Source organism: Microbispora sp. NPDC088329, from assembly GCF_040685655.1.
Lineage (GTDB): Bacteria > Actinomycetota > Actinomycetes > Streptosporangiales > Streptosporangiaceae > Microbispora.
This window is the reverse complement of the sequence record NZ_JBFBIP010000033.1, coordinates 1-53475: the sequence shown is the minus strand read 5'-3', so window position 1 is coordinate 53475 and position 53475 is coordinate 1. Positions and strand designations below refer to the sequence as shown.

The 53475-nt window shown below is 69.7% G+C and carries 45 protein-coding genes and 1 pseudogene; 27 read left to right on the top strand and 19 right to left on the bottom strand.

Annotated elements, in window-relative coordinates; translation table 11 throughout:
• From AB0O28_RS37305 to AB0O28_RS37290, 4 genes and pseudogenes are all read right to left on the bottom strand, one after another.
• Positions 1-626 (bottom strand): arabinofuranosidase catalytic domain-containing protein (locus AB0O28_RS37305; RefSeq protein ID WP_363647311.1); only part of this gene is annotated, 626 nt, incomplete at its 3' end.
• A 520-nt stretch (positions 627-1146) separates the two neighbouring features.
• On the bottom strand, positions 1147-1677 hold the full coding sequence (locus tag AB0O28_RS37300) for a hypothetical protein (protein WP_363647310.1): 531 nt from the start codon (positions 1675-1677) through the stop codon (positions 1147-1149).
• A gap of 64 nt (positions 1678-1741) precedes the next feature.
• Positions 1742-2195: pseudogene (locus tag AB0O28_RS37295) on the bottom strand (response regulator transcription factor).
• Positions 2196-2201: 6 nt separating this feature from the next.
• On the bottom strand, positions 2202-2768 hold the full coding sequence (locus tag AB0O28_RS37290; RefSeq protein ID WP_363647309.1) for a hypothetical protein: 567 nt from the start codon (positions 2766-2768) through the stop codon (positions 2202-2204).
• A 300-nt stretch (positions 2769-3068) separates the two neighbouring features.
• Here AB0O28_RS37290 and AB0O28_RS37285 point away from each other — a divergent pair, with 300 nt between their 5' ends.
• Both AB0O28_RS37285 and AB0O28_RS37280 read left to right on the top strand, forming a co-directional pair.
• A complete protein-coding gene (locus AB0O28_RS37285; protein ID WP_363647308.1) occupies positions 3069-3818 on the top strand; it encodes a hypothetical protein in 750 nt (249 codons plus the stop codon).
• 341 nt (positions 3819-4159) lie between these two features.
• The gene (locus AB0O28_RS37280; RefSeq protein WP_363647307.1) at positions 4160-5167 is read left to right on the top strand and encodes a glycoside hydrolase family 11 protein; all 1008 of its coding nucleotides are present in this window, start codon (positions 4160-4162) and stop codon (positions 5165-5167) included.
• Positions 5168-5259: 92 nt separating this feature from the next.
• Here AB0O28_RS37280 and AB0O28_RS37275 read toward each other — a convergent pair whose 3' ends face one another.
• A complete protein-coding gene (locus tag AB0O28_RS37275) occupies positions 5260-6135 on the bottom strand; it encodes a hypothetical protein (protein ID WP_363647306.1) in 876 nt (291 codons plus the stop codon).
• On the opposite strand from AB0O28_RS37275, the gene AB0O28_RS37270 reads away from it, so the two are divergent.
• Positions 6116-7243, top strand: coding sequence for a hypothetical protein (locus tag AB0O28_RS37270; RefSeq protein ID WP_363647305.1), 1128 nt, complete (start codon positions 6116-6118; stop codon positions 7241-7243). The genes AB0O28_RS37275 and AB0O28_RS37270 overlap by 20 nt on opposite strands.
• Here the strand turns inward: AB0O28_RS37270 and AB0O28_RS37265 are convergent.
• A complete protein-coding gene (locus tag AB0O28_RS37265) occupies positions 7222-7554 on the bottom strand; it encodes a hypothetical protein (protein WP_363647304.1) in 333 nt (110 codons plus the stop codon). The two genes, AB0O28_RS37270 and AB0O28_RS37265, sit on opposite strands and share 22 nt — an antisense overlap.
• A 188-nt stretch (positions 7555-7742) precedes the next feature.
• Here AB0O28_RS37265 and AB0O28_RS37260 point away from each other — a divergent pair, with 188 nt between their 5' ends.
• Complete coding sequence (locus tag AB0O28_RS37260) at positions 7743-7943, top strand: hypothetical protein (protein WP_363647303.1); 201 nt, start codon at positions 7743-7745, stop codon at positions 7941-7943.
• A gap of 30 nt (positions 7944-7973) precedes the next feature.
• Here the strand turns inward: AB0O28_RS37260 and AB0O28_RS37255 are convergent, their stop codons facing one another.
• Complete coding sequence (locus tag AB0O28_RS37255) at positions 7974-9311, bottom strand: carotenoid oxygenase family protein (protein WP_363647302.1); 1338 nt, start codon at positions 9309-9311, stop codon at positions 7974-7976.
• Between the two features lie 77 nt (positions 9312-9388).
• Here AB0O28_RS37255 and AB0O28_RS37250 point away from each other — a divergent pair, with 77 nt between their 5' ends.
• From AB0O28_RS37250 to AB0O28_RS37230, 5 genes are all read left to right on the top strand, one after another.
• Positions 9389-9940 (top strand): PadR family transcriptional regulator, encoded by a 552-nt coding sequence (locus AB0O28_RS37250; RefSeq protein WP_363647301.1) that lies wholly within the window; start codon positions 9389-9391, stop codon positions 9938-9940.
• Positions 9941-10146: 206 nt separating this feature from the next.
• Entirely contained in the window at positions 10147-13275 is a 3129-nt protein-coding gene (gene drmD / locus AB0O28_RS37245) for a DISARM system SNF2-like helicase DrmD (protein ID WP_363647300.1), read from the top strand.
• Between the two features lie 80 nt (positions 13276-13355).
• Positions 13356-17417, top strand: a complete 4062-nt coding sequence (locus tag AB0O28_RS37240; RefSeq protein ID WP_363647299.1) for a DNA methyltransferase — start codon at positions 13356-13358, stop codon at positions 17415-17417.
• A 366-nt stretch (positions 17418-17783) separates the two neighbouring features.
• Complete coding sequence (locus AB0O28_RS37235; RefSeq protein ID WP_363647298.1) at positions 17784-18212, top strand: DUF4190 domain-containing protein; 429 nt, start codon at positions 17784-17786, stop codon at positions 18210-18212.
• Positions 18209-18442, top strand: coding sequence for a hypothetical protein (locus tag AB0O28_RS37230; RefSeq protein WP_363647297.1), 234 nt, complete (start codon positions 18209-18211; stop codon positions 18440-18442). Before AB0O28_RS37235 ends, AB0O28_RS37230 begins: the two co-directional genes overlap by 4 nt.
• A gap of 367 nt (positions 18443-18809) precedes the next feature.
• On the opposite strand, the gene AB0O28_RS37225 is transcribed toward AB0O28_RS37230, so the two are convergent.
• From AB0O28_RS37225 to AB0O28_RS37215, 3 genes are all read right to left on the bottom strand, one after another.
• Positions 18810-19103, bottom strand: a complete 294-nt coding sequence (locus AB0O28_RS37225) for a helix-turn-helix domain-containing protein (RefSeq protein WP_363647296.1) — start codon at positions 19101-19103, stop codon at positions 18810-18812.
• Between the two features lie 77 nt (positions 19104-19180).
• Positions 19181-19810, bottom strand: coding sequence for a 2'-5' RNA ligase family protein (locus tag AB0O28_RS37220; RefSeq protein WP_363647295.1), 630 nt, complete (start codon positions 19808-19810; stop codon positions 19181-19183).
• Positions 19811-19814: 4 nt separating this feature from the next.
• On the bottom strand, positions 19815-21314 hold the full coding sequence (locus tag AB0O28_RS37215; RefSeq protein ID WP_363647294.1) for a tetratricopeptide repeat protein: 1500 nt from the start codon (positions 21312-21314) through the stop codon (positions 19815-19817).
• A gap of 255 nt (positions 21315-21569) precedes the next feature.
• Between AB0O28_RS37215 and AB0O28_RS37210 the strand changes: the two genes are divergently transcribed.
• The 4 genes from AB0O28_RS37210 (at position 21570) to AB0O28_RS37195 (ending at position 22992) form a co-directional block, all read left to right on the top strand.
• Positions 21570-21788, top strand: a complete 219-nt coding sequence (locus AB0O28_RS37210; protein WP_363647293.1) for a hypothetical protein — start codon at positions 21570-21572, stop codon at positions 21786-21788.
• Positions 21785-22135 (top strand): hypothetical protein, encoded by a 351-nt coding sequence (locus tag AB0O28_RS37205; protein WP_363647292.1) that lies wholly within the window; start codon positions 21785-21787, stop codon positions 22133-22135. The genes AB0O28_RS37210 and AB0O28_RS37205 overlap by 4 nt, the downstream gene beginning before the upstream one ends.
• Before the next feature lie 129 nt (positions 22136-22264).
• Positions 22265-22483 carry a DUF397 domain-containing protein gene (locus AB0O28_RS37200; RefSeq protein ID WP_363647291.1) on the top strand — a complete coding sequence of 73 codons (219 nt, stop codon included), beginning with the start codon at positions 22265-22267 and terminating at the stop codon, positions 22481-22483.
• Positions 22484-22572: 89 nt separating this feature from the next.
• Positions 22573-22992: a hypothetical protein gene (locus AB0O28_RS37195; RefSeq protein WP_363647290.1), complete on the top strand. Its 420-nt coding sequence runs from the start codon at positions 22573-22575 to the stop codon at positions 22990-22992.
• A gap of 125 nt (positions 22993-23117) precedes the next feature.
• Here AB0O28_RS37195 and AB0O28_RS37190 read toward each other — a convergent pair whose 3' ends face one another.
• Positions 23118-25277, bottom strand: coding sequence for a vWA domain-containing protein (locus AB0O28_RS37190; protein ID WP_363647289.1), 2160 nt, complete (start codon positions 25275-25277; stop codon positions 23118-23120).
• A 665-nt stretch (positions 25278-25942) separates the two neighbouring features.
• Here AB0O28_RS37190 and AB0O28_RS37185 point away from each other — a divergent pair.
• Positions 25943-26593 (top strand): HAD-IA family hydrolase, encoded by a 651-nt coding sequence (locus AB0O28_RS37185; RefSeq protein ID WP_363647288.1) that lies wholly within the window; start codon positions 25943-25945, stop codon positions 26591-26593.
• A 584-nt stretch (positions 26594-27177) separates the two neighbouring features.
• Positions 27178-27381, top strand: a complete 204-nt coding sequence (locus AB0O28_RS37180; protein WP_363647287.1) for a cold-shock protein — start codon at positions 27178-27180, stop codon at positions 27379-27381.
• A 255-nt stretch (positions 27382-27636) separates the two neighbouring features.
• On the opposite strand, the gene AB0O28_RS37175 is transcribed toward AB0O28_RS37180, so the two are convergent.
• Positions 27637-27864, bottom strand: coding sequence for a hypothetical protein (locus AB0O28_RS37175; protein WP_363647286.1), 228 nt, complete (start codon positions 27862-27864; stop codon positions 27637-27639).
• 129 nt (positions 27865-27993) lie between these two features.
• Entirely contained in the window at positions 27994-28500 is a 507-nt protein-coding gene (locus AB0O28_RS37170) for a hypothetical protein (protein ID WP_363647285.1), read from the bottom strand.
• Positions 28501-29066: 566 nt separating this feature from the next.
• Between AB0O28_RS37170 and AB0O28_RS37165 the strand changes: the two genes are divergently transcribed.
• From AB0O28_RS37165 to AB0O28_RS37135, 7 genes are all read left to right on the top strand, one after another.
• Complete coding sequence (locus AB0O28_RS37165; RefSeq protein ID WP_363647284.1) at positions 29067-29648, top strand: DUF6879 family protein; 582 nt, start codon at positions 29067-29069, stop codon at positions 29646-29648.
• 90 nt (positions 29649-29738) lie between these two features.
• Positions 29739-30260 carry a DUF6082 family protein gene (locus tag AB0O28_RS37160; protein ID WP_363647283.1) on the top strand — a complete coding sequence of 174 codons (522 nt, stop codon included), beginning with the start codon at positions 29739-29741 and terminating at the stop codon, positions 30258-30260.
• A gap of 320 nt (positions 30261-30580) precedes the next feature.
• Positions 30581-34552: a DISARM system helicase DrmA gene (gene drmA / locus AB0O28_RS37155; protein WP_363647282.1), complete on the top strand. Its 3972-nt coding sequence runs from the start codon at positions 30581-30583 to the stop codon at positions 34550-34552.
• Complete coding sequence (locus AB0O28_RS37150; protein WP_363647312.1) at positions 34552-36468, top strand: DUF1998 domain-containing protein; 1917 nt, start codon at positions 34552-34554, stop codon at positions 36466-36468. The genes drmA and AB0O28_RS37150 overlap by 1 nt, the downstream gene beginning before the upstream one ends.
• Positions 36465-37217: a DISARM system phospholipase D-like protein DrmC gene (drmC, locus tag AB0O28_RS37145; RefSeq protein ID WP_363647281.1), complete on the top strand. Its 753-nt coding sequence runs from the start codon at positions 36465-36467 to the stop codon at positions 37215-37217. The genes AB0O28_RS37150 and drmC overlap by 4 nt, the downstream gene beginning before the upstream one ends.
• 68 nt (positions 37218-37285) lie before the next feature.
• Positions 37286-38824 (top strand): protein kinase, encoded by a 1539-nt coding sequence (locus AB0O28_RS37140; protein WP_363647280.1) that lies wholly within the window; start codon positions 37286-37288, stop codon positions 38822-38824.
• 88 nt (positions 38825-38912) lie between these two features.
• Complete coding sequence (locus AB0O28_RS37135; RefSeq protein ID WP_363647279.1) at positions 38913-41195, top strand: DUF262 domain-containing protein; 2283 nt, start codon at positions 38913-38915, stop codon at positions 41193-41195.
• Positions 41196-41299: 104 nt separating this feature from the next.
• On the opposite strand, the gene AB0O28_RS37130 is transcribed toward AB0O28_RS37135, so the two are convergent.
• Genes AB0O28_RS37130 through AB0O28_RS37110 form a run of 5 tightly spaced genes read right to left on the bottom strand, consistent with a single transcriptional unit; the run spans position 41300 to position 46287 of the window.
• Positions 41300-42736 (bottom strand): HAMP domain-containing sensor histidine kinase, encoded by a 1437-nt coding sequence (locus AB0O28_RS37130; protein ID WP_363647278.1) that lies wholly within the window; start codon positions 42734-42736, stop codon positions 41300-41302.
• A 54-nt stretch (positions 42737-42790) separates the two neighbouring features.
• Positions 42791-43480, bottom strand: a complete 690-nt coding sequence (locus tag AB0O28_RS37125; protein ID WP_363647277.1) for a response regulator transcription factor — start codon at positions 43478-43480, stop codon at positions 42791-42793.
• 43 nt (positions 43481-43523) lie between these two features.
• Positions 43524-44108: a hypothetical protein gene (locus AB0O28_RS37120; protein ID WP_363647276.1), complete on the bottom strand. Its 585-nt coding sequence runs from the start codon at positions 44106-44108 to the stop codon at positions 43524-43526.
• Positions 44105-45367, bottom strand: coding sequence for an acyltransferase (locus tag AB0O28_RS37115; protein ID WP_363647275.1), 1263 nt, complete (start codon positions 45365-45367; stop codon positions 44105-44107). The genes AB0O28_RS37120 and AB0O28_RS37115 overlap by 4 nt, the downstream gene beginning before the upstream one ends.
• Before the next feature lie 44 nt (positions 45368-45411).
• Complete coding sequence (locus AB0O28_RS37110; protein WP_363647274.1) at positions 45412-46287, bottom strand: SGNH hydrolase domain-containing protein; 876 nt, start codon at positions 46285-46287, stop codon at positions 45412-45414.
• 163 nt (positions 46288-46450) lie between these two features.
• Between AB0O28_RS37110 and AB0O28_RS37105 the strand changes: the two genes are divergently transcribed.
• Entirely contained in the window at positions 46451-46591 is a 141-nt protein-coding gene (locus AB0O28_RS37105) for a hypothetical protein (RefSeq protein ID WP_363647273.1), read from the top strand.
• A gap of 61 nt (positions 46592-46652) precedes the next feature.
• Here AB0O28_RS37105 and AB0O28_RS37100 read toward each other — a convergent pair whose 3' ends face one another.
• Positions 46653-47669: a LacI family DNA-binding transcriptional regulator gene (locus AB0O28_RS37100; protein WP_363647272.1), complete on the bottom strand. Its 1017-nt coding sequence runs from the start codon at positions 47667-47669 to the stop codon at positions 46653-46655.
• A 209-nt stretch (positions 47670-47878) separates the two neighbouring features.
• Here AB0O28_RS37100 and AB0O28_RS37095 point away from each other — a divergent pair, with 209 nt between their 5' ends.
• The 4 genes from AB0O28_RS37095 to AB0O28_RS37080 form a co-directional block, all read left to right on the top strand.
• Positions 47879-49834, top strand: coding sequence for a beta-L-arabinofuranosidase domain-containing protein (locus AB0O28_RS37095; protein WP_363647271.1), 1956 nt, complete (start codon positions 47879-47881; stop codon positions 49832-49834).
• A gap of 142 nt (positions 49835-49976) precedes the next feature.
• Positions 49977-51692, top strand: a complete 1716-nt coding sequence (locus AB0O28_RS37090; protein WP_363647270.1) for a hypothetical protein — start codon at positions 49977-49979, stop codon at positions 51690-51692.
• A gap of 31 nt (positions 51693-51723) precedes the next feature.
• Positions 51724-52995, top strand: a complete 1272-nt coding sequence (locus tag AB0O28_RS37085) for a sugar ABC transporter substrate-binding protein (protein WP_363647269.1) — start codon at positions 51724-51726, stop codon at positions 52993-52995.
• 67 nt (positions 52996-53062) lie between these two features.
• Positions 53063-53475: sugar ABC transporter permease (locus tag AB0O28_RS37080; protein WP_363647268.1), on the top strand; the 413-nt coding region annotated here is incomplete at its 3' end.

Genomic DNA, 53475 nt, shown 5'->3' with positions numbered 1-53475 from the left:
TCGCGGCTGTTGGTCTCGGCGTTGCCGTAGTCGAAGCAGCAGCCGCCGTTGTAGTGCGTGCCGTCGAAGATGGCGTACATGCCCTCGGGCTGGTCACCCTTGGCCACGCCGTTGGTGTTGTTGTTGCGATAGCCCGTGCCGGGGGCCACGTAGACGCCGTAGGCCTTCTGCCCGCCGACCGTGATCGGCGCCGCGGTCGCGATCGCGAGGTTGTCGTAGCCGCCCGCGGCCGGGCCGTTGAACCCGCCGGGAGGCGCCTGGGTCAGCCGGTTGTTGCGGCCGGACTGGTCGTAGATGATCGTGATGAGACAGGTGGTGTTCGCGCAGAACGAGTCCTGCGCGGCGGCGTTGGCGACCCCGCCCGCGCTCAGCACGCCGATGTCGCGGGTGGCGTTGTCCGAGGAGCGGCGCACCTGGTAGAGCGCGCCGTTGTAGTTGCCGTACAGGGCGCGGGTCGTGCTGTGCGCCGCCACACACGGCGTGCCGCCCGCCGCGTAGATGTCACACGGGCCCTGCGACGCGGCCTGCGACGGTGCGGACAGACCGGTCAGCAGGCCGGCGGCGAGCGTGATCGCCGCGCCCGCGGACAGTGCCGCCTTCTTCGCGCGTCGTAATCCTGGGATCATGGCTGGCTTCACACCTTCCCGAGAGCGCCCGGCTTTCCGGTGGCCCACGCGGAACGTCGCGTCCTGCCCGTCCGTGATCTCCGGCCCGGAGGAGAGGAGATCGCTGCGCGGCACGTGGCCGGCGGGCCGGACCCGTCGCGACGATGTCCGACGCGAGGGCCGGCAGCACCGGAAGGGCGCCGCCAGTGCGCGGCGTACGGGGGAACGGACGTTCACGGGGTGCCTCCCGCGTGGCATTGTTAGCGTTAACAATCCGCGGTGCAGAAGGGGCCGGGAGATCTCACAGTTGGGGATGGGGGTAGGTGCGCTTAGTGTTGGCCTCGCTTCCGGGTCCGTCAAGACCGGCGCCTCGAAGCGGGCGAGCCGGGCCGCACGACGGTGAAACTTTCAGAGCGGGCCGCGTCCGTATCCGTGAGGGCGTGGCGCGGGTGCCCGGCTGTGGCGCCCGCCCCGGCCCCACCCGCCCGCCACCCGCCCGCCCCGGCCTCGGGGGCGCCGTTCTCGGCCGGCATTCCTGCCTTCACGCGTCCCGGCTGTGCGTGGCCAGGCCGGCGAGCCAGCGGCGGGCCTCGCCTGCGCTGCCCAGCCGGACGACGGTGAGATGCGGATGCCGCCCGACGCGCTCCACCGTGGTCGTCCGCTTCCGCTCGTGCTGGGACCACGCCCAGCGGATGGGGTGCCCGGGGTCGATCCAGTCCCGCACGCGCTCCCGGTTCCCGTTCCACAATTCCTTGCGCGACAGCGCGTAGGCGAGCGAGCGGCGCACGACCCGGTGCATCACGGTGCGGCGCGGCAGGTCGAGCCAGATGACGGTGTCGGCGCGTTCCCACAGCAGGTCGTGCAGGAACTGGTGGTACTGATCCTCGGTCACCCAACGGGGCTGTGACGAGAAACGCTCCACGTCGGATTCGAACCCCGGCCGCTTCGTCCAGCCGGGTCCGTGGTGCAACGCGTCGAGTTCGTGGCGCGGGAGCCCGAGCCGCGATTCCAGCGCCCTGGCCATCGTCGTCTTGCCCGCCCCGGAGATCCCTGCGATCAGCACTCTCTGCACGGGGACATTTCACCAGCGATCACTCCGGCGGTCAGCCCGCTCGTGAAAGATCGCGGCCTTCGCGTCAGACGAGGTGGGCCTCGTAGGCGGCGATGACCAGGTGAACGCGGGTACGCGCGCCGAGTTTGGTCAGCAGGCTGCTGACGTGCGTTTTCACCGTGCTGAGGCTGACATGCAGGCTCCGGGCGATCTCCGCGTTGGACAGCCCCCGCGCCACCAGGACGAGGACCCCACGCTCGCGTTCGGTGATGCCCAGGCCATCCGTGCGCGACGGCGGGCTCACGAACCGCTGGATCAACCGCCGTGTGGCGGTCGGCGCAGATGCGACGTGTGGCCTCGATGCCGTCCATCTGCGGCATGCGCACGTCCATCAGCACCAGATCGGGACGATCCCGGGCAGCCGACGCCACCGCCTGCCCGCCCGTCGCGGCCTCGCCGGCCACGTGGAACCCCGGCGCGGAGTCGATCAACCGGCGGAAGCTCGCCCTGATGAGCGCCTGGTCGTCGGCCACCAGCACCCCGGATCACAGCGGCAGCCTCGCCATGACGCGGAAGCCGCGCACGGGACGGGCGCCCGCCTCGAACTCGCCGCCGAAGACGCGCACGCGCTCGCGCAACCCTGTCAGGCCGTGCCCGTACGGCCGCGCCTGGCCTCGCGTGCCGTCGTCGGTGATCTCCACCGTCACTCCGGTCTTCAGCCACCTCCAGGCCCGCCGCCCTGGTCCGCTCGACGAGCGCGCCGAGATCGGCCAGCCCGGGGGCGGGGGCGAGCCCGGCGTCGCCGTCCTCACGCAGCACCCCGAGCAGTCGCCTGGTCTCGTGCAGGAGAGCCTGCGCTGCCGTACGGCCGTGCCGGCGGCCCAGGCGGCTACCAGGATCGCCAGCACCAGCCCGAGCTGGTCGCGCACCACGGCCGTCAGCGGCAGCTCGACCACACCCTGCACGGCGACCGCGGCCGCCACGAGCAGCGGGACGACGGCCCTGCTCCGCGTGGCCAGCGCGTACAGCGCGAGAGGCAGACAGAGCGGGTCGGCGTGCGGGACGAGGAACTCGCGCATGCCGAGCCCGCCCAGCAGGACGACCGCGAACACCGCGCGGCCACAACCGCCTGACCGCCAGGGGCAGGCTGGTCGCGAGGGCCGCCGCATAGTCCGTCACGCCGGGCTCCGACAGGTTCCTCGACGAGGCGAGCCCGATGAACGAGGCCGCGAGGACCACGGCGATCGCGGCGTCAATCGTCACCCAGACCCAGACCGGCACCCGGCTCAGCAGGGGAAGACGGATCTGTTCGCGCACGACATGAAGCGCGCCGACGCCGGGATCACCGAGCTGGTACGCCCCGGCACGTCGCTGGAGGACGCGTTCCTGGACCTCATCGGGAGGCGTGCGCGATGAGTGCGGTCGCCGCCGAGTGGATCAAGCTGCGGACCCTGCGTTCGACCTGGTGGGCGCTGGGCGTCGGGGTGCTGGTGTCGCTCACGCTCACCGTGCTGGGCGCCTCCACCGTCATCGCGCGCTGGGATCCGGCCCGTACGAGTGATCAGGCCGCCATGGGGATCGTCGTGGCGGTGTACGTGGGAGTGATCCTGGCCCAGCTTCCGCTCGGCATGCTGGGCACGATGACGATCAGCGCGAAGTACGCGTCGAAGATGATCGACACGACCCTCCTCGCCACACCGTCCAGGGCCCGCGTGCTGATGGCCAAGGCGACCGTCCTGAGTGGGGCCGCGGTCGCCGCTTCGCTGCTCATCACGGTTCCCGGTTATCTCTACGGGCGGTTCGTCGCGGCGGAGTTCCACCCGTCGCCGCTGCCCGCCGGAGCCTGGACGGTGATCACCGGCGGCACGCTCATGATCGTGGTGAGCACGCTGCTCGGGCTGGCGCTCGGCACGATCCTGCGCAACGGGGCCGCGGCGACCGCGGCGCTGGTGGCGATCCTTGTCGTGCTGCCGTTCGTCGCGCGCATGCTGCCCTGTGGCGAGCACATCAACCGTGTCCTTCCCGCGTACCCGGCGCTCCAGCTGATCGAGCAGGTCCCGGACATCATGCCGTCCTGGCCGGCGTTCGCCGTACTCACCGGGTGGGCGGTGATCCCGCTGCTGATCGCGATCGCCGGCGGGCGAGCCCGGCACCGGTCCTGACAGCCGGCCGCCTGCCCGCTCACGGCCTCGGGAACGGGGAGTGTCTGAAAGTTTCAAGGCCTTAAGTTCGAACTCCGAATGCGTCACCACGTGGGGTATCGGCCCCATTGGGGGGTTCCGACCAGCGGTGACGAGCATGTCGTCCAGCATACGGTTTCCGGGGCATTACGGGAATCGTTGACAACGAGACAAGTGCGGTCCGATACTTTCGCCGATGTTCCGATAACTTTCGGCTGCGTGCGGCGGTGTCGTGTGGTGTCGTATCCCGCCCGCTGACGGCTCCCGGCGAGCCGTCGCACGCCGCCCGCCCCCGACGGCCTTCACAAGGAGGAAGCGCGCACATGATCGACGCCCCCGCTTACTGGAGAGGCCGTAGACGCGGCCGCGCCAGGCTACTCATCGCCCGCGCCTGCGCAGTGGCGCTGGCCGCGGCCGTGGCGCTGCTGCCCGGCGTCGCCCACGCGGCCGTGACCACGAACCAGACGGGCACCAACAACGGCTACTTCTTCTCGTTCTGGACCGACAGCCAGGGCACCGTCTCCATGGACCTGGGGTCCGGCGGCAACTACAGCACCTCGTGGCGCAACACCGGCAACTTCGTGGCCGGTAAGGGCTGGAGCAACGGCGGGCGCAGGTCCGTCTCCTACTCGGGCAGCTTCAACCCGTCCGGCAACGCCTACCTGTCCCTCTACGGGTGGACGAGGAATCCGCTCGTCGAGTACTACATCGTCGACAACTGGGGCTCCTGGCGGCCCACGGGCACGTACAAGGGCACCGTCACCACCGACGGCGGCACCTACGACATCTACGAGACCACCCGCTACAACGCCCCCTCGATCGACGGCAACAAGACGTTCAACCAGTACTGGAGCGTCCGGCAGCAGAAGCGGACCGGCGGCACCATCACCACCGGCAACCACTTCGACGCCTGGGCCCGTTACGGCATGAACCTGGGCAGCCACGACTACATGATCCTGGCGACCGAGGGTTACCAGAGCAGCGGTAACTCCAACATCACCATCGGCGGCTCCACGTCCGGAGGCGGTGGCGGCGGCGGTGGCGGTGGTGGTGGCGGCGGCGGTGGCGGCTGCACCGCGACGCTGTCCGCCGGCCAGTCGTGGAGCGACCGCTACAACCTCAACGTCTCGGTCAGCGGCTCGAACAACTGGACCGTGACGATGAACGTGCCGTCCCCGGCGAAGATCCTCTCCACCTGGAACACCAGTGCCACCTGGCCCAGCTCCCAGGTGATGGTCGCCAAGCCGAACGGCAGCGGCAACAACTTCGGGGTGACCATCCAGCACAACGGCAACTACAACTGGCCGACGGTCTCCTGCAGCGCGGGCTGATCCGCACACCCGCGGCACCGCACCCGCGGCACCGCACCCCTGGCGCGGCGGTCCATGACCGCCGCGCCACGGGTTGTGTCACGCGCCGCCCGTCAGCCCGGGATCGTGGCCGGCGGCCAGGTGAGGCGGCGCAGGGCCGCCTCCGCGTACGCCAGACGCGTGTCCGGGATGTTCAGGCGGACGATCGCCGTGCGGTAGTCGTCGAGGAGCTCCGGCAGCACCTGTCCGGCGCGCTCGTCATCGGGCGCGTTCTCCAGCAGGTCGGCAATCGTCTCCTCCGCCGCGTCCGCGACGACCCGCCAGCGCTCCGTCTGCGCGGCGCGGCGCGCGAGCAGGACCAGGGTCAGCACGAGAGCGCGCCGCCACGTGCCCGGGGTCTCCCGGTCCAGCCGCCGGTAGCAGGCGGCGGCCCGCTCCGCGGCGTCGTACGCCTCGTCGCCCGAGGACGTCACGGCCATCAGGCGCAGGGCCTGCCCGAGGTCAGGCGGGACGTCCGTGCCGTCGCCCGCGTCGACCAGGACGGCCAGGTCGGCGAGCCCGATCGCCTCCCGGGCGAGGGGCAGTGACCCGGCCGTGTCACCGGCCCGGCCACGGGTCGTCGCCGCCGCGGTCAGGGCCCGGCGCAGGTCCGCCCGTACGGCGCCGTGACCCTCGCCCAGAAGCGCTCGACAGAGGTCCACGGCCCGTTCGTACGCTTCGAGCGCGCCGGCCAGGTCGCCGAGGCCGGCCAGCAGCTCCCCGAGGGCCTTCGATGCGCGGGCCAGGAGGTCGCGGTAGCCGGGATCCTCCGCCGCGAGGTTCTCGTACACACCGGTCGCCCGGCGCATGTGCGCGACGACGTGCTCCCGCTCGCCCAGGCGGGCCAGCGCGTTCCCGGCGTCCTCGTACGCCTGCGCGAGGAAGTAGCGGAACCCGGGATGCCCTGCCGCGACGAGGTTCTCCAGCAGGGTGGCCGCCCGCAGGCTCACGGGCGCCGCCTCGGCGAACCGCCTCGCAGGCGAGCAGGTAACCGGCGAGGTCGCGCAGCAGCACGCCCAGCTCGGGAAGGTGAACGCTGTGGTCGTCGTCCGCGATCGGTTCGAGCAGGGCGGCGCCCCGGCGGGCCGGCCGTACGGCCTCGTCGGGACGGCCGAGCCGGGCGCGGCACCAGGCGAGCCGGTCCAGGCAGAAGGCGTGCAGCCCCGGCACCTCGGGCATCGCGGTGAGGAGGAAGTCCGCGCGCTCGGCCGCCTCCGCGGCCTCTCGCAGATGGGAGGTCCAGGCCAGGCTGCTGCCGAGGTGGCCCATGGCGAGTGCGACGGACTCGCGGTCGCCGGACTTCTCCGCCGCGGTCACCGCCCGCTCCGCCCAGCGCAGCGCGGCCTCGTGCCGGCCGCACATGAAGTCCACCTGGGCGAGGCGGCCGAGGAGCCGCGCGTACGACGCGGCCCAGCCGGAGTCCGCGGCGGCGAGCAGCTTGAACAGGCGCGCGGCCACCGTCAGGACGGACGCCGCCTCGCTGAGCAGGCCCTCGCCGAAGAGGATCTCCGCCAGCCGGTACAGCTCCGGCGCGAACCCTTCACGGAAGTCCTCGCTGCCTGGTACGGCCGCGAGATAGGCCTCCTTCGCCTCCGTCAGCCGGCCGTGCTCCAGCAGCCGCCTGCCGTATGTCCACGAGGTCAGCGAGCGCACCATCCGCTGGTCGTCATCCACCCGGTCTGCTATCTCCACGGCCTCCGCCGCCGCCGCAAGTGCCTCGTCATCGCGGTCGAGCTTCGACAGGGGATCGGAGACGAAGTTCAGAGTCAACGCGAGCTGTGTCAGGTATCCGACGTGCTGATCGGCGATCCGACGCAGGCGGCCGACAGCCTGAAGGCAGTCCTCCACGGCCTCGTCCACTCGGTCGAGCCACAGCAACGCGCTCGCCCGGTCGCGCAGCAGCATCGCGATCTGGAACCTGCAGTCGGCGTTCGGCAAGGTCGGCAGGAGCGTCCGTGCGCAGGTCAGGCCCATGTCGCAGACCGTGGTGGGGAAACGGCCGGAGTATTAGGCCGGACGTTCCGCTATAGCTCCGGCTACAGCGGGATGCACCCGTAGATCGCACGGAAGATCTCCAGGTCGTTGCGACTGACGAGGCCGTCAGACTGCCCATTCCCGGCGGTCTCGAGCTGTCGCCATTCCGTTGTGTTGGCGAGGAAGTATTGGGCCGCTGCACGAGCGCTCGACGGAACAGGTACCGGAATGTTGCCGGCGGTGGCGATCTCGCGTAAATCGGCGGTGCTGACAAGTCCGTCCGGGCGGGTTCCGGTCGCGGTGTCGAACAGATCGAAGTTGTTGAGCATGGCCGTGGCGTTCGTTCTGTTCTCGGCGCATCCCGCTGCGCTTGCCGTGCCGGTGGTGGCAGCCATCGTTATGGCCACAGCCGCCGCCAAACCGCCCGCACACCATACCTTTCGGGCAATTTTCATTCGCACAGTGCGTCCTCCCCTCTTGGCATATGACTTGATATGTCATGTATCGACACTATCGATTGTAAGAACACAACCGTTGGTGCCAGGGTTCGCTCATACATAGTGATGTAGATCACACTTCTGGGATGTCGTCAGAGCTGCGGGCCGCATTTGGGGTGCCGTCCGGGGGATGGGTTGGGTCACCGGAGTGCTTTCCGGCGACGACCTGCTTCGCGCCTACCTGCAACGTCGTCGCCGGGTTCCACCACGACCACCTCTTCGTGCCGTACGAGCGCACCGGCGAGGCGGTCGCGGTGCTGGAGGACCTCGCGCGGCGGTCCGCCTGACGCCTCACCGCCGGGGCCCTGCGTGCGCGTTCAGACCGTGGGGCTGTCGGGGATCCAGGAGCCGTGGAAGCCGGCGGGGACTGCGCGCGGCAGGTCGACCGCCGCGACAGGGGGCGCGGCCAGGTCGGAGGCGTCCAGGACCAGCAGTCGCGAGGCGGTGCCGTCGTGCCGGGTGGTGATGGACAGGAGCCATCCGTCGTCTTCGCGGCGCGGGCCGCAGGTCGCGGGGACGAAGACGGCTTCCCCGACGTGGATTCCCGGCTCCAGCCGGTGGGCGGTGACGCCGCCGCCGTCCAGGTCGTATTTGACGACGGCGGAGTCGTCAGTGGTGTAGAGGTAGCGGGCGGCGCGGCCGACACGGTCGTCGTCCAAGGTCGGGAACTCCACCGGATGGTCGTCCAGAGGGTGTTCGGAGGCGCTGCCGGTGGCGGGGTCGAGGGTCCAGCGATGCAGGCGCGCCGTGCCGTCGGGTGAGGCGGCTGCGGCCGCGGCGGGACCGGTTGGGTCGGTGGCGCCGCCGGCCATGCGCCAGACGGCGGTGAAGTCCGCGCGGCTGTAGCGGACCGCGTCCAGCACCACGTGCCCGGCGGCGTCTTCGTGGGCGTTGCCGACATGGAAGACGTAGCAGGGGTCGATGTCGAACCAGTGCACCGGGGCGTCGGGTCTGTCGTGGCGCATCAGACCCAGGCGTGCGCCGTAGTGGTCGTCCCACTCGTAGGGCATGCTTTCGCCGACCAGGCGCGGCTGGAAGGTGACCGGCAGGTCGAGCCATACGACGTGGCGCTCGGTGATGGCGAAGTCGTGCATCATCGTGCCGCCGGGGACGACGATCTCGCGGCTGTGCACGAGGCGTCCCGACGCGTCCAGGCGGTGGTAGGTCAGGTAGGGCGGCCGCACGCCATAGCCGAAGAAATGCAGTTCGCCGGTCACCGGATCGTGTTTGGGGTGGGCGGTCATGGCGGTGGTCAGCCGTCCGTCGAAGTCCACGGCTCCGATCGTGTCCAGCCGCGGGCTGATCTGGTGGGGCAGCCCGTTCTCCACCAGGGCCAGGATGCGCCCGGCGTGCTCGATCACGTGGGTGTTGGCCGACACGGCCGTCAGGTCGCGGCCGCCGTCGGGCCGCACATGCGGTCGCCCCGCGAACTTGCCGGTGCGCACCCAGCGATTGCGATACCACTCGGCGCGGCCCTGGCGCAGCCGGATGCCGTGCAGCATGCCGTGGCCGCCGAACCAATGGGCGAGCCGTTCGCCGGGCAGCGGATTGGGGCCGTTGCGGAAGTAGCGGCCGGTCAGCTCCGGCGGTAACGCGCCCGTCACGGGCAGGTCGGCCGCCTCGATCTCGTCGGGAACGGGAGTCATGTGGGACATGTCAGCTCCTTGGTCGGTCCTCCAAGGCTTCCTATATCCAACTGGATATGTCAATCTGGATAGGTAAAGTCGGGCGCATGGCACTGCGATACGCGCTGCTCGGCTTGCTCACCGAACGGCCCGCGAGCGGCTACGACCTGGCCAAGGCGTTCGAGGGCGACCTGGGAACCTACGCCTGGAATGCCGGTTTCAACCGCATCTATCCCGAGCTGGCGCGACTGGTGGAGGAGGGCCTGATCGAACCCGCGGACCAGGGCGCCCGGGCTCGCCAGGCCTATGCGATCACCGAGGCGGGACGCCGCGAACTGCGCGCCTGGCTGCTGGAGCCCCGCAAGGGCCGTGCCGTCCGCAACGAGCCGGTGCTCAGGCTCTTCCTGCTGTCCGCGCTCGACCCTGACGACGCCCGGACGGTGCTCCGCGACATCGCCGCCGACAGCGAACGTCAGATGGCCGAGCTGAGCGCGGCGCTGGAGGGCGACCCGCCGGTGTCGGTGGACGGCCGCCTCCCCTTCGGCTGGCTCGCCGCCGGCTACGGGCTGCGCCAATACGAGGCATCCCGGGACTGGGCCCGATGGGCCCTGGGTGAACTCGACAAGGCCGCACGCCGGTCGGCGGCAAAGCCCTCGTAGTTCCCTAGCTTGGTGTGTATTCGGCACACAGGAGTTTTGGGGGATGGACAATGTTCGGTGGTGTGGCGTAGATTCCACCGGGTGATCGGAGGGGCGTTCCCTGGATCGTTCCGGGCTTCCCGCCGATGCGCGTGGGGAGAGCGCTTTACCGTGTCCGGTTCAGCGTGACGTGACCGAAATCGGCAAGGCTCATCGGCGAGGGACGTATGGCGAGTGTGACGTCGGAGAGACCGGCCATCGGCGAGCTGGTCGCGGTGCGCGGCCGGCGCTGGGTGGTCGGCGAGGTCGAGCCCGGCGCGAGCAGCACGCTGGTGACCCTGCAGAGCGTCGAGGACGGCCGGTACGGCGACACGCTGGAGGTCGTCTGGGAGATCGAGCCCGGCCGCCGCGTCCTGCCCAGCGGCTCGCTGCCCGACGTGACCCCGGATGGCTTCGACTCGCCCGAGCGCCTCGCCGCGTTCCTCGACGCCATCCGCTGGTCGGCGGTCACCAGCGCCGACGTCAAGACGCTGCAGGCGCCGTACCGCTCCGGGGTGGCCATCGAGGACTACCAGCTCGAACCGGTCTCCCGCGCCCTCGACGCGCCGCGCGTCAATCTGCTGCTCGCCGACGACGTGGGCCTCGGCAAGACGATCGAGGCCGGGCTCGTCGCCCAGGAACTGCTGCTGCGCCACCGCGCCAGGACCATCATGATCGTCTGCCCGGCGGGTCTCACGCTCAAGTGGAGGGACGAGATGGCCGACAAGTTCGGCCTCGACTTCACGATCATCGACACCGAGCGCTGCGCCCAGGTCCGCCGTACGCACGGCAGCGCGGCCAACCCGTTCACGGTCTATCCGCTGAGCATCGTGAGCCTGCCCTGGCTGCGCGGGCAGAAGGCGCAGCGGCTGCTCGACGAGGTGCTCGACCCGAGCGCGATGGAGCGCCGTTTCGACCTGCTCATCCTCGACGAGGCCCACCACGTCGCGCCCGCCGCGCCCAAGCAGGTGTACGCGGTGGACTCCCAGCAGACCAAGCTCATCCGCCGCCTGGCCCCGCACTTCACGCACCGGCTGTTCCTGTCGGCGACCCCGCACAACGGCTATCAGGCGTCGTTCACGGCGCTGCTGGAGATCCTCGACGACCAGCGGTTCGCCCGCGGCGTCGACCCCGACCCGGCCGCCGTCGAGGAGACGGTCATCCGCCGGCTCAAGCGCCACATCGTCAACGCCGACGGCACCAAGCGGTTCGTCGACCGGGAGGCGAGCGCGATCCCGGTCGTCTACCCGCCCGACGAGCGCGAGGTGCACGACCTGCTCAAGCGGTTCGCGCAGGTGCGCAGGGCCCGGCTCAACAAGAACGTCAAGGGCCGCAAGGCCGCCGACCTCGTCACGCTGCTGCTCAAGAAGCGCCTGTTCTCCAGCCCCGCCGCCTTCGCCCACACGCTCGACGTCTACCTCGACGGCGTACGCGAACCAGTGGAGGTGCGGGACGACGGAGACTTCGAGGAGTGGATGGACGACTTCTGGGAGGAGACCGCCACCCTCGACGACGAGCCGCTCGCCGAGGCCGAGGACGACGCGCTGTCGCTGGCCGCGCCGCTGCAGGGCGTCGCCGGCGACGAGGAGATCGAGCTGCTCACGCGCATGCGCGCCTGGGCCCGCGACTACGAGTCCTCGCCCGACGCCAAGGCACGCGAGCTGATCGACTATCTGCGCGGGGTCTGCCGTCCCGCGGGCACGTGGGAGAACGAGCGGGTCGTGGTCTTCACCGAATATCGCGACACCCAGAAGTGGCTCGTGGAGCTGCTCCGGCAGGAGGACCTCGGCGACGACCACCTCGCCGTGCTGCACGGCGGCATGTCGGCCGACGAGCGTGAGCAGCTGCGGGTGGCGTTCCAGAAGGACCCCGGCGAGCACCCCGTACGCATCCTGGTCGCCACCGACGCCGCCAGCGAGGGCATCGACCTGCAGAACCACTGCCACCGGCTGGTGAACTACGACATCCCGTTCAACCCCAACAAGCTGGAGCAGCGCATCGGCCGCGTCGACCGCTGGGGCCAGAAGCGCACGCCCGACATCCGCCACTTCGTCGGCACCGGCTGGGACACGGCCGTCGACTCGTACGAGGCCGACCTGGAGTTCCTGTCCCGGGTGGCCGGCAAGGTCGCCCAGATGGAGGAGGACCTGGGCTCGGTCAACGCCGTCCTCGCGCGGGCCGTGCAGCGGCGCATGCTCGGCGACATCGCCGACTACGACGTCGAGCGGGCGGGCGGTTCCACGAGCGCGGTCCCGGCCGAGAAGAACGTCCGCGACCAGGTGCGCAAGCTGCGCGCCAACCTGGACGAGACGGTCGCCGAGCTGGGCATCACCCCGGCGAACGTCAAGCGGGTCGTCGACACCGCCCTGGAGCTGGCCCGCCAGCAGCCGCTCACGCCGCATCTCGACGAGAAGCACCTCACCGAGGGGCTGCACGGCGTGCCGCCGCTGACCGGCTCCTGGGAACGCGCGGGCGCGGGGCTGCTGGCCAAGGCGACGCGCAAGGACGAGACGCCGCGCCAGCGGCCGGTGACGTTCGACCCCGAGGCCACCTTCGACCCCGAGGGCCGGGTGCGCGACGACGTCGTGCTCGCCCACCTCGGCCACCCGCTCGTCGCGATGTCCACCCGGCTGCTGCGCGCCGCGGTCTCCAACGCCGAGATCGGCCTGCACCGTGTGACGGCCGTCGTCAGCGACGACCCCGCGCTGGAGACCACCCTGGCCGGGGCGTTCTCCCGGTTCGTGCTGGTCGGCGGCGACGGCGTGCGGCTGCACGAGGAGGTCCTGTACGCCGGAGGCTGGATCCCGGACAGCGGCCGGTTCCGGCGGCTGGAGAATCTGACCGTGCTCGGCGGCATCCTCGACCGCGCCCTGTCGCAGGGAACCCCCGCCTCCGCTCCCGTACGGCACCGCCTGGCCGAGGCCTGGCCGCGCGTGGCGGGCCCGCTGCTGCAGTCGATCGACTGGCGCACCGAGCAGAAGCAGGACCAGCTCGAACGCAAGCTCGCCCAGCGTATGGAGGCCGAACAGGCCCGGGTCACCGCCAACCTCGAGCGGTTCGAGGCGACCCTGCGGGCCAAGCTCGCGGAGGGCGATCAGGAGGGCGACGCGTTGTTCAGCCGGCACGAGGCGGTGTCCAAGGAAGAGCGCGACCAATACCGCAGAGACCGCAGATCCTGGGAGGAACGCCTGGCCGGGCTCGCCCGCGAGCACGACCGGGAGCGGGACGCGATCGCGGCGCGCTACCGCGACCCCCGGCCGCACCGGTTCCCGGTGGCCGTGGTCTTCGTCGTGCCGAGGCGGGAGGCGACCCGATGAGCAGGTTCGGTGCAAAGGATGTCGACCACCAGGGGTGGCTCGCGCTGGTCGAGGTGACCGGGCCGTTCCTCAGCCTCCCCGTGCTGCGCGCCACCTGGCCGGCCCTCGACGCGGTCGGCAAGCAGCAGCGGGACAGGCTCCGCCTCGCCCACACCGCCTGGCAGCAGGGCGGCGACGGCCGCGCCTGGATCGAGCACGTGCTGCGCGGCCTGTTGCGCTGGGACGATTCCGTGCACATCGGCGGGCTGGACCACCTGGCCGTCGACGTGCCCGAGCACGACACCACGATCACGCCCGCGTTCGCGCTGGCCGTGCCGGGCCACCAGCCCAAGCCCGACACCGTACGGCTGCTCGGCATGATCACCAGTGGGCACCCGACGGCCCGCATGAAGCACGCCAAGTGGGCCGCCACTCCCGCCGACCGGATGGCGCAGCTGTGCCGCCACCACGGCGTGGAGCTCGGCCTGGTCACCGACGGCCGCTGGTGGACGCTGGTGTGGGCGCCGCGCGGCGGCGTGACCACTACGGCCACGTTCGACGCGATCCCGTGGCCGGAGGCCGCCGAGCGCGACGTGCTGCGCGCGTTCGTGTCGTTGCTGGGCTTCGACCGGTTCTTCTCGTTCCCCGACTCCCAGCGTCTTCCGGCGCTGCTCAAGGCCAGCCTCGACAGCCAGGAGGACATCACCGAGGCCCTCGGCGTGCAGGTGCGCCAGGCCGTCGAGTTGCTCGTCGCCGCCATCGGCCGGGCCGGCGTGCCCGGCGATGTCACCGCGCACGAGGTCTACCGCGGCGCCGTCTCGGTCATGATGCGCGTCGTCTTCCTGTTGTTCGCCGAGGAACGCGGCCTGCTGCCGTCCGACAACAAGGTGTACGCCACGGCGTACTCGGCCGGGCGCCTGTGCGCCGAGCTGGAGCAGCGCGCGATCGAGGGCAGCGAGGAGGAGCTGGAGAACAGCCACGCCGCCTGGCACCGCCTGCTCGCGTTGTTCCGCGCCGTGCACAGCGGGGTCGAGCACCCGCGCCTCACCATGCACGCCCACGACGGGTCGTTGTTCGACCCCGACGCGCACGCCTGGATGCCGCTCACGATCGACGACCGCACGGTCATGCACATGCTGCGCGCCGTGCAGTACGTCGAGGTCGGCAGTGGCAGGAACCGCGAGCGGCGCAGGCTCAGCTTCCGCATGCTCGACGTCGAGCAGATCGGCTACGTGTACGAGGGCCTGCTGTCCTTCGACGGCTTCCGCGCGGCCGACGTGGTCGTCGGCCTGGTCGGCAAGCCCGGCCGCGAGGAGGAGGTCGAGCTCCACGACCTGGAGGCGCTGGCCCGGAACGCTTCCGGTGACCTGGCCGAGAGGCTGGCGGAGAAGTACAAGGACTCGGGCATCGGCAGCCTGGCCGCGCTGCGCAAGCGGCTCGCGCCGCTCGACGAGGCCGGCTCGCTGGAGGCCACGCGCAGGTTGCTCGCCGTCACCGGCGGCGATGCGGATCTGGCGCGGCGGCTGCTGCCGTACGCCGGGCTGCTCCGCGACGACCTGCGCGGCCTGCCCGTGGTCATCCTGCCCGGCGCGTTGTACGTCACCGAGTCGGCCCTGCGCAAGAACACCGGCACCCACTACACGCCGAAATTCCTGGCCGAGGACGTGGTCAAGAACGCCCTGGAGCCGCTGGTCTACTCGCCCGGCCCGTTGCAGACGGCCGACCGGTCGCAGTGGAAACTGCGCAGCTCGGCCGAGATCATCGGCGGCGACGGCCACCGCGGCCTGAAGATCGCCGACATCGCCATGGGCTCGGCTGCGTTCCTCGTGGCCGCCGCGCGTTACCTGGGGGAGCGGCTGGTCGAGGCGTGGTCGCAGGAGGGCCGCGAGGAGGCCGCCGCCTACCTGGAGACCGCCGAGGACCGTACGGCCGACGCCGACGCCGACCCGGTCGTCATCGAGGCCCGGCGGCAGGTCATCGAGCACTGTCTCTATGGGGTGGACATCAACCCCATGGCCGTCGAGATGGCCAAGCTGTCGCTGTGGCTGGTGTCGATGGACTCCTCCCGGCCGTTCACCTTCGTGGACGACCGCCTCGTGGTCGGCGACGCGCTGCTCGGCATCACGTCACTGGAGCAGCTTGAGTACATGCATCTCGTGCCGTCGCGCGGGCGCAAGCTGTTCAAGGACTCGGCGCTCGACTTCACGGCGGACGTGCAGCGGATGGTGCGCGGCACCGCCGACAAGCGGCGGCGCCTCGTCGACATCTCCGTGGAGGAGAACGGGATCGACGCGCTGAACAAGAAGCGCAGCATCCTCTTCGAGATCGACAGCGAGACCCGCCAGCATCGGCTCTTCGCCGACCTGCTGGTGGGGGCGTCGCTGAAGTACGCGGTGGAACAGGGCAAGATCAGCGATCCGACGGCGGACCCGGAAATCGGCAAGCTTCGTGGCTTCGACCGGGCGTCACTGCAGGCGGCCCACCTCGCCAGCGCCGTCGTTCGCGGTGAGCCCGGCAGTTGGCCGGCGGCCGAAGAGGCCCGGAAGGAGTGGCTGGCCACCGACCAGGTCCCCGGTACCTTCGACCGCCGGCCGGTGCATTGGCCGCTCGTGTTCCCCGAAGTCTTCGAGGAGAAGCCCGTCGCCGGTTCGAGTGAGTCGGTCGACGCCCCGGTCCGCTCGGGTAAGGCCGGTGCAGGTTTCGACGCCATCATCGGCAACCCACCCTTCCTAGGCGGCTCCAAAATTAGCGGATCGAGCGGACCCGCCTATCGTGAACACCTTGTATCTGCTGTCGCCCACGGTACGAAGGGCAACGCCGACATGGTCGCCTATTTCGTGCTTCGTGCTCACGATCTACTCAATGTGAACGGTCAAACGGGGCTGATTGCGACGAATACCCTCGCGCAGGGCGACACCCGTGAGGTCGGTCTTGATCAGCTCTTGGAGAGCGGAGTCACCCTTCGGCGGTCCATCAAGAGCAAGCCTTGGCCTTCGAGAAGTGCGGTTTTGGAGTACTGTGCCGTCTGGACCAGCAGGGGGCAGCTCACTGAGCAGGCTGAACGAGTTGCCGATGGCGTATCAGTGAGGCGTATCAGACCATCACTTGAACCCGAGACGCGTCTGTCTGGTAACCCGCATCGGCTCGCCAGCTCTTATTTTGTCTCCCAGGGTGTCAAGATAGATGGGATCGGGTTCACTCTTGAATCGACTGAGGCGCAAAAATTGATTGCAGTCGATCCTCGTTACGCTGACGTCCTATTCCCCTTCGTCAACGGTCATGACGTCTCGTCTCGTCCAGATCATAGTGCGAGTCGATGGGTGATCAACTTCCACGACTGGCCCGAGGCTGTAGCGCAAACTTATCCCGAATGCTATGGCCGTGTGCGTCGATTGGTAAAGCCGGAACGCGACAAACTGCGAGCAAAACTCGATCGCGAACAATGGTGGCTCTACACACGTCGGCGGCCAGAGCTTGGCAGCGCTATTGCTGCGCTTCACCGAGTGATTGTGATCGTTCTTCACACGAAGACTGTTATGCCGGTACTCGTGCCGACCGGCCAGGTGTTCATGCACGCCCTCGGTGTCTTCGCGACGGATGACACGGCGATGCTGGCATTGCTGTCGAGCACGCCGCATTACTGGTGGACACTTACTCGGGCCTCGACCCTTGAAACACGAGTCCGCTACACGCCGTCGGATGTGTTCGAGACCCTTCCCCTGCCTCCGCTGACCGAGGAGATGCGGGAGCTAGGCGATCGGCTCGACACGTACCGGCGGGAGCTGATGCTGGCTCGACAGGCTGGCCTGACGGCGACGTACAACCTGGTCAACGACTTGGCATGCCAGGACGAGGACATCGTCGAGCTGCGCCGCATTCACCGCGAGATCGACGCGGCGGTCTGCCGGGCCTACGGCTGGGACGACATGCTCGACAAGCTCGATCACGGCTTCCACGCGGTGGGCGGCCGGGAGACCCGCTACACGGTCGGCCCCTACGCGCAGCGCGAGTTCGTGGACCTGCTACTCGAACTCAACCACGAGCGCTACGCCGAAGAGGTCGCCAAGGGTCTCCACGACAAGAAGAAGCCCGCCAAGCCTAAGCCGGTCAAGCCCGCCCGCACCTCCAAGCAATCCGGCGGCACTCCGCCACCGTTGTTCTGAAGGAGTGCGTGAGTGGTCCAAACAGCCCAGCTCTACTTCAAGGCTGCACTCAAGACGACGATGACCACACGAGCTGGTAAGTTGCCGGAGCGATGCGGCATGTTAGCGCTGAAGCGCTGGGAGGTTATGGCGACCTGTCAGACGCCGAAACGCGGACTCGCGGCGCGGAGCTAACTCTCCAGTGACCTCGAATTCGGCTGTAAGGTCCGGTTCTATTCCTCTTGTGATTTCCCGTTGCTTGCCGTGCGGTGGGCGGGAGATGCACAAGCGTTAACGATCAGGTCACAAAGCGCCAAGCGGGTAAGCCGACTCTGCGGGTGAGCTGTCAAATTGGTCGGAATAGAACAGTAATCCCGGAGTTGAACCATGACCTATCAGCAGGGGCCGTACGGTAACTATCCCTCCCAGCCTGGCTACCCTGTGCAGCCCGGCTACCCCCTTCAGCCTGGCTACCCGCTCATCCCGCCGCCGCGCAGGACCAACGGTTTGGCCGTGGCCAGCCTGGTCCTCGGTCTTACCGGTTTCATCACCTGTGGCTTTACCAGCATTCTCGCGGTGATTTTCGGTCACGTTGCGATAGGGCAGATTCGCCGCGACCACACCGACGGCCGCGGTATGGCGACCGCAGGCCTCGTCCTCGGTTGGATCCTCACCATCCTGTGGATCATTTATTGGGTGCTCGTCTTCGGTGGTATTGTCGCGAACATCATCGGAGCCAGCATTGCGTCTACGGATCAATTCGACGCACACGCTGCACTCACAGGAGCCGGCATGCCGCCCACAACCGCGTGGTGATCGTCGAAGTTGAAGGCGCCGGCGCGGTCGGCAACGTCACCTACAACGTCGGATTCGACACCATGCAGGCGCCCGAGGACACGCTGACCGTGTCGTTGTGGGTGCAGAACGCCGACACCGCAGGTGTCGTGAAGTGCCGTATCAAGGTTGACGGGAAGACCGTCCAGGAGGCGAAGTCCAACGGACCGTACGGCGTCTGCCGCGTCGAGACGGGCTCTCTCGACCAGTGACCGTGGGTGAGGCAGGATCGTTCCTGCCCTACCCACCTTGGCACTCACGAGAGGGGAGCGACGGATGACCGGTCTTCCCGAGGTGATCACCACAAGAGGTAGCGACCGTTACCACGCCAGCGAGGAATGCCCGATGTGGCTGGCGGGCAGACTCGGCAGCGCAAGCCAGGGCAACCGCCTGCATAACGTCCTGCAGATGTCCGAAGCGGAGGCCCGAGCCGAGGGCTGGACTCCCTGCCCCGGCTGCGTCGGCAGAGGATAGGTGTGAGTCTCTGGTCTGCCTGGAACGCTCGCCGTCCGGTGCGCCTGGCATGCCCTGGATTATCAGCCCGCTCTGGTAGGGGCTGGTTCTACCCCGCGTCCCGGCTCATGGGCGATGTTTCACGGATCGTTTTGCCTGATAGTCGGCCTCAAGCCGATTCCAAAGCCTTGCGGGGGTGCCGGTTACTCGCTCCAGAGCTACTGCGACCACTGGTCGGAGCGGAACCAGCCCGTCGATGAGCTGATCGACATATTGAAGGGGTAGTCCGGCACGAGAGGCCAGTTCGTGTCGAGTGATGCCCTGCTCTTCGAGAATCTCCCGCAGGGTTTCCCCGGGCGGTACCGGATAATCAAGTTCTCCAGCCGGGTATAGCCTGCGACCGCCCTCGTTCGTGGTCACTGTTGCCCCTTCCTACTGTGGTCGTACTGTGCTGCGACTTCGGCGGGCGGTCCGAGGACGGCGGAGGTCTGACAACATCAACCGCCCAGCGGCGGTGCTTTGAGGACCCTCCATTGGTACATGCCCTCGTCTCGGTTCAGCTCGATGAGCGAGATGCGTGTGAGGGTCATGGGTACGACCTCGGTATGCCGGCTGAGGGTTTCCCGGATCGAAGCCAAGGGCGATCCAGAGGTGTTGGCATAGGCGAGGCTGACGTGCGGATAAAAGCGGTTTCCAGCCTCGGGCACATGGTTCTTGCCCCACACCTCGGCGATGCTCTCGCGGATGCATCGGCGAACGGCGGCCACGGCTTCGACCGGCCGCACTGGAAGGTGTACGCCTTCGGCGTCTGCGACCACCGGACCCAGTTCTACCGAGATAGGCCGAAAGTCGGCCAGGTGCTCGTCAACCGCCGTACCGATCGCGATCAGGTCTTCGTCGCTCACCTCGTCCGTGAAGCCCACCCCCTGCAAAGTCATGTGCAGCCACTCCAACGGGATGGGATCGAGGACGCCCGTCTCTTCGAGGTGGGGGCGCAGCCGCGCCGCGAACTCGTGCAGGGCGGGTTGCTCGCCGACAAGGAAGTGCCAGGTGTAGAACGACCGGCCTTGCCGCCAGCCTGGGCGCCACCACCAGTGATTACGCGTCCGCTCCTCGGTTTCCGCCACGAGATCACCCTCCCAGAGGTGCTCGGCTCTCGGACCGGAACGCCTTGATTCCCTCTTGGATCTCCTTTCCGGGGCCCCTGGCTGGCACGCGGTTCGCTATCTCGTCGAGCTTGAGTAGGAGAGGCGCGGCCCGCAGTTCCGCCGGTGTCTCCAGCACCGGGCGTAGGGCCTCGCTCGCTCCGTCTAAGGCCCCAGCGTCGATGTGGGCACGGACGACGTGTAACGCCGTCATCCGTTCGGTGCCGAGATTGCGCTCCGGTATCGGCCGCCTCTGAGAGATCACCAGGGAGCGACTGGCCATGGTCAACGCGCTGTCGGGATCGCTCAGCACCAGGTAGGTATCGGCCCAGTAGCTCAAGGCCCGCTCCGAGGAACAGCTCAGTGGCCCTCCAGGGGAGTGCACTGTAGCTTCCGAATGGATCTCTTGAGCACGGTGCAACAGTCTCCGGGCATCGTCTGGCCGTCCGAGCCGTGCGTAATCGAGGGCGAGCGTGCTGGCGAGCATCAGCTCGGTTTCTCCACCCGAACGCTGGGCGTACCCGAGCCCACGCTCGGCGTGACGTACGGCTTCCACCTTGCGCTGGCCCCAATAGGCGGTCACCTGCTGCGACTTGCAAATCCAGGCGCGAAGGTCATCGTGCCCCGTCTCTTCGGCGAAATGCCAGGCGGCCTGGGCATGACTGATCGCCGCACCGGGTCTCCCCAGGTCAGTGCTGATCCACGCGAGAAGCGTCATGGCCCAGCCGGCAACCAGGTAGAGGTCCTTGCGATATCTCAGCGGTTGATGGCCTTCCAGCAGCCGAAGCGCTTCGTCGCGGACACGCCGTACGTCACGGAGGAGAGGACCGGTCGGGACCTTCAGGTAATCGACCGCAATGCGCTGAAGGTCCCCGTTCAGCCGCTCGATCGTTGATGAACCCACGTTGCTGCACTCTGCCTTGCCGAGAATGTGGGAGGACTCCCTAGCGTAGAGTTCGAGCTGTTCTTGTGGCGATAGGGGACGGCGGTCGCGCATGTGCAATGTGGCCGGATGAGATACCTCAGCGGTTCCCGGAAACTGCGGATCTTCGCCGTACGCGAGGACATTCCCGTGAAAGTTTTCGTCGAGCCGCCGGTAGTCGATCCGGACGATTTCCTGCCGGTCCTGCGAGCCGTACAGCGCATATTCGGCGTCGTTGAGCAGGCGACGTGCGTGAACCTGGTAAATGCGGGCGAGCGTGTGCAGGGCCGAAAGACTGGGCCGACGCCCCTTCGCAGGCCAGTGCTCGAACTGGTAGATGCGAGCCTTGACCATCGTCGGCTCGCCGAGATCGAGCGAGTTCCAGCGGTCCGCTACCTCCTGATGGCTCAGATTGTGCGCCCAGCGAAGGGCGACCCGCGGGCCGATCTCGGGGCGGTCTGTCTCCCAAACGGCCGCGATCTGGTCCCATGTCAGTCCGCGCGCCCGAAGTTGCTGGGAGCGATGGGCGCGCTGCTGGCGGCTTGGATCTGTACGTCGGTTCATGGCGAGATCCACCTCGGGGGACGAACGAGTACACGGCCAGCGTATATCACTCTAAGTAGTGGATCTGTTACTGCTAACTCCGAGGTGTTTCGCTGGTTGAAATACCAGGTCACGGCCCTCATGGTGCGTTAACTCTTCTGGCTCTCTTTCCGTTCGGTGTCCGTCGCGACACTGAGGGTTACAAGCAGAAGGGCGGGGCTCGTAGGCGCTGGAACCGCCGTACGAGCCCCTTGATCAGGATGGTGGTCCTGACCCATGACACAGAGTAGGGCTGTTGCCGTCGCCCGTCCGGTGTTCGCCGGGTGGCGGATCATGCGGAGCGATGCCGGGCGGTTGTGGGCGACGCGTGAGCGGCCGTTCCCCTCGGCCGTGGAGGAGGCGGGCGCGCACCGGACGGTCGACGCCGACGATCTGGTGGAGCTGTGCCAGGCGATCGCCGTGCAGGAGGGCATCGCCGAGGGGACGGCCGGGTGAGCGCGTCCGCCGCGGTGCTCGACCTCGCCGCCGAGGAAGAGGACGACGACGAGGACTGTCCGGACGTGTCCCCGCATCCGGCCGTGCCGCGCCCCGGCCGTACGGAGCTGTGGTGGATCGAGGAGAGCCTCGGGCGCGGCCGGGTCGTCGCCCACACCTGCGCCTGCCAGATGACCTCCTACGAACTGGTCCGCTGCGGCGGCGTCTACCAGTTCTGCCGCCGTGCCGCGCCCACCGCGATCTGGGCCCGCCGCGACGTGCCGCCCGTCTCCTGGACGGCGCGGTGGTGGCGGCGCGAGGAGGCGTACGCGTGGTGGCGCCGCCTGCTGGCCGGCCAGGCCCGATAAAAGCCCCCCGCCGAGAGGCGGGGTCTGGGCGGCCTGCCGTACGCCTGAGGGGGTTTCGCGGCAGGCCGCCCGCTGCACGAAACCCGCCCACACGAGGCGGGGACAGATCGAGAGAGGAAGAGAGACGAGATGACCGACCTGTACGAGCGCGACCTGGCCGGAGTGCGCTTCCGCCGGCTGTGCGGCGGCAACCAGCAGGAGGAGGAGCAGGAGAGCTGCGTCGAGATCGCTCCGATCCCGGGCGCGGCGGACGCTTTCGCCCTGCGTGACAGCAAGAACCCGAACGCCGGGACGCTCCGCTTCACCGGCGACGAGCTCCGCGCCGCCGGTATGACCGCCAACCTGTAGCCGCCTCGACGAGGCCGGGTGCGGCCCCTGCCCGGTGATAGCAGGCAGGGACCGCACCCCCACTGTAACGACCACGTCCGAGGGGCCTGATGCATCTGCACTGCTACTCCTGGACGGGAGTGGGCGACGACCGGCGCAACGAGGCCGAACGCCGGCCGCCCCCGCCGTCCGGTGACCCCGGGCCGTTCCTGGCCTCGCCGCTGCCGCCGATGCGTACGTGTGACTGGCTGCTCAGGCCGCGCAACCGCATCGACGCCTCGCCGGGGTCGGTGGGGGAGGCGTTGGCCTGGCTGACCGAGCGCTACCGCACGGCCGAGCCGCAGTTCCTCCGGCCGGACGACGAGGCGCGCATCGGGCTCGGCCTGCGCCTGGAGAACGCGGGGGAGGCCCTGATCGCCGGAGTCGACGTGCAGTGGGGCATCTGGCTGCGCGGCGGCCGGTTCGTCACCTGCGCCGTGGTCTGCTGCTCCCCGAACCGCGACGCCGCCCACCGCTGCCCCGCCGCGTGAACCCGCCGCAATTCGTAGTACGGGTGCCTGAGCATCCCCGGAGGGCGCCTGAAGCGCGGCCGAGGCCGGGCGGAACTGTGGTGTTCCGCCCGGCCTCGGGGGTTGATCCGTTCAGGTGGGTTGGGTCATGGGCAGTTGCCGATGTCGCTTTCGGCGGAGGCCAGGACGACGTTCGTCTTGGCCAGGCCGAGGGCGTCGACGGTGACGTGGACGGCGTTGACGGTCAGGCCCTTGTCGGGGGTGGTGAACGAGGTCTGCTCGTTGAGGACGAGCTTGACGACGCCGACGTTGACCGTGGTGTTCGGCTGGACGTTGGTGGGTGCTGCGATGACCACCGTGTTGCCGACCTTGAGGGAGGCGATGGTGGTGGTTCCGGCGGAGCCGTCGCAGGTGGTGGTCGAGCTGGACTTGATGGCCCCGACGGTGATCACCGGGATGCCCGTGATTCCGATGCTGGTGTCGTCGATGGAGGCGGTGGCCACGGACTTGCCGGGGAACTCGGTGGTGGCGACCTTGGCGCACAGGGCGTGCGCGCTGATCAGTCCGCTGAGGCTGGCGGTGCAGGGCACCGAGGTGGCGCCGGTCGAGGTGGTGGAGACGGGGCCGGTGTCGGGGGTGCGTGCGATGTTGACCAGCTGGATGCCGGCCAGGGCGGCGCTGGCGGTCAGGCCGTAGGCCCGTCCGGTCAGCTTCTGCGGCGTGACGGTGACCTGTTCGTCGCTGCACGGCGAGGTGACGGAGTTGTTGTTGGCGTCGCCGCTGTAGGTGGCGGTCCACCGGTAGGTGCCGGCCGCGCCGATGGTCACGTTGCCGGACGCGGCGGTGCCGCTGCCGGACAGGTCGTCGGTGCGAGTCTCGATGGGCGTCGTGCAGTCGGTGTCACCGGGGGCGTACAGCTGGAATTTGACGTTACCGGTGGGGTGGAACCCGCCGGAGACGGTGGCGGTGTCGGACACGGCGCCACCGGCCGGCACGGACCCCGACGGGGTGGTGGCGATGCCCGGGGTGGCCTTGACGACCTCGACCTCTTCATCGCCGCACGGGGAGGTGACCGGGTTGTTGGCGTCGTCGCCGCTGTAGGAGGCCACCCACCGGTAGGTGCCCACCCCGCCCGCGGCGATGTTCCCGGACGCGGCGGTGCCGCTGCCCGACACCGTCCCGGTACGCGTCTCGATGGGCGTCGTGCAGTCGGTGTCACCGGGGGCGAACAGCTTGAACGTGACGGTGCCCGTCGGGTGGTACCCACCGGTCAGGGTCGCTGTGTCCGAGACGTTCCCGCCCGCGGGTGCCTGACCCGATGGCGTCGTGGCGATCGATGGGGTCACCTTGGGGACGTGTTCGGTGATCGTTTCGGTGAAGCCCGGTGACAGGACGCCATTGAGCAGGAAGTCCACCTTGCAGGTGAGGGTGCTTCCCGGTGCGGCTCCGGCGCCGACGGAGACGTTCTCGGTGAAGGTGGCGTCGTCGCCGCTGGTCACCGCCCGGCTGCCGGGGGTCAGGGACACCGACAGGTTCGCATCGCAGTCGCGCAGTTGGTGGGTGACCGTGACCGGCAGGTTGTGCAGGGCGTCCAGGATGGTGTCGCTGACCTGCGAGGCGTTGAGGCCGGAGAACAGCTGTCCACCCGTGGCGTTGGTGATCGCGGTCGCCTGGCCGCTCGAGTTCAGCCCGGACAGGTCGAACGCGAGCACGGTGATGTCGGCTGCCTGCAGGGCACTGATCGCATTGGCCAGCGTGTGGCCGTTGCTGGGGTCATGGCTGGGGGCGTCTCCGATCAGCAGCACGATCCGGGTGCTGTTCGGCCGGAAGCCGACCGCCCCCGATGCGACCTGGAACAGACCGTTGATGCCGTCCTCGGGGATGTCGCCGCCGCCCGAGGCGACCAGCGAGTTGAGACCGTTGGTGACGTCGGTCTGGTCGGCGGTGAGGTTCTGCGCCACCCGGAACGGCGTCGTGTCCCCCATGTCCTTGTATTCGGCGACCGCGAACTGCGCGTCCGGCTGCGCGGAAGCGACGGTGGACAAGATGGTGTTCGCATTGGTCCGCACGTTCGAGATGACCCCGCCCATGCTTCCCGTTGTGTCGATCAGGAACGCGATATCCGGCTTGGGCGGGACCGCCGGAGTGGACACGGTCTTGGTGATCGTCGTCGATCCGCCGGGGGCCAGGTTCAGGGTCACGTCCGCCGGGGTGACCCCGGGCGCGGCGAACGCCGTCCCTGTCCCGGCCATCAGCATTGCACCGGCCGCCACCGCGCACACGGCGGCCCGTAAACTTCGCGTCATTCTCACGGTGTCATTCCTTCTGATGTGGCGTTATGCCACAACGAATTCGGGATCGCCGGCCGTGCGGAATCTCTGTGATTGCACCACCCGGGGCGCCCTCTTCTCGCGTGTGGGCGCGAGCGGATGCCAAATTGCGTTGGATGACAATCTCGGTAGACCTTTTCGGTGCCGGCCGCTGATCAGCGAGGGGGTGTGGCCACGGTCATATGGTGACTGGTCGACGAATAGATGTAAATAGGCCACTTACGGCAAGTTCCCGACTGGCCACAGTCGGCCACTTCTCGCCGGTGAGAGGGGTGCCGGTGAATAGCGAATCTTTTTCAGGTATGCCCGTTGAAATGCGTAATCGATGGTTCGCCGCCGAGAAGAGTCGTCCTGTGGACCGTCTCAATTGCGGTTATGGGCATCGCCGCGGAGTCGGCCGACAGCTCCCACGTCCATTCGGAATCGATAAGATGCGACGGATATGACAACTTTCGGTCATGACGCCGGCACCCCGGCGAGGTACACTCGCCACCTCGTATGCCGTGGGCGTGTGAACGGACACCACGGACTGGATCTCCACCGCAGCCGGGGCGGTTTACTGACAACCAGTCCTGCCTCCGAGGAGCTCGCGAACGGTTCTCCCGGCGGCCGGACCGACAGTCCGATGGCATGATCGCGGTATGCCCGTGGTCCCACAGACTCCGGCCGCCAGGAGATGGGTCTTCTTCGACGTTGACGGCACTCTCATCGATGCCCTGGACAACCAGCGGCGCGTTTGGGCGGCATGGGCGGTGCGGTGCGGTCTGGATCCCGAGGAGGTCTACCGTGTCGCGCTGCGGACCCGGCCGGTGGAGACCTTCGCCGCCGTCGCGCCGGACCGGGATCCTCATGCCTGCCTGGCCACCCTGCACGAGCTGGAGGACGAGGACGTGCGGTCGGGCGTCTACACCGCTTTCGACGGTGCGCCGGAGCTGCTGTACGGTCTGCCGCCGGGCTCGTGGGCGCTGGTGACCTCGAACTACGCCCATAGAATTCGCGGGCGCTTCGCCCGCACCGGGTTGCCCGTACCTGAGGTCATCGTGGACGCGGCGGCGACTGAGCAGGGCAAGCCGTCCCCCGCCCCCTACCTGCTGGCCGCGCAGCGGCTCGGTGCCGCACCCGAACAGTGCCTTGTCGTCGAGGACGCTCCTTCCGGCGTACAGGCCGGCCTCCGCGCCGGGATGACCGTGTGGAACGTCAACGTGCCTGTCGCCGTCGAAGGCGCGCACCGTCATTTCGAGCACCTGAGGGATGCGGCAGAGGGCATCCTGGCCTTTGTCGCCGGAGCCTGACACAAGCCTCGGCGGGCTCACGCTCGATTGAGATCACGAACTGCCCGGTGACGGTTTCGCAGTACGGTTGATCGGGAGAGGAAACCCAAGGCGACCGCCCGGGACTACTCCTCCTTTTGCACATCCTGCTGGACGATCGACGACCCTCGGACATCGGCTCTTTCGCTCAGAGCGCTCAGCGCCTTCGGCGGTGAGCCGTTCCGGCGACAGCGGTCCCGTTCCCGGGGATGTCGGCTCTGGCATCGTTTCCCCCGTACGCCTCGCGGGTGTGCGCTGTGCCCTGTAATCCCAGTGACGCATTGCGTGTCATCTGCTACGGCACGCCTCGGCGTCCGCGGGGTTTGACGTGGATCGGGCTCTTCGGCGGCGAGGAGATCCAGCTTCCGCCGGGTGTCTCGTCACCCCAGGCATGTGATACGGTTTACGGCGTTGCAGTTGTGGTACCCATGAAACTTGTGTGCGCCTGACGGGATGTAACCTTCAGGCGCATTTGTTTTTCCCGGCATTCTCCGGAGGGGCCTCACGGCGACGCGGAATCCGTGCAGTGCGGATTCCGGTTCGGTCCCTGTTCAAGGAGATTCAACATGGCTGTCGGAACCGTGAAGTGGTTCAACGCGGAAAAGGGCTTCGGCTTCATCGAGCAGGAGGGCGGCGGCCCGGACGTCTTCGCCCACTACTCCAACATCGCCGCTCGTGGTTACCGCGAGCTGCACGAGGGCCAGAAGGTGTCGTTCGACATCACCCAGGGCCAGAAGGGCCCCCAGGCCGAGAACATCGTGCTCGTCTGACCCAGGCAGACTGATTCGGGGTCCGCGCTCGACAGCGCGGGCCCCGATTCATGTCCGGGGGCAGACGCTCCGTCATGGTGCACCTCGTCGATGCGGTCAGCGCCGCTGCCCCATTTGGGGCAGGTGGGCTTCCGGCGAGGGCGGATGAAGATCCGGGTCCTGGCCGCGAGGGAGGGCGCCGGGGCGTGGACGCCCGCCGACGTGTCGCCGACGGAGTTGTACTCTCGCGACGCGCTTCCCTCGGGGCGTTGTCTCTCAGAGCTTGTGCAGCTTTTTGTACGGGGTCGTGATTCGTTCCTGCTGCGATCGGAAATCGACGATCACAGCAACCCCATCCTCGACGTCGAGGACCACGCCGAGACCGTACCGATCGTGGGTCACCTGGTCGTTCACACTGAACTGCTCGACAGGTGGGGCGGGAGGCGGGGGCTTGAAGGGACTGGTGGGCAGGTGACGGCGGGACGCGCCGCTGGCTGGCTTCATTACCTCCAGTATGTGCTGCTCGCCGGGCCGCTTACAACCAACCCCCGGCCTTGAGACGCCGTCGTCGTCCCTGCGGGGCTCTGCTTCGCTCGCCCGAGCGGCGGGCGGAGCAGGAGATCGGGCGTCGTCTCAGGGGCGCCAGTCGTCCTGGTAGTCGGTGTGCCAGTTGTACGCGGCGGCCTCCAGCCTCAGCAGGTGCTCCGCCTGGGCGTGCTCCTCGATCGCCAGATAGAGCTCGTGGACGAGCACGGACTCCAGGAAATCCACGCGGTCCCGCTTCGCGGTCAGATCCCGCTCCGCCTTGTGCCAACCGGGCTCCCCGGCGTCGGTGGCTTTGTGCGCCTGGTCCAGGCCCTCGTCGATGCGGGCACGCAGGAACGGGATCAGGTCCTCGGACAGGACCTCTGCCACACGCGCGCGGGACCGGCGTGCCTCGGTCATGATCTCGCGGTAGCGGGAGGTGAGCGTCGGCTCGTCGGTGCCCGCGGGTTCCGGCCGGGGGAGTCGCCACAGGAGTGTCCCTTTGTCGATCGGCTCACCGTCGCCGGCGGCGAGAGCGTCTCCGAGGAGTTCCGCCGCGAGCAGGGGCCGGTTGCGGACCAGCTCCAGGAGCGTCCCCCGATTGATGGTTGTCATGGCCAGGAGGTTACATGCAGTGATCGAGCGACCGCCAAGGGTGTCCGACGTGGCCTGAGGTGGTTTCCTTCCCTCCGGTGGAAGCCCTTTCCAACCGAGTGGGTCTTGACCATGCGATCACGGGTTACTTCGTTCCTCGGCCGGGCTCTTGCGGGTCATGTGAAGTCTGGTTTGTAGACGCAACGGCGGGATTTCCGGAACGACGCGCTCTCTATCGGAATGTCCTTAAATGGTGCGTTGATGGGGATCGATAAGGTTGAGTCTTGTCAGTGTGCTGGTGAGATGATATCGGTACGGCACGGCTGTCAATCGAAGGCGAGGAAGCGATGAGGGCTGTCCGGCGACTCGGTGCCACTCCTGTTGCGCGTGGTGATACGACATCCGTGAGTGGGTCTCCAGATATCCTTGAACTGGACGATGGAACTTTCGCCGTGATCGGAACGGATATTACGGAACGAATCGGCCTTCAGCCCATGCGAGACGCTCGTTGTGGTCCGGATGAGCGTATCGTCCAAATATCCCGCGCAACTCTTCTGGCAGCGAAGAAGGATATCCCGGACAGCTAGATGTATCCTCCACAATGGGTTACGAAGGCCGGTGAGCGGCTCGATCTCGAAGAGTTCGGTGAGCGCTTCGCGGCGGCGTGGTCGAGCCTCGAACGGCGTTTCCTCAAGGTCGAATGCTGGCAGTCGTACCATGAGCCGGGGCGCAACCGATCTCAGGAAGCCTACTACCGAGGCGACGCGGACCAGGCAGTAAACCTGCTGCGAAAAGAGGCGGAGGCGGACAAGCCGCTCTATGATGACATCCGAGAACGGGGCATCGAGTACGCGAGGATTCGCCTCGTACAAGAGCCGCTCACCATATATCTGCGCTATGAGATGCTGGCGTATCGCATCCGCGCGGAGATGGGGGAGAACATCGAGGTCGTACCCTGCGATCCTGTAAGGAGTCTTCCCGACGACGAGCTGTTCGACTTCCTGCTTTTCGACCGGTGCACGGCTCTTGTGCACGACTATGGCGATATTGGCTTGCAGGCAGGTGGCTGGCTGCTCCATGACGATGAGGCCCTGTCGCGATTGGAGCGAACGGCCATAGAACTTCGGCAGGTGGCGATGCCGTTCGAACATTTCTCCTCGCGCTTGTGACCTGCGCCGGAACTGATCGCACTCTTACTCCTTCCAGTCTCGGCGACGGGGCCGTAGACGGTGGTCGTTACGCTCGTTATGATCTTTCAAGTGCGTCGGCAGTGGGTGCGAGCTCTTCTTGGGTGCATCGTTCTGCTGCTTTCTGTTGCGGTTGTGGCGGTCAGTATCCTTCTTCCGGTTCTGCTCCTTGTGCGGTTGGATGACGAGGAGCTCGATCGCTGGTCGCAAATAGGTCAGGCTCTCACTCCCATCGGCATCTTCTTCTCGGGAATCGCCTTCGTTGTGATTGCTCTTACCTTTGTCTTGCAGGGGCGAGAGCTGCGGAACCAAAGAGAAGAGCTGTCCATCGCCAGGGAAGAGCAGGTGCGCAGCAGTGAGATCGCATTACGCGAACTGCACACTGCTCTCATCCGGATGGCGATCGATGACCCGGAACTCCGCCAGGTATGGCCGGAAATGGTTCCTGGCGTGCCCGGGACGAAGAAGGACCTCTACTGCAACCTCATCCTCAATTTGCAGAAGGTCGCCTACGAAACTCATACGATCGAACTGGCCGAGTTGCGTGGCGCTCTCGAGTTCCTGATGGCCAGTCCGGACATGTACGCCTTCTGATGGCGTAAGGCTCGGCAGGCACGGGTGGGGGTGACCGAAGGCGATGCCGGTGAGGACTTCTTCACCGCCGAGGTCGATCGAGCGTTCTCTCATGCCGCTCCCCCAGCAGGCAGAAGCCGCCTGAGCACGCTTCTCCACGCGCTGGCCCGGTCGGTCGCCGCATCCGCTCCTCGTCGAGGCCGGTGACGGGTCCGGCGACCGCGGGTGACCTCGCTCGGACGGGCGTGGGCAACCTTACGATCCGGCCACGCGTCATTCAGATGCTTATCAAGAGCAACTAACGTTGCGTCAAAGGTCAGGCGAGGAAGGACACCCCCCACGTGTTCGATCGGCAGGAGAAGCTGTTCGCTGCGGGAGCCGACCAGGGAGACCTGTTCGGCCCGGGAGACGACGCCGGGGAGGCGATCGCCGGCGGACAGGGGCGGCATCCGCTCGGCGTGCCGCAGGACTTCCCGCCGGTCACGTCGTTCGAGGTCAGGGGAGAGTTCCAGAAGCTGGTCGAACGCGACCTGCTCGGGCCGTACGACGGCGAATTCGAGGAGCTGCCGCCGAAGGCGATAGGCCCGCGCGAGCGCTACCTGGTCGGCATGCTCGGCCCGAAGCCGTCGCCGAAGCGGGTCGCGGAGAACGCCGGCGAGCTGCCCGACACCGAGATCGGCGCGGAGGGCGACGGCGCCGAGGGCGAACTGCCGGACGTGCTGACCCCGCAGAACCTCGGCCGCCTGTGGGCCTCGTCCATGGGCATGTCGTTCGCGGTGCCCGCCGGCCTCGACGCGCTCGCGGTGACCGCCCGCTGGGGGCAGTACGCCAAGGTCGAGACCCAGATCGAGGACGCCGCGGGCAAGCCGCGGACCGAACGGATCTGGGGGCGCAGGCCGGTCGAGCACCGCATGACGATACGGCTGGGCGAGGCCACGCAGAAGCTCCCCCTCACGATGGAACGTGCCGACGAGCCCGGCGTCCTGCTCGCGGTGGCCGTACGGCCCCGGCCCGAGGGACGGCGGGTCGTCGAGCTGACGCTGATCAACCAGCAGATCGAGCCGGACGCCAACGCCGACACCGCGTGGCTGTTCCAGGCCGAGCTCGCCGCCGCCGCCCCGGCGCGCGAGCCAGCGGACGTCTTCCTGCCGATCGACGACCCCCTCGACGGCGCCCCCCTCGACGGCGCCCCTCTCGACGGCGCCCCTCTCGACGGGGCCCGGAACGACACCGGCCAGGAGGACCTGGAGGACAGGCACCTGCGGCTGCTCTACCGGAACGAGCGCAGGTATGCCGTCGGCCGCAACGTCGCCGTGCACGCGGCCGTCCCTCCCGGCGAGCGGCGGGCGACGGAGCTGCGCACCACCTGGCTGCCCTACTACGACGTCCCCGCGACGGTCGCGCCGGTCGGGGAGGGCACGCCCCTCGCCGGCGTGGAGCTGTCGATGGACGCCCTCGCGGACGCCTCGCCCGAGGCGCTCGCCGCCGGGCTGACGCCGCTCGCGGACGGCTACGCGGCCTGGCTGGACGAGCAGGAGCGGCAGATCCCCGGGCTGCCCGAGCCGCTGCGCGAGGCCGCCGAGGTCGCCGTGGGCAGGGCGCGGCGGGCCGCCGAACGCATCCGTGCCGGAATCGCCCTGCTCACGCGGACCACGGCCGACCGGCACGAGCAGGCCCTCGCGGCGTTCAGGTTCGCCAACGAGGCGATGGCGCTGCAGCGGCGCCGTACGGCGGTGGCGAAGCTCCGCGACGAGCAGGGGCTGAGCTACGAGCAGGCCATGACCGAGGTGGACGCGCAGGGCGCGAAGGCGGCGTCGTGGCGGCCGTTCCAGCTCGCGTTCATGCTGCTCAACCTGCCGTCGCTGACCGACCCCGCGCACCCGGAGCGGGCGGCGGACCACAAGGCCACCGTCGACCTGCTGTTCTTCCCGACCGGTGGCGGCAAGACCGAGGCCTACCTCGGCCTCACGGCGTACACGTTCGCGATCCGGCGGCTGCAGAAGATCGTCGGGTCCGGGACGGAGGCGCGCAGCGGCCTCGACGGCGTGGCGGTGCTGATGCGCTACACACTGCGTCTGCTCACCGCGCAGCAGTTCCAGCGGGCCGCCGCGCTGGTGTGCGCCTGCGAGGCGCTGCGGCGCGACGATCCCGGGACGTGGGGCGAGGAGCCGTTCCGCATCGGGTTGTGGGTGGGAAGCGCGGTCTCGCCGAACTGGTTCGGGGACGCCAGGGACCAGATCCAGGAGGCAAGGGAGGCCCCCGACAGCCGCAAGACGAACGTCCTGCAGACGCTGTCGTGCCCGTGGTGCGGCGAGAAGCTGGTCGCGGGCGTCAACCTCGACCTCGACGAGGACCGCCGGCGCGTGCTGCTCTACTGCGGGCGCGGCAGCGAGGGCGACGCCGAGCCCTGCCCGTTCTCGCGGCTGGGGGAGGACCGCATGCTGCGTTCCCTGACGTCCGTCGCGAGTGCGGATGAGGCGTACGCGCGGCGCGAGGGGCTGCCGATCCTCACGGTGGACGAGGAGATCTACCGGCTGGCGCCGAGCCTGGTCATCGCGACCGTCGACAAGCTGGCGCAGCTGCCGTGGCGCGGCTTCGCCGGGCACCTGTTCGGCCGGGTGAGCCGGCGCTGTCCCCGGCACGGCTACCGCCACGACGACATGGACGACCAGATCGGCTGCGGCGGCCGGCACAACGCCAAGGGGCGGCTGCCCAAGGTCGAGAGCCGCCCGGTGATCAGGCTCCGGCCGCCGGACCTGATCATCCAGGACGAGCTGCACCTCATCTCGGGCGCGCTGGGCACCGTGGTCGGCCTGTTCGAGTCCGCGGTCGACGAGCTGTGCACGTGGACCGCAGGCGGCGCGCGGACCGGGCCGAAGATCATCGCGTCGACCGCGACGACCAAGCGGGCCGACCGGCAGGTGCTCGGCATCTTCGGCCGCGAGCTCGCCGTGTTCCCCCCGCAGGTCATCGACGTCGCCGACACGTTCTTCTCCCGGCAGGTGCCGGTCACGCCGCAGAACGCCGGACGGCGTTACCTCGGTGTGTGCGCGCACGGCGTGCGCCTGAAGTCGGCCGAGATCCGGCTCGCCGAGATCCTGCTGCTGGCCGGCCAGACGCTCTTCGACCGGTACGGCGAGCCCGCCGACCCGTACATGACGCTCGTCGGCTACTTCAACGCCACGCGTGAGCTGGCGGGCATGCGGCGTTACCTGGACGACGACGTCACGACCAGGATCCGCATGCACGGCAGGCGCAAGAAGCTGTCCAACCGGCTGCTGAGCCGTACGGACCTGCTGACCGTCGTCGAGCTCACCTCGCGCATCTCCTCGGGCGACATCAGCGAGGTGCTCAAGCAGCTGGAGATCGCGTTCGATCCCGAGCTGGACACATCGCGGCGGACACGGGAGTCCAGGGAGGAGATCGCCGAGGTCCTGCGGGAGAAGGACGAGTCGAAGCGGCGGCGGGCGCATCCGCTGGCCGATCGCTACCGGGCGCTGCGCAGCTCGCGGTCCGCGCGGCTCCCCGTCGACGTCGTGCTCGCCACGTCGATGCTGCAGGTCGGCGTCGACGTGTCCCGGTTCGGGCTCATGGTGGTGACCGGCCAGCCGAAGAACACCGCCGAATACATCCAGGCGTCCTCCCGGGTCGGCCGCGACGTCGAGCGTCCCGGTCTCGTCGTCACGCTGTACAACTGGTCACGGCCGCGCGACCTGGCGCACTACGAGGACTTCGAGCACTACCACGCCACCTTCTACCGTCAGGTGGAGGCGCTGTCGGTCACGCCGTACACGGCGCGGGCGCTCGACCGGGGCACGACCGCGGCGTTCGTCGCGGCCGTGCGCAACGTGGAGGAGGCGCACTCGCGCAACCGCGACGCGGAGGACGTGGATCTCAACGGTGATGTCGTGACCCGCATCGCGGACCGGATCGTGGCGAGAGCGGAGGTCGTCGGCGGCCCGCGCGCGCGACAGGCCGTCGACGAGCGGCTCAAGACGCTCGTCGACCTGTGGAACGCGGCCAAGAACGGCCCCGCGCGGCTCGGCTACGAGCGGAAGAAGGGCCACGCCAAGGAGATCGTCGACGGCCTGCTGCGCCGGGCGGGCAACGGCCCCTGGGACAGGCTCACGGTCGGCAACTCGATGCGGGAGACGGAGAACGAGATCAACCTGCTCCTGCCGGGGAACGACGAGATCTTCCTCGGGCCGGTGGGCGCTCCGGAGTGGGGCTTCCCCGGGAGCGCAGGGGACGGCGACGACGAGCCGGTGGGCGACGAGATGGGCGTGACCGCCCTCGATGGAAAGGGCAAGTGATGGCGGGGTACTCCTCTTATCGGCGCCGGGTCGGCGCGGTGCGGCCCAGCCATCTGATGTTCACCTCGGGGGTGGGGTCGCTCGTCGATCTGCCGAACTTCTCGGTGCTGGTGAAGGGGCTCGACGACTGGCAGTACCGGGCCCCCGCGGACCTGGAGCACAACCCCGCGCTCATCACCGAGCCCCGGCTGCTGTCGGCCGTACAGTCGCTGCTGAGCAAGACCGTGCGCGAGCTGCGTCCCGCGCCCTGGCTGCCGGGCACCGACACCAACCCGAACGGCGAGGCCGCCAGGACCGGGGTGCCGGTCGTGCCGTTCCCCGGGTGGATGCGCTGCACGGCCTGCAACCTGCTGGCGCGCGTCGACTCCCGGGCGTTCGGGTTCGAGAACGACAAGCCGAGCAAGCCGCACGAGGCGAAGTTCTTCCACGAGTGCGGCAAGGGCAACAAGAAGCGCCTCGTCGTCGGCGCCCGCTTCGTCCTGGCCTGTACGGACGGCCACCTCGACGACTTCCCCTACCTGGAGTTCGTCCACGAGGGCCGCCCGTGTGAGAAGGCGGCCAAGCCGAACCTGGTGATGGAGGACCGCGGCGGCAACATCGGCGCGAACGTGCGCATCAAGTGCCAGCGCTGCGGCGCGGACCGCAACATCCGGCAGGCGATGGGCAAGCGTGGCAGGGACCGCCTGCCGGGCTGCCGGGGCCGCCACCCGCATCTCGGGACGTTCTCCGCATGCGGGGAGAAGCCGTACGTGCTGGTGGTGGGCGCGTCGAACCAGTGGTTCGCGCAGACCCTGTCGGCCCTCGCCGTGCCCAGGGCGGGGGTGAGCGAGCTGGACGCCCAGGTCGCGAAGTTCTGGGCCAACCTCCAGCTCGTCAACGGCATCGACATGCTGCCGTTCATGCGGTCGATGCCGCCGCTGTCGTTCGAGTTCGAGAAGTGGGGCGACGAGGAGCTCTGGGCGGCCATCGAACGGCGGCGCGGGGAGCAGGCCACCGGGCAGGACCAGGGTCCCGAGAGCTACCCCGACCTGCTCACCCCCGAGTGGGAGCTCTTCTCCGGCCCGGCGCTGCCGCCGCCGAGCGACGACTTCACCGCGTACCGGGACCAGGACGAGCCCGTTCCGCCGCTGCTCAAGGGTTTCTACTCCGACATCGTCCAGGTCGAGCGGCTGCGCGAGGTGCGCGCCATGATCGGCTTCACCCGGCTCGACGCCCCCGACCCCGAGGACCCGACGCTGGTCAAGCGGGTGCCGCTCTCCCGGTCCAAGCCCACCTGGGTGCCGGCGAGCGAGGTGCGCGGTGAGGGTGTCTTCCTGCGGCTGCCCGAAGACCTGCTGCTTCGGTGGGAGACGCAGGTGGAGAACTCCGAGGCTCTGCGGCTGCACAAGGAGGCGTACGGCCGCTTCCGGGAGTACCGCTACTCGGCCCGCACCGGCCAGCCGTTCGACGAGTCCACCAGGTACGACTACTGGCCCCTGCCGCGTTACTACGTGCTGCACACGCTGTCGCATCTGCTGATCCGTACGATCGCGCTCGAGTGCGGCTACAGCTCCGCCAGCCTCGCGGAGCGGATCTACGCGGGGACGTCGGAGGACGACAAGCGCTCCGGAATTCTGATCTACACGGCGGTGCCGGACGCCGAGGGCACGTTGGGCGGCCTGGTGTCGCTGGCCCGGCCCGACGAGCTGGTCCGGCTGACCAAGCGGGCGCTCACCGGGGCGATGAGCTGCTCGTCCGACCCGCTGTGCTCCGAACGGCTGCCGCGCACGCCGGAGGACTTCCTGCACGGCGCGGCCTGCCATGTGTGCCTGTTCGTCTCCGAGACCACGTGTGAGCGCGGCAACCGGTTCCTCGACCGCAGGTTCGTGGTGCCGATCGGCGACCCGGCCCTGGCGATCTATCCCGAACTGCCGTGACGGACGCGTTCGAGAAGGCGGCGGCCGACGCGGTGGAGCGCATCGGGCCCGTGCACCTGCGGACCCTGGCCGACCGGATCGCCGAAGGCGGCCCCGGAATCGCCGACGCGGTGCCGCTGCCGGATTTCCCCGACGCCGCCCGCCGGGTGCTGGCCGCCCTGGCGTCCGTACGGATGCCGGCGGGGGAGGCGGCGGTTTACCTGCGGGGAGTGGCGGCGGGGTACGAACGGCACCGTGCCACGGCCACGGTGGAGTCGGTGTGGACCGGTCCGGCGACCCATGCCGTGCCCGTTCGCTCCACGGCGCAGGTGCTGGTCGACCTGGTGAACGAGGCGGCGCGTGAGCTGGTCCTCATGACGTACTCGGCCGCGCCGTACGAGCCGCTGCTCGGCGCGCTCTCGGCGGCGGCCGGGCGCGGTGTGACGGTGCTGGTGGTGGTGGAGACCCTGCAGGGTGCGGGATCGGCGTTGAACGGCCCGGAGCCCGCGCACGCGTTCGCCGGTGTGGAGGGCGTGCAGGTGTGGCACTGGCCGGTGGGCGAGCGCACGGAGCCTGGCGCGAAGATGCACGCCAAGCTCGCCGTGGCCGACCAGCGGGTGCTGCTGGTGTCGAGCGCCAACCTGACCCAGTCGGGGGTGTCGAGGAACATCGAGGCGGGCTTGCTGGTGCGCGGCGGCACGGCCCCGCAGCGGGCCGCCCAGCACGTGGCCCGCCTGCGTGCCCGCGGCGTCCTGCGCCGCCTGAGCTGAAGAGGAGCCGCCGGCGACGGGGAGGCGGGGGATGGGGCGATGCTGAGAGTGGGAGAGATGGGGCGAAGGTGAAGATCATTGGTGGGCGGTACGAACTCGACCCGAACTCGCGCCGTACGGGCGGGATGGGGGAGGTCTGGTTCGGCTACGACAAGCGGCTCGACCGGCCGATCGCCATCAAGTTCATCCGGGTGGACCGTCGGCCCGACGGGAAGCCCGACGACGAGCTGACCAAGCGTTTCGTCCGCGAGTCCCGCATCACCGCACGGCTGGAGCATCCCGGGGTGCCCGCCGTCTACGACTGCGGGACGGACGGCGACGACCTCTACCTGGTGATGCAGCTCATCAAGGGCAACCCGCTGACCGACCTCATCGCCGAGGTGGAGGAACTGCCGGTGAGCTGGGCCGCGGCGATCGCCGCCCAGGTGTGCTCGGTGCTGGCCGTCGCCCACGCCAACTCGCTGGTGCACCGGGACCTCAAGCCCGCCAACCTCATGCTGTGCGGCGACGGCATGGTCAAGGTGCTCGACTTCGGGGTGGCCGCCGCGCTGTCCCCGTCGGCCACCAAGCTGACCGCGACCGGCGTCATCATCGGCACGGCGGAATACATGGCGCCCGAGCAGACGATGAGCGGCACCACGAGCCCGCAGACCGACCTCTACTCGCTCGGCGTGATCCTCCACGAACTGCTGACCGGCGAGAACCAGTTCGCCGCCGGGACCGCGCTGGCCTGCATGCGCAGACACGTGGACGAGCCGCCGCGGCCCGTGCGGGAGCTGCGCGCGGACGTCCCGGAGAGCCTCGAACGGCTGATTCTCCGGCTGCTCGCGAAGAAACCCGAGGACCGTCCGTCCGGCGCGGCCCTGGTCTACGAGCGGCTGCTGCCGTTCTGCCGCGACCTGCCGCCCCTGCCGGGCTTCGTCGACGACGGCGCCGCTCACCCCGTGCGAATGTACGCCACCGTTGCCGGGCGCATCTCCACGACGCCGTCCGCGCCCGAAGCGCGCGCCCCGAGGTCCGCCCCGCGACCCGAGCCGGAGACGTCCGCGCCCCGGGCTCCGCGTGCCCGGGACGTGGCCCACCTGCGGAAGGAGGCGGGCGCGCTCAAGGCCGAGTCCCGCTTCCGGCAGGCGGCCGAACTGCTTGCGGAGGCCGTACGTGCCGCGGAACCGGCCGACGACGACGCGCTGGAGCTGCGCATCGAGCTGGCCGACGTGCTCTTCCTCGGCGGCGACTACCGGCAGGCCGCGTCCGAGTTCCGGGGCCTGGCCGCAGACCTGGCCACACACAGAGGCGAGGACGATCATCTCGTCCTACGGTTCCGCCTGATGGAGGCCAACTGCCACGCCGCGCTGGGCGACACGGCGCTCGCGCTCGGCCAGCTGCGCCGGCTGCTCGCGGACGAGGAGCGGCTCGGGGTCGACGAGGACCGGATCCTGGAGCTGCGGCGTCGCATCGGGCTGCTGGAACTCGGCGCGGGCGACCGCGCCCGGGCGGGGCGCACCCTGCGCGACCTGCTGCCGGATCTGGAACGGAGGTACGGCCCGGGGCACCCGAACGTGAGCAGGGTCAGGGAGCTGCTCGACGGCCTCGCCGCAGCCCGCTGAATCGTTACCTGACCGCCTGAAACCCGGGCGAGTGCGTGCCTACAGTGAAGCACCGAAGATCGTCAAGAATTCGACAAGGGACGGACTGTTGGCCACGCTCTCTGTGCTCCTCCACCAGATCGACGACGGCACCGTGCTCCTCCCCGAGTTCCAGCGCGGGTACGTGTGGAACCGCGACCAGGTCCGCGGGCTCATGCGCTCGCTGTACCGCGGCTATCCGGTCGGCGGTCTCCTGCTGTGGGCGACCGAGCCCGAGATGGCCGCCGTACGCGGATCCACGACCGGTGGAGGGGTGCGGCTCCTGCTGCTCGACGGACAGCAGCGGATCACCTCGCTGTACGGAATCATGCGCGGCAGGCCTCCGGCCTTCTTCGACGGGGACCCCTCCGCCTTCACGGGCCTGCGGTTCAACGTCGAGGACGAGACGTTCGAGTTCTACGGCCCGGCGAAGATGCGCGACGATCCGCGCTGGGTGGACGTGACCCGGCTGTTCGTCGAGGGGCTGGAGCCGTTCATCGGCGCGTTCGCGCAGCACCCGGATACGTTCGCGACCTACATCGCCCGGCTGAACACGCTGAAGAACCTGGAGAATCGCGAGTTCCACGAGGAGAAGATCACCGGTCCGGACAAGAACGTCGACGTCGTCGTCGACATCTTCAACCGGGTCAACTCCGGCGGGACCGCGCTGTCCAAGGGCGATCTCGCCCTGGCCAAGATCTGCGCGCAGTGGGCGCCCGCCCGGCAGGTCATGCGCGACCACCTGAACCAGTGGCAGGCGCAGGGGTTCGACTTCTCGCTCGACTGGCTGCTGCGCAACATCACCGCCGTCGCCACCGGACGTGCCGTCTTCACCGCGCTCGACACCGTGACGGACACCGAGTTCGAGACGGCCCTGACCAAGTCGGTGGGGTACGTGAACACCCTGCTCGGTGCGGTGTCCGGGCGGCTGGGGCTCGACCACGACCAGGTCCTCATGGGCCGCTACGCGATCCCCGTCGTCTCCCGCCTGCTCCACCTCACCCCGGGCGGCACCTTCCTCGACAGCGCGCACCGCGACAGGGTGCTGTTCTGGTACGTGCACGCGGCGCTGTGGGGCCGCTTCGCCGGCTCCACCGAGACGATCCTGGCGCAGGACTACGACACCGTGGAACGTTCCGGAATCGACGGGCTGATCGCGTCCCTCGAACGGTGGCGTGGCGGCAACCTGGAGGTCCGGCCGCACGACTTCGAGGGCTCGACCCGCGGATCGCGGTTCTATCCGCTGCTCTACATGCTCACGCGCGTGCACGGCGCCCGTGACTTCGGCAGCGGGCTGGAACTGCACGCCGAGATGCTCGGCAAGCTGACCTCGCTGCAGGTGCACCACGTCTTCCCCAAGGCGCTGCTGTACAAGGCCGGGTACGACCGCGTGCACGTCAACGCCGTCGCCAACTTCTGCTTCCTGACCCAGAACACGAACCTGGCGATCGGCAAGCGGGAGCCCGAGGACTACTTCGCCGAGGCCGAGGACAAGCACCCCGGCGTCCTCGCCTCGCAGTGGATTCCGATGGACCCCGACCTGTGGCGGGTGGACCGGTATCTCGACTTCCTGGAGGCCCGGCGCGAGCTGCTCGCCCGGGCCGCCCAGTCGTTCCTGTCGGGGCTGGGCAAGGGATCCGTACCGATCGTCGCCGAGGAACTGCGTCCGGTGGCCGTCGTGGCCGACGAGCAGGACGACGTACGGACCGCGCAGATCAAGGCCATGGTCGAGGAGCTGGTGCGGCTGGGGTGCGCCGAGCCGGCGCTGGACGCCGAGATCGCCGATCCGGCGACCGGCAGGGCGCTCGCGATGGCCGAGGCGTACTGGCCCGGCGGGCTCCAGTCTGGCCAGGGCAAGCCGGTCGTGCTGGAGCTGGACCCGGAGGTGGCCGACCTGCCGAGGCTCGAAGAGCTGGGATACGAGGTCTTCACGTCGGTGGACGCGCTGCTCGGCTACGCGGCGCGGCGCAACGAGACGGCGGCGGGGGACGAGCAGAAGCAGACCCCGCAGGAGCCCGCCGAGCCGCCCACCCCGGCCGGCGATCCCGTGCACGTGGAGTTCGACGCGGCCATGCGGTCCGTCTACGACAGGGCGCGCAGCGAGGCCAACTACCACGCCTCCTACTTTCTCAGCATGCTGGCCGAGCACGGCAGCCTGACGACCGCCCGCAAGCTGCTGCGCTCGCCCGCCGTGTCGGACGGCTTCGCCGCGCTGTGGGAACGCGGGCGGCTCGACCTCACGGTCGAGGCCCTGGTCGTGCAGCCGAGGTTCGCGGAGTTGTTCACGCCCGAAGAGGTCGAGGTCGCCCGGCACCGCCTCGGACAGTTCGGCTGGAGCACCGCGGTCGCCTGACCCGCCGGCGGTGTGGATCGTGGATGAGCCCCTCGTCGTACCTGCCGATTCTCGATCACCAGGCCATCGCCTGATGCTGCGCGAGCAGCGGATGGAGCCGGGTGTCAGGGCGGGTTCCGGGGCAGCGTGAGAGTGAACACCGCCCCTCCGCCCGGCGCGTTGGCGGCGGTGAGGGCGCCACCGTGCAGGCGCGCGTTCTCGGCGGCGATGGCGAGACCGAGGCCGCTGCCCTCGCTGCGGGTCCGGGCCGCGTCGCCCTTGGTGAAGCGGTCGAAGACGTGCGGCAGGACGTCTTCGGGGATGCCGGGCCCGCCGTCGGCGACCGTGATCACGAGGTGGTCGTCCTCGGCCCGAGCCCGGACGTCCACCGGTACGGACTCGCCGGCGTGGCGAAGGGCGTTGCCGATGAGGTTGGCGAGGACGACGTCGACGCGCCGGGGGTCGAGCCGGGCGCGTAACCCCGGCGGCACGTCGGCGCCGACCCGGTCCTGCCAGTGCCGCACGGTGAGCGTCTTGCCGACGAGTTCGCCCACGTCGATCTCGTCGAGATCCAGTACGGCGGCGCCCGCGTCGAAGCGGGAGATCTCCATGAGGTCCTCGACCATGCGGACGAGCTTGTTCGTCTCGCCGGCGACCAGTTCCAGCGCCTCGGCGGCCTCGGGGTCCAGCCGCCCGGAGACGGCGTCCTGGTGGAGCACGCCGGTGACGGCGGTCATCGCGGCGAGCGGCGTGCGCAGTTCGTGGGAGACGTCGGCCGCGAAGCGGCGTGCCCTGGCCTCCATGGCGCGCAGTGCGGCGGCGTCGGCCTGGAGGGCGGCGGCCATGGTGTTGAAGGTGCGGCCGAGGTCGGCCAGTTCGTCGTCACCGGTGACACGGATCCGGGTGCCGAGGGCGCCGGCGGCCATGTTCTCGGCGGCGGAGCGCAGCCGCCTGACCGGGCGCAGGACGCGGCGGGCCGCGAGCAGCGCGGGGACGACGGACAACAGCACGACGGGCAGCACGCCGGCCCGCGCGGCCGCGACGAGGGTGGCGACGTCGCGCTCCTGGTCGGCGAGCGAGAAGGACGCGTAGACGACCAGCCCCGAGGGCTGTGCCGGCCGGTCGGCGCGCGTGACCGGCAGAGCGACGGCGAGCCAGGGTACGCCGGCATGGTGGAAGCGCTGCACAAGGGCGGTACGGGCCGTGGAGGCGGCCTCGCGCAGTCGCCCGGGCAGGACGGGCGCACGTCCCGCGGCGAAGATCGGGGCGCCGCCGCGGTAGGCGACCGCGGTGCGCCAGTCGCGGGAGACGCCGGCCCGGTCGAGCTGAAGCGCCAGAGCGCGCAGGTCCGCCTCGGCGGGTGCGGCCGGCAGGTCCGGGGCCAGCGAGCCGACCTGGGTGCGCAGGTGGTGCACGGTCGTGTCCCTGGCGCGGTCCAGGATCGCGGTGCGGGCCTGCCGGAAGGTCAGGGCGGCGACGGCGAGCGCGCTGAACGCCGAGACCAGGACGAACGCGACGACGAGGCGGGTGCGCAGGCCCCGCCGGACGAGACGGCGGCTCACAGGCGGCTCACAGATGTCCCACCGGGGTCGCGCCGGCGCGTCTGCCCGGCGTCTTCACAGCGGTCCGAAGCGGTAGCCGAAGCCGCGCACGGTCTGGACGTAGCGGGGGTTCCCATGGTCGTCCTCGATCTTGGCGCGCAGCCGCTTCACGCACGCGTCGACGAGCCGGGCGTCCCCGTAGTAGCTGTGTTCCCACACCGCTTCGAGGAGTTGCCGGCGGCTGAACGTCTGTCCCGGGGCGGCCGACAGGAACAGCAGGAGCTTCACCTCGGAGGGAGCGAGCACGAGTTCTCTGCCGTGCTTGCACACCCGCACCGCCGTCCCGTCGATCTCCAGGTCGCCGTACAGCAGGGGGCCGTCGCTGCCGGGTGAGGATTGCGTAGGGGCGACGCGGCGCAGCACCGCGCGCATGCGCGCCTCGATGACCTCGCCACTGGCGGGCTTGACGATGTAGTCGTCGGCGCCCGCCTCCAGGCCCACGACGACATCCACGTCGTCGCCGCGCGCGGACAGGATCACGATGGGAACCTGGCTGGTCTCGCGGATGCGCCGGCACGTCTCCAGGCCGCTCATGCCGGGCAGCATCAAATCCAGCAGCACGATGTCGGGCGCGAACGGGGCGAGCGACTCCATCCCGTCCTCGCCCGTGGCGACCGCCTCCGTCTCGTGTCCGTTGCGCCGCAGCCCCAGGGTGACACCGCGGCGTACGGCCGGGTCGTCCTCGATCAGCAGGACGCGTGTCATGGTCCAGCTCACTCCTCTCACTCGGCGGAACGCCGCACGCCGGTCAGCGGGCCGTGGGTGCCGCCGCCGGGACGGCGGCACCGGTCTCGTCGCACTTCACCTTCCACGGCCCTCCGGCCAGGCCCGGCTCATGGATCCGGACCCGCACCTCAGGAGGGGGTTTCCCGCCGGGGATCCCCGGCGCCGCGGCGGCCGTGCACACCAGCTGATCCACCGCCACATGGTCCAGCTCGGACACGAGCCAGGGCAGGTGGAGGTCCACGGTCCCCGGCCCCGTCGCTTCGGCCCGGACCCGGTGTTTTCCGGGCGGCAGCGCGGTGACCAGTCCGCGCTCCCGCTCGCCGGGGGTCGGCCCGGCCAGCAGCGTGTCCAGCGCGGTCTGCGGTCCGGCACCGGCGGGTACGGCACGGGCGACAGGCCAGGCACCGTTGGGGGCGATGAAGTACACCCGCATCCAGTGGGCGGCGTCGGCGGTGCGCGCTCCGACGGCGGGTGCGCCGGCCGGTGCCGGACCCGTGTCCGGGACGCCGCAGCCCGCGAGCACACAGGACGCGAGCACACAGGACGCGAGCATGCGGGACGCGGGCATGCGGGGCACGGGCATGCGGATCTCGGACCTCCGTGTCACGGTGTGATCAGCCGTTCGACGTCCACGGTCCCCGCGCCGGGATCCGGTCGCGGCACGGTCCCCCACACGCTCGCCGCCACGGCGACCGCCGCGGTGAGCGCCAGCAGGCCCCGGCGCCCGGTCGTCCACCGGGCCCGGAACCGGACCGGATCCTCCACGAGAACCTTCGTCACCCATGCGGCCAGCAGCGACACGCCGATCGCCACGGCCGTGCGCCCCCACCCGCCGATGCCGAGCACCGGCCGGGGGAGCAGCAGATACACCGGCCAGTGCCACAGGTACAGGCCGTAGGATAGCTCCCCGAGCGTGCGCGGTACGGCGCTGCCCGCCAGCCGCCCGGCACGGCCGCCGGCGTTCCGGGCGAGGAGCCCGATGAGCGCGGCGCAGGCCGCGGAGTGCGCGAACAGCCCGCCCCGGAAGAGGCAGGGCGCGTTCTGACCGCCCGTCAGCACCCAGGCGGCGCCGATGCCGCACGCCAGCGCCGCACACACTCCGTCAGCCACCGGCGCCGGGACGCGGGCGAGCAGGCGCCGGATCGGCGCCGTGACCGCAAGCGCGCCGAGCAGCAGTGAGAACGCCCGTGTGTCGGTGCCCTCGTACGCGCGCGTCGTGTCCACGGCCCCGCCGTAGCGCAGCATCAGCGCGAGCGATACGAGCGCCCCCGCACCGGCGAGGGCCGCGACCCGCCGATGACCACGGCGGTGACCGTGCCGGCCCCGCCCGGCGAGCGCCACGACCACCGGCCAGGCCAGGTAGAACTGCCACTCGACGGCGATGCTCCACAGGTGGGCGAAGACGCGGGTGCCGGACGCGTTCCAGTAACCGATCTGCTCGACGATGAAATGCCAGTTCACCGCCTGGACCGCGGCCCACGGCGCGTCGTCGAGCGCGAAGCGCAGGACGTACGGCGAACCGAAGGTCCAGGCGAGCAGGACGGCGGCGACGCACACCAGGGCCAGCGCGGGCAGCAGGCGACGTGCCCGCCGCGCCCAGAACGCGGTCAGGACGATGCGGCCCCGTGTCGTCGACTCCTCCACGAGGAGACCGGTTATCAAGAAGCCTGACAACACGAAGAATAGGTCCACGCCGAGAAAGCCGCCTTCCAGGTGACCGGCGTGGAAGAGCAGGACGGCGACGACGGCCAGCCCGCGCAGTCCGTCGAGCGGGGCGATGCGGACGGTGCGGGAACGGCCGGGAGCGGCGGCGGCGCGGGAGCCGGGTGCGCGCCTGGGAGCGGACGCGGACGCGGACGCGGACATGACGGGACCGGGGCGGGGAGAGGCGTCATCGGGCACGGGGCGGCTCAGCTGCATCCGAGCTTGCCGTACCGCTCGTCCGCGGTCCACGACCCGGTCGCCCACGTCGCCGGCGCGGCCGGGGTGAACCCGTACGCCTCGCCGAGCCGGTCGGTGAACCACTTGGCGAAGGCGGCGGAGCCCTGCTGGCACGAGTGGATGCCGTCGGCCGAGCGCTGAGCCTTCCCACCCCTGGCATCGGTGCCCCACAGTACGGAGGAGTCGAGGAATCGCACCATGCGCCCCACTGCGCCGTCCACCGTGCCGTCCACCGTGCCGCCGCCGCGGTCGGCGACCGCTTCGGCGGCCTTCGGCGCGCTCGCGATCGAGCCCGCGTGCTTGGCGTAGAAACCGTCGATCCTGAAGGGCGGAGCCGAGACGATCACCAGCTCGGCCCCGGCGTCCCGCGCGGTCTGCGCGAGCTTCGCGTACGAGGCTCGCTGCTGCCCGGCGCTGCCCCAGTCGTAGGTGGTGATCTGATAAGCGATCACGTCAGGGCGGAACGACTCGATGGTCTTCGCGAGGTTCTTCCAGGTGATCTCGGCGATCGGTCCGGTCATGGCGTCGCCCTCGACCACCGTGCCACCGCCGTCGGACGTCGCGTCCCTGAACGCCTGCCCGCTCGCCTTGAGTGAGGCCTCCAGAGGCGGCGCCTCGGAGCCGGCGATGGAGTCGCCCATCCAGAGAACTCTTCTGCCCGCCTGGGCCTCCTCGGTGGCCCTCGTCTTCGCGCCGTCGTCCTCGCCGCCGTCCGCCCCGCAGCCGCTCAGCACGGCGCCGGTCACGGCCGTGACGACGAGGAGAGCGGCGATCGCGACCGGCCGGCGGTGACGGCGGGCGCAGTCGTGAGGCCGGGTCTCGTGGAAAGCGGTGTCCTTGTCCATGCCGTCAGGCAATCACCGCGCAGGGCCCGTAATCGGCGCGGTCATCGATCGGTCACACAACGACCGGAGGACGGTCACGCCCGCGCCGCGCCGGGCATCGCCGCGATGATTCGTCGCAAGCGTCTGGAAGTCCCTGCACCGCGGCCGTGAGGACTGGGACGACATGCTCGGCTACCTGCGTGACGGGGCGGGCAGGAACACCGGGAGCAGGAAGTCGATCACCTACTGGGCCGGGCAGGGCTTCGCGACCGGCGACCCCGGCGCCTGCAACACGTGGACCGCGCCGTCCGCCACGGTGACCTGACCACGTCCGGCACCGGCCGTCCCGCCGCGCGGCGGGACGGTCCGCCTCTGCCCGGCAGATCTCAGGGCAGCGGGACCGCGCTCGACTCGCGGACGACGAGGTGACACGGCAGGGCGTGCCGGCCGGGGGAGGGGGAGCCGTTGATGGCGGCCAGGAGCATCTCCGCCGCCGACCGGCCGAGCCCTTCGAGGTTCATGTCGACGCTGGTCAGCGGCGGCTGGCAGCCCTCGGTCATGACGTCCCAGTTGTCGAAGCCGACGAGGGCGACGTCCTGGGGGACGCGGCGGCCCGCGGCGCGCAGCGCGTCGCACACGCCGCGTGCGATCTGATCGCTGCCGCAGAAGACGGCGTCGAACTCCGTCCGCCCGGCCAGCAGGATGCCGACGGCCTGGCGTCCCCACGCCTCGCTCCAGCCGCCGAACAGCGGCGGCGCGGCAGGTTCGAGCCCCTCCTGCGCCAGCCGCTCCAGCGCGGCCGCCGCGCGGACTCGGGCCGAGTTGTGGTGCTCCGGCCCGGTGACGTGCGCGATCCTGGTGCGGCCGACGGCCAGCAGATGCTCGACGGCCTTGCGGGCGCCGCCCGTCTCGTCCGGCACCACCGAGCAGTCGCCGGGGTCGGCCGAGCTGATGAAGGCGTACACCACCGGCACGGGCAGGTCCGCGGCGATGGGCGTGCGCGCCTCGGTCCGCCGGCCGGTCACGATGATCCCGTCGACCCTGCGGCTGAGCAGCGTCCTGACGTAGTACTGCTCCCGGATCGGGTCGTCCCGTCCGTCGCAGAGGAAGACCGACATCTCACCGGCGCCCAGCGCGTCCTCCGCGCCGATGAGCACCGGGATGCTGAAGCGGCCGATCGTGTCCGTCGTGATCATGCCGACCGTGTAGGTGCGGCCCGAGTGCAGGCTGCGGGCACCGGCGTTCGCCTCGAAGCTGAGCTGCCGCGCGGCCTCCCGGACGCGCATGCGGGTCTCCTCCCGCAGTGATCCGCGTCCGTTGAGCGCCTTGGAGGCCGTGCCCACCGACACCCCGGCCAGTGCCGCGACGTCGGCGATCGTGGCGTGACGCTCCAGTTTTCCCACGTTTCCTCCACTTTCCGCTGGCGTTGCCTCGGCCCACTCTATCGCCGGGCCGTTCCATGCGACGCTCCCCGGTTACACGGGCGAAACCTGCTATTGACGGTCCAGGAGGGCGTTGATAGCTTTCCGGCAACCGTTTTCCTAGTTTTCCTTCGCGTGGCCGTCTCCGGCGGAGTCTCGCACGTTCCCGCGTACGACACGAGAGATCAGGAATGACCCAGCAGAAGCTGTCAGAAACCGTCCAGGCCGCGGCCGGACTCCAGGAGGCCGCCGGGCCCGTGGCCCCGACCCCGGCGGCCCTGTCCGCGCTGCGGCCGCTCGGCCTCGGCCGGGTCCGGTTGGGGGAGGAGGGCCTGCTCGGGCGGTGGCGGAGGCGCAACGCCGAGGACACGCTGCCGCACTGCGTGGACAACCTTCACGGCAGCGGCAACATCGGCAACCTCCGCACCGCGGCGGGCGAGTCCGAGGGCGAGTTCGCCGGCATGTGGTTCGCCGACTCCGACGTCCACAAGACCCTGGAGGCGGCGGCGTGGCAGCTCGCGGCCTCGCCCGAAGACGCGGGCCTGCGGTCGTTCGTCGACGACACGACCGCGCTGCTCGCCCGCGCCCAGCAGGCGGACGGCTACCTCAACTCCTACTTCACCGTCGTCGCGCCCCAGGACCGGTGGGCCAAGCCCGACTGGAGCCATGAACTGTACTGCGCGGGCCACCTCATCCAGGCGGCCGTCGCGGCGGGCCGCACCGGCGCGAGCGACGCGCTGGTGACCCTGGCCCGGCGTTTCGCCGACCTGCTGGTGGAGCGGTTCGGCCCGGACGGGGTGGAGGAGGTCTGCGGACATCCCGAGATCGAGACCGCACTCGCCGAGCTGTACCGGCTGACCGGCCACCGGCCCTACCTGGACCTCGCACGGCGCTTCCTCGACCTGCGCGGGCGCGGCCTGCTCGGCCACGGCAGGTTCGGCCCGCGCTACTACCAGGACCACCAGCCCGTACGCGAGGTGCGGGAGGTCACCGGGCACGCCGTACGCCAGTTGTACCTGCTGGCCGGGATGGTCGACGTGGCCGTGGAGACCGGCGACCTGTCGCTGCTGAACGCGGCGGAGCGATTGTGGGAGGACGCCGTCCACAGGCGTACCTACGTGACCGGGGCGCACGGGTCGCGACACCGCGACGAGGCGTACGGCGACCCGTACGAGCTGCCGCCCGACCGGGCCTACGGCGAGACCTGCGCGGCCATCGCGAGTTTTCAGTGGAACTGGCGGCTGCTGCTGGCGACCGGCCGGGCCCGCTACGCCGACGAGATGGAGCGGGTGCTCTACAACGCCTTCGCCGCCGCCGTCTCGTCCGACGGCAGGCACTTCTTCTACTCCAACCCCCTGCAGGTCCGCACCGGGCACGCGAGCGCGGGTGAGGAGGCGGCGGCGCGGCGGCTGCCCTGGTATTCGTGCGCCTGCTGCCCGCCGAACATCGCCAGGCTCATGGCCTCGCTGCCCGGCTACCTGGCGACGGCCGACGACGACGGCCTGTGGATCCACCTGTACGGCGACGCCTCCTTCGACGCCCCCGGAGGGCGCCGCGTGGAGATGCGCACGGCCTACCCCTGGCAGGGCCGCATCGAGCTGGAGATCGCCGAGGCGGGGACCGGACAGCCGTGGACGCTCGCGCTGCGCGTGCCGGGCTGGTGCGACGCGTACACGGTGAGCATCGGCGGCGAACCGGTGCGGGCGGCCGCGCGGGACGGCTACGTCCGGCTCACCCGCGCCTGGACCCCGGGCACCACCGTCGTCCTCGACCTCGGCATGCCCGTCCGCCAGGTCACCGCGCACCCCCGGGTCGACGCGGCGCGCGGCTGCGTCGCCCTGGCACGCGGCCCGCTCGTGTACTGCCTGGAGCAGGCCGACCTGCCGCACGGCACGGTCCTCGAGGACGTGCGGCTGGACCCCGGCGCTCCGGTCACACCGGATCACCGGGAGGACCTGCCGGACATCCCGGTCGTCCTCACCGCCACGGGGCTGGTCGCCGACGCCGGCGGTTCGCTGTACACCGCCGGAGCCAGGCGGGAGCGGACGGGCACGCCGCTCACGCTCACGGCGGTGCCGTACTTCCTGTGGGGCAACCGGAGCGAGGGCCCGATGCGGGTCTGGATCCCGGTCGCCGCCACCGGATGACCGCGGCGGGCCGGCCCGGCCGAGGTCCGCTCCGGTCCGGCCCGCGCGCATGAGAACGTCCACGGCGTCCGCCGGCTCGGGGAGGACGGTCTCCGCTTCACCTCCTGCTCACCCCCCACCCGCAGAAAAAACGAGGTAGTGCATGCGCAGACCCCGAAACCCGGCGATACGCGCGATCGGCCTGACGTCGGCGTTGCTAGGCGCGGTCCTCGGCCTCCCCACGACGCCGGCCGAGGCGGCGGGCGCCACCCTCACCGTGAACGTCGCCCAGCCCTTCCGGCCCGTCACCCACGTCGCGGCCGGCGGCCTGTACGGCCTGGCCGAGAACGGCCGCCCGGCCGACTCCACGCTGCTGCCCCTGAAGCTCAACTCGCTGACGCAGCCCGCCCCCGGCGTGGGGCAGCGGCCCAACGGCCAGCCTCCCGGCGGGGACTCCCTGCTCGTGGCCCAGCAGGCCACCCGCGCCGGGGCCGGGGAGCTCATCCGGATGCCGGACATCTATCCCGACTTCCCCTACAAGTGGGTGAGCTGGAACGACTGGCTGGCCAAGGTGGACACGATGGTCCGCGCCCGTCTCAACGCGACCACGGTGACCAACGTCATCGGCTGGGAGCTGTGGAACGAGCCCGACTGGACGTGGAACACCTCCGCCGCCGGGTCCTTCAACGACGGCTGGACGCGCACCTTCCGGGCCGTGCGGGCGCTGGACGCCACGACGCCCATCGTCGGCCCGAGCACCTCCTACTACAACCGTTCCTGGTTGTCGTCGTTCCTGGGCAGCGCAAAGGCGGCGGGCACGCTGCCCGACGTCGTCTGCTGGCACGAGCTGGGCGACCCCACCGCCATCGCCGCCCACATCGCCGACTACCGCGCGCTGGAGTCCTCGCTCGGCATCAGCCCCCGGCGCATCGCGATCAACGAGTACGCCGCGACGAGCGAGGTGGACGTCCCCGGCCGGATCGCCAGCTACGTCGCCAAGTTCGAGCGCGCCGGCGTCGAGATGGCCCACCGCGCGTTCTGGTACGAATACGGCACCATGAACGGTCTGGTGGTCAACAACAACCAGCCGACCGGCACCTGGTGGCTGTACAAGTGGTACGGCGACATGGCCGGCCGCATGGTCGCCACCACCCCGGCCACCCAGACCGGGCTGGACGGCTTCGCCTCCTACGACTCCACCCGGAAGATCGTCAACGTGGTCTTCGGCAACGAGTCGGGCACCAACACGGTCCGCGTCACCGGCATCGGCGCGCTGGGTTCCTCGGTGCGGGTGACCCTGCAGTCGGCCCCCGCGGGCGGCAGGTTCACCGCCGTGACCGCGCCCACGACCATCTCGACGAGCACGTACGCCGTGAGCAACGGGCAGATCGCCGTCTCGGTGCCGAACATGTCGGCGACGAGCGCCTACAACCTGGTGATCCAGCCGGTCGGCGGCGTGCCGTCCTACCAGCAGCGCTACGAGGCGGAGAACGCGGCCGTCTTCCGCGCCCAGCGGCTGACCGGCTCCAGCGCCTCCGAGGGCGGCTACGTCGGCCGCATCGACAACAACAACGGCAACCACGGCACCGACAGCTACGTCGACTTCGTGGTGAACGTGCCCACGGCCAGGGCGTACACGATGACCATCGGCTACGCCAACGCCACCGGGGCGACCGCCACGCAGGGCCTGGCGTACAACGGCGGCGCCTGGACGACGGTCAGCTACCCGCCCACCGCCGCGTGGGGCCAGTTCGGCGCCACGACCGGCACCACGGTGAATCTGCAGGCGGGCTACAACGTGATCCGCCTGGCCAAGGGGTCCCCCAACTTCGCCGGCGGCACCGGCTACGCCGAGCTGGACTACATCCAGCTCACCTGAGCCCCGCCGGCCCACTGAAAGGAACAACGACATGGAAAGCCTCGACAAGAGCCGGCGCATCGCCGGACTGGGCCTGGCGGCCCTCGTAGTCGCGGGCGGGCTCACCGCGTGCTCCGGGTCGTCGGACGGCGACTCCCAGGCGGGTGCGAGCCAGGCCGCCGGGGGTGGGACCTACACGATCTGGGATCCGTACCCGCAGTTCGACGGCTCCTCGGAATGGGTCAAGCTGCTCACGCAGTGCGGAACGCAGGCCGGGGTCACGGTCGAGCGGACGGGCTATGACACCACCGATCTGACGAACAAGGCGCTGCTGGCGGCCCAGCAGGGCAACTCGCCGGACGTGCTGATCGTGGACAACCCGGTGGTCTCTACGCTGGCCGAGGCGGGAGTGCTCACCTCGACCGACGAGACGAAGATCGACACCTCGGCCGTCTCTCCGAACCTGCTCGCGGCCGGCCAGCTGGGCGGCAAGACGTACGGCATCCCGATCGGGGCCAACACGCTCGCGCTGTACTACAACAAGGAGGTGCTGAAGAAGGCGGGGGTGGAGGCCGATGGCATCACCGACTGGGCGTCGCTGACGGCGGCGCTGGAGAAGGTGAAGGCGGCCGGGAAGAAGGGCATCACGTTCTCGGCGATCGGCACCGAGGAGGGCAGTTTCCAGTTCCTGCCCTGGTTCTGGGGCTCCGGTGCGAACCTCACCAAACTGGACTCGCCCGAGGGTGTGGCGGCGTTGTCGTTGTGGGCCGACTGGGTGAAGAAGGGCTACGCCCCCAACTCGGTGATCAACAACACGCAGACCACGAGCTGGCAGGAGTTCGCGACCGGGGACTTCGCGTTCGGGGAGAACGGCACCTGGCAGCTCGCCAACGCCAAGAAGACCGGCTTCGACTACGGCATCATCCCGATCCCCGCCAAGGACGGCGGCACCGCCCCCGCCCCCACGGGCGGCGAGTTCGTCACCGTCCCCGCGCAGAAGGACGCCGCCCGGTATGTCGCCTCGCAGAAGCTGGTGACGTGCCTGGCCAGCACCGGCAATTCGCTGACCACCGACACGACGTTATCGTACATCGCGCCGACGGAGGAGGTGCAGGCCAAGCAGGTCGAGCAGAACGCGGAGCTGAAGGTGTGGGTGGAGGCGGTCAAGGCGGCCAAGGGCCGCACCAGCGACAACCTCGGCACGAAGTACCCGAAGATCTCCGAGCCGATGTGGAAGGCGATGCAGGCCGCCCTGAGCGGGTCGCAGCCGCCGCAGGAGGCGCTGGCGGCCGCCCAGACCGCGGCGGCGAGCGCCGTCCAGTAGCGTCGCGCGGGCCCGGGACGTCTTTCTCCGGGCCCGCCCCTGGTCGTGAATCGGTCGTGAGGAAAGCATGAAACACGCAACACAGACGCCGGCCCCGCCGACGGGGGAGAACCGGCGTGGACGGGACCCGGCGCCGCAGGCCGCGGGCGGCCGCCGCGCACCCGTACGGCGATCGGGACAGTGGGCGGCGTGGGCGTTCCTCGCCCCCGTCGTCGTCTATCTGCTGGTGTTCTACGCCTATCCGTTGTATCGGAACGTGGATTTGAGTCTGCGGAACTACACGGTGCGGTCGTTCGTGCAGGGGGACGCGCCGTTCGCCGGGTTCGCCAACTACGCCAAGGTGTTCGCCGACACGACGTTCGGGCCGGCGTTGTGGCACACGGTGGTGTTCACGGTGGTGTCGCTGGCCTTCCAGTTCACGATCGGGCTCGCCCTGGCCGTGTTCTTCAGCCGGAACTTCCGGCTGTCGGCGACGTTGCG

Bases quoted from the DNA above. Each gene is read 5' to 3' on its own strand.
- AB0O28_RS37250 (WP_363647301.1), top strand. From the start codon at position 9,389: ATGGCACTGCGATACGCGCTGCTCGGCTTGCTCACCGAACGGCCCGCG.
- AB0O28_RS37180 (WP_363647287.1), top strand. From the start codon at position 27,178: ATGGCTGTCGGAACCGTGAAGTGGTTCAACGCGGAAAAGGGCTTCGGC.
- AB0O28_RS37165 (WP_363647284.1), top strand. From the start codon at position 29,067: ATGTATCCTCCACAATGGGTTACGAAGGCCGGTGAGCGGCTCGATCTC.
- AB0O28_RS37150 (WP_363647312.1), top strand. From the start codon at position 34,552: ATGGCGGGGTACTCCTCTTATCGGCGCCGGGTCGGCGCGGTGCGGCCC.
- drmD (WP_363647300.1), top strand. From the start codon at position 10,147: ATGGCGAGTGTGACGTCGGAGAGACCGGCCATCGGCGAGCTGGTCGCG.
- AB0O28_RS37210 (WP_363647293.1), top strand. From the start codon at position 21,570: ATGACACAGAGTAGGGCTGTTGCCGTCGCCCGTCCGGTGTTCGCCGGG.
- AB0O28_RS37085 (WP_363647269.1), top strand. From the start codon at position 51,724: ATGGAAAGCCTCGACAAGAGCCGGCGCATCGCCGGACTGGGCCTGGCG.
- AB0O28_RS37110 (WP_363647274.1), bottom strand. From the start codon at position 46,287: ATGGACAAGGACACCGCTTTCCACGAGACCCGGCCTCACGACTGCGCC.
- AB0O28_RS37175 (WP_363647286.1), bottom strand. From the start codon at position 27,864: ATGAAGCCAGCCAGCGGCGCGTCCCGCCGTCACCTGCCCACCAGTCCC.
- AB0O28_RS37260 (WP_363647303.1), top strand. From the start codon at position 7,743: ATGTCGTCAGAGCTGCGGGCCGCATTTGGGGTGCCGTCCGGGGGATGG.
- AB0O28_RS37090 (WP_363647270.1), top strand. From the start codon at position 49,977: ATGCGCAGACCCCGAAACCCGGCGATACGCGCGATCGGCCTGACGTCG.
- AB0O28_RS37265 (WP_363647304.1), bottom strand. From the start codon at position 7,554: ATGGCTGCCACCACCGGCACGGCAAGCGCAGCGGGATGCGCCGAGAAC.
- AB0O28_RS37125 (WP_363647277.1), bottom strand. From the start codon at position 43,480: ATGACACGCGTCCTGCTGATCGAGGACGACCCGGCCGTACGCCGCGGT.
- AB0O28_RS37190 (WP_363647289.1), bottom strand. From the start codon at position 25,277: ATGACGCGAAGTTTACGGGCCGCCGTGTGCGCGGTGGCGGCCGGTGCA.
- AB0O28_RS37215 (WP_363647294.1), bottom strand. From the start codon at position 21,314: ATGAACCGACGTACAGATCCAAGCCGCCAGCAGCGCGCCCATCGCTCC.
- AB0O28_RS37285 (WP_363647308.1), top strand. From the start codon at position 3,069: ATGAGTGCGGTCGCCGCCGAGTGGATCAAGCTGCGGACCCTGCGTTCG.
- AB0O28_RS37095 (WP_363647271.1), top strand. From the start codon at position 47,879: ATGACCCAGCAGAAGCTGTCAGAAACCGTCCAGGCCGCGGCCGGACTC.
- AB0O28_RS37200 (WP_363647291.1), top strand. From the start codon at position 22,265: ATGACCGACCTGTACGAGCGCGACCTGGCCGGAGTGCGCTTCCGCCGG.
- AB0O28_RS37235 (WP_363647298.1), top strand. From the start codon at position 17,784: ATGACCTATCAGCAGGGGCCGTACGGTAACTATCCCTCCCAGCCTGGC.
- AB0O28_RS37195 (WP_363647290.1), top strand. From the start codon at position 22,573: ATGCATCTGCACTGCTACTCCTGGACGGGAGTGGGCGACGACCGGCGC.
- AB0O28_RS37185 (WP_363647288.1), top strand. From the start codon at position 25,943: ATGCCCGTGGTCCCACAGACTCCGGCCGCCAGGAGATGGGTCTTCTTC.
- AB0O28_RS37255 (WP_363647302.1), bottom strand. From the start codon at position 9,311: ATGTCCCACATGACTCCCGTTCCCGACGAGATCGAGGCGGCCGACCTG.
- AB0O28_RS37105 (WP_363647273.1), top strand. From the start codon at position 46,451: ATGCTCGGCTACCTGCGTGACGGGGCGGGCAGGAACACCGGGAGCAGG.
- AB0O28_RS37115 (WP_363647275.1), bottom strand. From the start codon at position 45,367: ATGTCCGCGTCCGCGTCCGCGTCCGCTCCCAGGCGCGCACCCGGCTCC.
- AB0O28_RS37170 (WP_363647285.1), bottom strand. From the start codon at position 28,500: ATGACAACCATCAATCGGGGGACGCTCCTGGAGCTGGTCCGCAACCGG.
- AB0O28_RS37280 (WP_363647307.1), top strand. From the start codon at position 4,160: ATGATCGACGCCCCCGCTTACTGGAGAGGCCGTAGACGCGGCCGCGCC.